A 55,298-nucleotide genomic window follows, 5' to 3' on the forward strand; every position below is an offset into this window, starting at 1 on the left:
CCTTCGCTGCTGTTGTCCACCGCGGCGGCGATCATGGTCACCCGTGCCTCGGGCTCCGAGGACATGGGCAAGCAGATCAACCGGCAGATGTTCGCCTCGCCCAAGGCCCTCGCAGTGGCCGCCGGGCTGATGGCGGTCATGGGCGTGGTGCCGGGCATGCCCCATGTGTCTTTCCTCAGCCTGGCCCTGGTGGCCGGCGGTGCGGCGTACCTGCTCTGGCGCCAGCAGAACCAGGCTAAGGTCCGCGCCGAGGAAGAGCTCCAGCGCCAGCAGGACCTGCTGCCCTCGCCGGCACGGGCCATGGAGACCAAGGAACTGGGCTGGGACGACGTGACCCCGATCGACATGATCGGCCTGGAAGTGGGTTATCGCTTGATTCCCCTGGTGGACCGCAACCAGGGCGGGCAACTGCTCGCGCGGATCAAGGGGGTGCGCAAGAAGTTGTCCCAGGACCTGGGTTTCCTCATGCCCACCGTGCATATCCGTGACAACCTCGACCTGGCCCCCAGCGCCTACCGCCTGACGCTGATGGGCGTGATCCTGGCCGAGGCCGAGATCTATCCGGATCGCGAACTGGCGATCAACCCGGGGCAGGTCTACGGCACCCTCAATGGTATCGCCGCCCGGGATCCGGCCTTCGGCCTGGAGGCGGTGTGGATCGAGATCAGCCAGCGGCCCCAGGCCCAGTCCCTGGGCTACACCGTGGTCGACGCCAGTACCGTGGTCGCCACTCACTTGAACCAGATTCTGTACAAGCACTCCAGCGAACTGATCGGCCACGAAGAGGTCCAGCAACTGATGCAGGTGCTGGCCAAGAGTTCGCCGAAGCTGGCTGAAGAGCTGGTGCCGGGCGTGCTCTCGCTCTCGCAGTTGCTCAAGGTGCTGCAAGCCTTGTTGGCCGAACAGGTGCCGGTGCGTGATATCCGCAGCATTGCCGAGGCTATCGCCAACAATGCCGCTAAGAGTCAAGATACTGCCGCTTTGGTTGCTGCGGTGCGCGTCGGATTGTCTCGCGCCATCGTCCAAAGCATTGTAGGTACTGAGTCCGAGCTGCCTGTGATCACCTTGGAGCCAAGGTTGGAACAGATTTTGCTCAGCAGTTTGCAGAAGGCAGGACAAGGCCAGGAAGAAGGCGTTCTGCTCGAGCCAAGCATGGCAGAGAAGCTGCAGCGTTCGCTGATCGAAGCGGCGCAGCGTCAAGAGATGCAAGGTCAACCGGTGATTCTGTTGGTGGCGGGTCCGGTCCGCGCCATGCTCTCGCGGTTCGGTCGTCTGGCCGTCCCGGGTTTGCATGTGCTGGCGTACCAGGAAATTCCCGACAACAAGCAAGTGACCATCGTTGCGACAGTAGGGCCCAACGGCTGAGGTAGTGGGTTATGCAAGTTAAGCGTTTTTTCGCCGCCGATATGCGTCAGGCCATGAAACTGGTTCGTGATGAGTTGGGGGCCGAGGCTGCCATCATCGGCAACCGCCGGATCGCCGGTGGCGTCGAGCTGACGGCGGCCCTGGATTACAAGTTGTCGGCCTTGTCGCCACGGATTCCGAACGTGGAGCTCGAAGACGAGCTGCGCAAGACCCAGTCGCGGATCGTTACCGCCCAGGCCGAGCTGAGCCTGCGGGGCGAAGGTGACACTGCCTCGATCAGCAATCGCCAGTTGTTCGCCGGCCTGCCGCTGACGGCAGCCGAGCCCTTGATCGAGCCAACCCTGACCGAGCGCCCGCGCCCGGCTCCGGCCCCGGTCGCGCCGGCGGTGGACAATCGTGCCCTGGACTCCATGCGCTCCGAGCTCAACGGCTTGCGCGAGCTGCTGGAAGTACAGCTCGGTTCCCTGGCCTGGAGCCAGTTGCAGGGCAGTCGTCCCGAACAGGCCAACCTCTGGCGCCGCCTGCAGCGCATCGGCTTGTCCGGCCCGCTGGCTCGCGACCTGCTGGCCCTGATCACCGATATCGACGAGCCACGCCAGGCCTGGCGCATGCTCCTGGCCCATCTGGCGCGAATGATCCTGACGCCGGAAGTCGAGCCTCTGGAAGAGGGCGGGGTGATTGCCATGGTCGGTCCTGCCGGCATGGGCAAGACCACCACCCTGGCCAAGCTCGCGGCCCGCTACGTGCTCAAGTACGGCGCGCAGAACATTGCGCTGGTGAGCATGGACAGCTACCGCATCGGCGCCCAGGAGCAGCTCAAGACCCTGGGGCGGATCCTCAATGTCTCGGTGACCCATGTCGATCCTGGCCAGTCCCTGGCCCAGGCCCTGGACCCGCTGCTGCGCAAGCGCGTGGTGCTGATCGATACCGCAGGCCTGCAGGCCAGCGATCCGGCGCTGCGCATGCAGCTTGAAAGTCTGGCCGGCCGCGGGATCCGCGCGAAGAATTACCTGGTGCTGGCCACCACCAGCCAGAAGCAGGTGCTGACCGCCGCCTACCACAGCTACAAGCGCTGTGGTCTGGCCGGGTGCATCCTGACTAAACTGGATGAAACAGCCAGCCTTGGCGAGGTGTTGAGCCTGGCCATCAGTCATGAATTACCGGTTGCCTATCTGACCGATGGCCCGCGGATTCCTGACGACCTGCACCTGCCGCGTCGGCACCAGCTGGTGAGCCGCGCCGTGAGCGTGCAGATGCAGGAAGAACCCAGCGAAGAAGCCATGGCCGATATGTTCGCTGACCTGTACCACAACCCGGCCAAGCGGGTCGGCTGAGGTACTCATGAATAGATTGCAGTGTATCTACATCGATGGTCTGCCAGGCATTGTTCTCACGGTGAACACGCAGCCAGTTATGTGGCCCCGTCTAAGTAAGACAAGGTAAAGAAAGAACATGGGCAGCATGCATCCCGTACAGGTGATCGCGGTGACCGGCGGCAAAGGTGGCGTCGGCAAGACTAATGTGTCAGTGAACTTGTCCCTGGCTCTGGCTGAGCTCGGTCGACGGGTCTTGCTGCTGGATGCCGACCTGGGATTGGCCAATGTCGATGTCCTCTTGGGCCTGACCCCCAAACGCACCCTGGCCGATGTCATCGAAGGGCGCTGCGAGCTGCGCGACGTGCTGCTCCAGGGGCCGGGTGGCATCCGCATCGTTCCGGCCGCCTCGGGCACCCAGAGCATGGTGCACCTGAGCCCTGCCCAGCATGCCGGCCTGATCCAGGCCTTCAGCGACATCGGCGACAACCTCGATGTCCTGGTGATCGACACCGCTGCGGGTATTGGTGACTCGGTAGTCAGTTTTGTCCGCGCGGCCCAGGAAGTGCTGCTGGTGGTCTGCGACGAACCCACTTCGATCACCGACGCCTACGCGCTGATCAAGCTGCTCAACCGCGACTACGGCATGAACCGCTTCCGGGTCCTGGCCAACATGGCCCAGAGCCCCCAGGAAGGGCGCAACCTGTTTGCAAAGTTGACCAAGGTCACTGATCGCTTCCTGGACGTGGCCTTACAATATGTCGGCGCAGTTCCCTACGACGAAAGCGTGCGCAAGGCCGTGCAAAAGCAGCGTGCGGTCTATGAAGCCTTTCCCCGTTCGAAGTGTGCATTGGCGTTCAAGGCCATCGCACAGAAAGTCGATACCTGGCCGTTGCCGGCGAACCCACGCGGGCATCTGGAATTCTTTGTCGAGCGGCTAGTGCATCAAACAGCGGGACCGGTGCTATGACTGCCAGTGGCTACAACCTCTACAAGAAGTCGGCGCGTGACAGCCAATACGAACTGATCGAGCGCTATGCGCCTCTGGTCAAGCGTATCGCCTATCACCTGCTGGCGCGGTTGCCGGCCAGTGTCCAGGTAGAGGACCTGATCCAGGCTGGGATGATCGGTTTGCTCGAAGTGTCGACCAAGTACGACGCGAGCAAGGGCGCGAGTTTCGAGACCTACGCGGGTATCCGTATCCGTGGCGCGATGCTCGACGAGGTTCGTAAAGGCGACTGGGCACCGCGTTCGGTGCACCGTAATACGCGCATGGTCAGTGATGCCATTCGCGCAATTGAAGCTAAAACCGGTCGTGACGCTAAAGATCACGAGGTTGCGGCCGAACTTCAATTGAGTCTCGACGATTATTACGGGATTTTGAACGACACCCTGGGCAGCCGGCTGTTCAGTTTCGACGACCTGTTGCAGGACGGCGAACATGAAGGGCTGCACGAGGATGGCGCCAGTGCTCATCTCGAGCCGTCACGGGACCTGGAGGATGAACGCTTCCAGGCCGCGTTGGCGGATGCGATTGCCAATTTGCCGGAGCGCGAGCGACTGGTGTTGGCGCTGTACTACGACGAAGAGCTGAACCTCAAGGAAATCGGTGAGGTCCTGGGGGTCAGCGAATCGCGGGTCAGCCAGTTACACAGCCAGTGCGCGGCCCGTTTGCGGGGGCGTTTGGGGGAGTGGCGAGCGCGCTGACAGGCAGTGTGGGGACACTGCGCCCAAGACCGGTCAGGCCTTGCGCCTTGCCGGTTTTGCAGTATGTGCTCCATGCAGTCGTTGCGTGTTATGCCGGATTGATTGAATGGCGCGTCCAGGAACTGGATGCGTTTAAGACTGCTTGGAGGTCGAATTGGACAAGAACATGAAAATCCTCATCGTTGATGACTTCTCAACGATGCGGCGGATCATAAAAAACCTGTTGCGTGATCTGGGTTTCACCAACACGGTCGAGGCCGACGATGGCACTACCGCCATTCCGGTACTCAACAGCGGGAGCATCGACTTTCTGGTAACGGACTGGAACATGCCGGGCATGACCGGTATCGATCTGCTGCGCCATGTGCGCGCCGATGAAAAGCTCAAGCACCTGCCGGTACTGATGGTGACTGCCGAAGCCAAGCGCGAGCAGATCATCGAAGCCGCCCAGGCCGGCGTTAACGGCTATGTCGTCAAACCATTCACGGCCCAGGCGCTGAAAGAGAAGATCGAGAAGATCTTCGAACGCATCGGTTGAGATGCGTAGCCATTCCGCCACGGGGGAGCTATGGAGCATAACGAATCTTCACTGGGCGACTTTGAGTCGACCCTGAAAAAACATGCGCTGGAACTGGTCGAGAGTCTGGAGAAGGGCAAGTTCGGCGAAGCCGTGCAACTGATCCATGAGCTCAATCAGACCCGTGACCGCGGCCTGTACCAGGAAGTGGGCAAGCTCACCCGCGAGCTGCATAGCGCGATCGTCAATTTCCAGATTGACCCGCACATGCCGCAAGCCGAGGAAGTTTCACAGATCACGGATGCCACCGAGCGCCTGTCCTATGTGGTCCGGCTGACGGAAGCCGCAGCCAACCGCACCATGGACCTGGTGGAGAGCAGCACCCCGCTGGTCAACGGCCTGAGCACTGAAGCCCAGGCCTTGAGCGTGGACTGGGGCCGCTTCATGCGGCGCGAGGTCGGTGCCGAGGAGTTTCGCGAACTGGCGCGGCGGGTCGACGGTTTTCTGACTCGTAGCGAGCAGGAGACCCGTACCATCTCCGGCCACCTCAACGACATTCTGCTGGCGCAGGATTACCAGGACCTCACCGGCCAGGTGATCAAGCGCGTGACTCAGTTGGTCACGGAAGTCGAAAGCAATCTGCTCAAACTCGTCTTGATGGCCAGCCAGGTCGATCGTTTCGCTGGTATCGAACATGACCGCGCATCGATCCTGGCGGAAAAAGATCCGCAAAAACATCTCGCCAAGGGTGAAGGTCCGCAGATTCATGCCGATAAACGGGAAGACGTTATGTCCGGTCAGGACGATGTTGACGATTTGCTTTCCAGCCTTGGATTCTAGGAGCACCCATTAATGAGCTTCGGCGCCGATGAAGAGATCCTTCAGGATTTCCTGGTTGAGGCCGGCGAGATTCTAGAGCAACTGTCCGAACAATTGGTCGAGCTGGAAAGCCGGCCAGATGATGCGGATCTGCTCAACGCAATTTTTCGCGGTTTTCACACTGTTAAAGGGGGCGCCGGCTTCCTCCAGCTCAATGAGCTGGTGGAGTGCTGCCACATCGCCGAGAACGTTTTCGACATCCTGCGCAAGGGTGAGAGACGAGTCGACTCGGAACTGATGGACGTGGTGCTCGAGGCTCTGGACACGGTGAACAGCATGTTCGGCCAGGTCCGCGAGCGTACCGAGATCACTCCTGCGACACCTGAATTGCTATCCGCCCTGGCGCGCCTGGCCGAGCCGGCCAGCGCGCAGCCCGCTCCTGCCCCCGTGGAAGAAGTGGTCGAGGCCGTGGCGGAACCCGAGCCCGAGCCGCAAGCGCCGGCGGGCGATATCACCGACAACGAATTCGAACTGTTGCTCGACTCGCTGAGCGCCGCCAAGGCCGATGCCGAGGCCGCGCCCGCCGCCGTATCTGCCACCGAGGGTGAGCCGGCCGGCGACGAGATCACCGATGCCGAGTTCGAGTCCCTGCTGGACCAGTTGCACGGCAAGGGCCAGTTCGCCCCCGATGCGCTCGCTCCCACTGCGGCCGATGCCGAGGGTGGCGCCGCTGCCGGCGGCGATGAGATCACCGACGACGAGTTCGAAGCCCTGCTGGACCAGTTGCATGGCAAGGGCAATTTCGCCGTTGACGCACTGGAATCGGCGGTAGCTGCCGCACCTGCCGCCGCTGCGCCAGGTGCAGCTGCGGCTGGCAGTGACCTGATCACCGATCACGAATTCGAATCCCTGCTCGATGAGCTGCACGGCAAGGGCAAGTTCTCCGACACGCCAGGCACTGCCCAGCCGGCGGCCACGGTCGCTGCGGCTCCTGCAGTGGCGGCACCGGCGGCTGCCAGTGCCGCGGTGGCCAAGCCTGCGGCAGCCAAGCCGGCCGCCGCTGCCAAGCCCGAGGCCAAGCCCGAGGCGCCAAAACCCGCCGCGGCTCCTGCTCCGGCCCGCGCGCCGGCCGCGCCAGCCGCCGAGAAACCGGCCAGCGAAGCGGAAACCACAGTGCGCGTGGACACTGCGCGCCTGGATGAAATCATGAACATGGTGGGCGAACTGGTGCTGGTGCGTAACCGCCTGGTGCGCCTGGGTCTCAACAGCGGCGACGAAGCCATGTCCAAGGCGGTGTCGAACCTCGACGTGGTCACCGCCGACTTGCAGACCGCGGTGATGAAGACCCGCATGCAGCCGATCAAGAAGGTCTTCGGGCGCTTCCCGCGCCTGGTTCGCGACCTGGCCCGGCAGCTCAAGAAAGAGATCAACCTGGAGCTGGTGGGGGAAGAAACCGACCTCGACAAGAACCTGGTGGAGGCCCTGGCCGACCCGTTGGTGCACTTGGTGCGCAACGCGGTGGACCACGGTATCGAATCTCCGGAAGAACGCGAGGAATCGGGCAAGTCGCGCCAGGGCAAGGTGGTGTTGGCCGCCGAGCAGGAAGGCGACCACATCCTGTTGTCGATCTCCGATGACGGCAAGGGCATGGATCCCAATGTCCTGCGCGCCATCGCGGTCAAGCGCGGGGTCATGGACAAGGACGCCGCCGACCGGCTGAGCGATACCGAGTGCTACAACCTGATCTTCGCCCCCGGGTTCTCCACCAAGACCGAGATCTCCGATGTCTCTGGTCGCGGTGTGGGCATGGACGTGGTCAAGACCAAGATTTCCCAGCTCAATGGTTCGATCAACATCTATTCGACCAAGGGCCAGGGTTCGAAGATCGTGATCAAGGTGCCGCTGACCCTGGCGATCATGCCGACGCTGATGGTCATGCTCGGCAACCAGGCGTTCGCCTTCCCGTTGGTCAACGTCAACGAAATCTTCCACCTCGACCTGTCGCGCACCAACGTGGTGGACGGCCAGGAAGTGGTGATCGTGCGGGACAAGGCCTTGCCCTTGTTCTACCTCAAACGCTGGCTGGTCAGTTCCGCCGCTTATGAAGAGCAGCGTGAGGGCCACGTAGTGATCCTTTCGGTGGGCACCCAGCGGATCGGCTTTGTCGTCGACCAACTGGTGGGCCAGGAAGAAGTGGTCATCAAGCCCTTGGGCAAAATGCTCCAGGGGACCCCGGGCATGTCCGGCGCCACCATTACCGGTGACGGTCGCATCGCGCTGATCCTCGATGTCCCGAGCATGCTCAAGCGTTACGCCGCACGGCGTATTTGATTCGGCGGGGAGGGGCGCTTGGCCTCGCCCCACCTAACGGAGTGTTTATGGCAGTCAAAGTCCTGGTGGTGGACGATTCGGGTTTTTTCCGCCGCCGCGTCTCGGAAATTCTTTCAGCGGATTCGAGCATCCAGGTCGTCGGTACCGCGACCAATGGTAAAGAGGCGATCGATCAGGCCCTGGCCCTCAAGCCGGACGTGATCACCATGGACTACGAGATGCCGATGATGGATGGCATCACTGCAGTGCGGCACATCATGCAGCGCTGCCCGACCCCGGTCCTGATGTTCTCTTCCCTGACCCATGAAGGCGCGCGGGTGACCCTCGATGCGCTGGACGCCGGGGCGGTGGATTTCCTGCCGAAGAATTTCGAGGACATCTCGCGCAACCCCGAGAAGGTCAAGCAACTGTTGTGCGAGAAGGTCCACAGCATCTCGCGCAGCAACCGGCGCTTCAGCAGCTACAGTGCCCCGGCACCGCAGAGCAGCGCGCCGACTCCGGCCACCTCGAGCTTCGCCAGCAGCCGTCCGGCCGCACCGGCCCCGGTTCCGAGCCGTGCCCCAGCGCCCGCCGCGAGCCCCGCAGCGCCTGCGCCCAAGCGCAAGGCCTACAAGCTGGTGGCCATCGGTACTTCCACCGGCGGCCCGGTGGCGCTGCAGCGGGTACTGACCCAACTGCCGGCCAACTTCCCGGCGCCGATCGTGCTGATCCAGCACATGCCAGCGGCCTTCACCAAGGCTTTCGCCGAGCGCCTGGACAAGCTTTGCAAGATCAGCGTCAAGGAGGCCGAGGACGGTGACATCCTGCGCCCAGGCCTGGCGCTGCTGGCCCCCGGCGGCAAGCAGATGATGGTCGACGGCCGAGGTGCGGTGAAGATCCTGCCTGGCGACGAGCGCTTGAACTACAAGCCGTGCGTGGACATCACCTTCGGCTCTGCAGCCAAGTCCTACAACGATAAAGTCCTGGCGGTGGTACTCACCGGCATGGGCGCCGACGGTCGTGAGGGAGCGCGCCTGCTCAAGCAGGGGGGCAGCGCGGTGTGGGCCCAGGATGAAGCCAGTTGCGTGATCTATGGCATGCCCATGGCTATCGTCAAGGCCAACCTGGCGGACGCGGTGTATAGCCTGGACGATATCGGCCGGCACCTGGTCGAGGCTTGCATGTAATGGATGTACTGAGCCTTATCGGGATCATCATGGCGTTCGTCGCCATCATCGGCGGCAACTACCTCGAAGGTGGTCATCTTTCGGCCCTGGCCAACGGCCCGGCTGCGCTGATCGTGCTCGGCGGCACCATCGGCGCGGCCTTGCTGCAGTCGCCGTTGAGCGCCTTCAAGCGCGCCATGCAGATCCTCGCCTGGATCCTGTTCCCGCCGCGGGTCGACCTGCCGGCGGGCATCGACCGGGTGGTCAACTGGAGCCTGACCGCGCGCAAGGAGGGCCTGCTGGGCCTGGAAGGCGTGGCGGATGCCGAGCCCGATACCTATTCACGCAAGGGCCTGCAGTTGCTGGTGGATGGCGCCGAGCCGGAAGCCATCCGCAGCATCCTCGAAGTGGACTTCTATACCCAGGAAAGCCGGGATATCGAGGCCGCCAAGGTTTTCGAGAGCATGGGCGGCTACGCGCCGACCATCGGGATCATCGGTGCGGTGATGGGCCTGATCCATGTCATGGGCAACCTGGCCGATCCATCGCAGCTGGGTAGCGGTATCGCCGTGGCCTTCGTCGCCACCATCTATGGCGTGGCCAGCGCCAACCTGGTGCTGCTGCCGATCGCGGCCAAGCTCAAGTCCATCGCCCTGCGCCAGTCGCGGTACCGGGAAATGCTCCTCGAGGGCCTCCTGTCGATCGCCGAAGGCGAGAACCCGCGTTCCATCGAGTTGAAGCTGCAAGGCTTCATGGACTGATCATGGCTCGTCGTCGTCAACATGAAGAACACGTCAACCACGAACGTTGGTTGGTTTCCTACGCCGACTTCATCACCCTGTTGTTCGCGTTTTTCGTGGTCATGTACTCGATTTCCTCGATCAACGAGGGCAAGTACAAGATCATCTCCGAAGCGCTGGTCGGGGTCTTCACCGATTCCGATCGCGCCCTCAAGCCGATCCCTATCGGTGAAGAGCGGCCCAAGACCGTGACCCCGGCCAAGCCGCTGGTCAAGGACAGCGAGCAGATCGATGCCGGCATCTCGGGCGGCAGCGACCCGCTCAAGAGCATTGCCGATGACATCAGCGCGGCCTTTGGCGATCTGATCAGCTCCGACCAGATGACCGTGCGTGGCAACGAGCTGTGGGTGGAGATCGAGCTTAACTCCAGCCTGCTGTTCGGTAGTGGCGATGCCATGCCCAGCGATATGGCGTTCACCATCATCGACAAGGTGGCGAAGATCCTCAAACCCTTCGACAATCCGATCCACGTAGAGGGTTTCACTGACAACCTGCCGATCCAGACTGCGCAATATCCCACCAACTGGGAGCTGTCTTCGGCGCGCTCGGCGAGTATCGTGCGGATGCTGGCGATGCAGGGGGTTAACCCGGCGCGCATGGCTTCGGTGGGGTATGGCGAATTCCAGCCGGTGGCCAACAATGCCACCGCCGAGGGCCGGGCGCGTAACCGCCGGGTGGTGCTGGTGGTCTCGCGCAATCTGGATGTGCGCCGTAGCCTGACCGGTACCGGCACCGCCAATGCGACCCCGGATGCGGCTCTGAAGCGGGCTGGCACACAAACTGCACCAACCGCGGTGAAATCGCCGGTACAGGGGAGTGCCGTCAATTCTCCGTCACCTGCTTTATAACTTAGCGCTATGTCTCGCCCTGCTGTGGCTGGGCGGGAGGAACAAACTGAATGAGAGTCTGGGCTGTTGCCAATCAAAAGGGTGGTGTCGGTAAAACCACCAGTTCCATCGCTTTAGCCGGCTTGCTGGCGGAGGCGGGCAAGCGCGTGGTCGTGGTCGACCTCGACCCACACGGGTCCATGACCAGCTATTTCGGTTATGACCCCGACAGCCTGGAGCACAGCAGCTACGACCTGTTCCTGCACAAGGGCAGCGTGCCCGAGGATCTTCCTGGGCAACTGTTGCTGGGCACCAGTCACGAACGGATTTCCCTGTTGCCGTCGAGTACGGCCCTGGCCACCCTGGAGCGCCAGTCCCCCGGGCAGAGCGGCCTGGGCCTGGTGATCGCCAAGAGCCTGGCGCAGCTGTGGCAGGACTTCGACTATGCAGTCATCGACAGCCCGCCGCTGCTTGGGGTGTTGATGGTCAACGCCCTGGCGGCCAGCCAGCAACTGGTGATCCCGGTGCAGACCGAGCACCTGGCGGTCAAGGGGCTGGAGCGCATGGTCAATACCCTGGCGATGGTCAACCGCTCCCGCAAGCAGCCGTTGCCGTTCACCATCGTGCCGACCCTGTTCGACCGGCGGACCCAGGCCTCGCTGGGCACCCTGCGAATTCTGCGGGACAAGTTCCCGGAGCAGATCTGGCAAGGCTACATTCCCGTGGATACGCGCCTGCGCGATGCCAGTCGGGCCGGGGTCACGCCTTCGCAGTTCGACGGCAAGAGCCGTGGCGTGCTGGCCTACAAAGCCTTGCTCAAGCATTTGCTGGCGCAACAAGCCGTGGCGCAGGTGGCCTGACGTGAAGCACCATTCAAGTCGCCCGGCAGCCCGGCCGATAACCCCTACAGTTCACTGTGTGGGGTTTTGTGCGTGGGTGTCTTCATGAACCGTCCCCTGGATGTCAAGAACCGGCCGCAGCTGGCGCTGCAGTCGTACCTGGATGCTTTGCTGCAGGATGCCACCGAGGAAGAGCCGCTTCCCGAGGTCGTTGCTGAGCCGATTCCGCCTGTCGTTGAGGCCGGTACTGAAGCTTCCAGCGAGGTACTGGACGAATTCCAGGCTGCGGTACTCGAGGAGCAGGCCCGGGATGCACGGATCCAGCACCAGGCACCGCCTGCTGCTCGGGCCGAGGCGCCTGCTGTCGTGCCCGCGGCTCCCGTGCAGGATGCACCGGCACCCCTGCCGGCCTCGATCTCGCCCGTGGTGCCGATGCTCCAGGCCCTGGTGCCGCCCGTTGTGGAAGTCCATCTGCCACCTGGCAACACACCGCCGCCGGTCGCCGGTAGCGATCGCCCGACATGGGCGGCCGAGCCTTTCGAATGTCTGTTGTTCGATGTCGCCGGCTTGACCCTGGCGGTACCCCTGGTGTGCCTGGGGTCGATCTATTCCCTGGCGGGTCAGGAGCTGACGCCGTTGTTCGGCCAGCCGGAATGGTTCCTCGGTATCTTGCCGAGCCAGGCCGGCAACCTGAAGGTGCTGGACACGGCGCGCTGGGTCATGCCGGATCGCTATCGCGACGATTTCCGCCAGGGCCTGCAATACGTTATTTCGGTCCAGGGCTATGAGTGGGGGCTGGCCGTACACCAGGTCAGCCGTTCGCTGCGCCTGGACCCCAATGAAATCAAGTGGCGTAGCCACCGGGGCCAGCGTCCGTGGCTGGCCGGTACGGTTATCGAACACATGTGCGCGTTGCTCGACGTCGCCGAGTTGGCGGAACTGATCGCCACCGGGGGCGCCAAGCAGCTGGCAATCAGTCAAGCGGCCCACAAGCCGAAGTGAACCAACAACAGGCCGTGCCAATGGGGCGCGGCCATACAGAACACACGCCGTTGCCAACGGTATTTTGAGGGGTCAGGGTATGAATAAGTCGTCGTCTGCACAGGGTTCCGAAGATCCGATCCTGCAATGGGTCACCTTCAAGCTCGATAACGAGTCCTACGGCATCAACGTGATGCGCGTCCAGGAAGTCCTGCGCTACACCGAGATCGCCCCGGTGCCGGGTGCCCCGAGCTATGTGCTGGGCATCATCAACCTGCGCGGCAACGTGGTGACCGTGATCGACACCCGCCAGCGCTTTGGCCTGGTGCCCACCGAAGTCAACGACAACACCCGGATCGTCATCATCGAGGCTGACAAGCAGGTGGTCGGGATCATGGTCGACAGCGTGGCCGAGGTGGTCTACCTGCGCCAATCCGAAGTCGAGACCGCGCCGAATGTCGGCAACGAAGAGTCGGCCAAGTTCATCCAGGGTGTCTGCAACAAGAACGGCGAGCTGCTGATCCTGGTGGAGCTGGACAAGATGATGAGCGAAGAGGAATGGTCGGAACTGGAGAGTATCTGATTGATCCTCGAGGTAGCGGTAATTGTCCTGGCGATCCTCTGGGTCGCCACTCTCGCGCTATTCCTGTCCTTCGCCCGCAACCAGCGGCAGATCGCTGCGCAGCAGGCCGAGGGCGATGCCCTGCGCGACCTGCGAATCAAGGAGTTGGCCAAGCGGGTCGATCATTACCAGAACGGCACGGTGCGCATGGGCGAGGACTTGCACGAGCTGCGGGCTGTGGTGGCGCCGTTGCCGGACAAACTGGCCCAACTGGAACAGCGTGACCCTTCCACCTTGTCCTTTGCCCAGGCCGCACGGCTGGTGGGCATGGGCGCCAGCATCGACGAGCTGACCCAATCCTGCGGCCTGACCCAGGCCGAGGCCGAACTGGTGAGCAAGCTGCACAAAGGCTGAGCTTCAAGCATGCAGCTTGCGGTTCATGGCTTGCAGTTGCTCTTCTAGTAATCGTCGCCGCGCTCGGTGATGTCCTTTTCCGACTCTATCTGCCGTGGATCGTGGCCTGCCGGGAACTTGCCCTTGAGGTTCCAGGCGAAGGCAATGATCTCGGCGATGGTCCGGTACAACTCCGGCGGGATGCTGTCGCCCAGCTCCAGGCGCGCCAGCAGCCTCACCAGTTCGGCGTTCTCATAGATCGGCACTTCATAGTCGCGGGCGATCTTCAGGATGGCTTCGGCCAGTTCGTCATCGCCCTTGGCGGTGAGTGTCGGAGCCTGCTGACCATCGTATTTGAGGGCGATGGCCTGGCGAGGTGGGGCAGAGTGCTTCATGCGGTTTCGTCGACCCAGCGTTGTTCCAATCGGGTATGCGGGCCTTGGGGCGGGATGCCGAGATGGCAATCCAGGTCGCCGACATCCAGGCCCGAGGCCAGCAGGCGCTCGCGCAGGCTGCCCAAGTGGCTTTCGATCAGGCTCGCGGTATAGGGGCGTTCGGCCCAGAGTTGGCTGGACAAGCGGCCCTGGAGCAGTTGCGCCTGGACCTGCAGCGGGCCCAGCGGCTCCAGGTCGAAGGCCAGGTCGACCCGCCACAAGGCCTGCCGGGGCTCGCGTTCTTCACGTTTGTCCGGGGTTTGCTGTTCTGCTTGTGCCGGCTCCTCGCGCTGCAACTTGACCTGCAGGGGCACGATGTCCTGCAGGTTGCGCATGGGGATTTCCAGCTGCCAGGTGGTCAGCTGGCGGCCATCGTCGGTACGCCCGCTTTGTTCCAGGCCCGCCAGTTGGTGGCTCTGCAGGCGCGATACCGCCGCAGCGGCCAGGCGCAGCAGTTGCTCCAGGCTGCCTGAGCCTTCCAGGCTTTGCAGCAGGCGCTCCGGCAGCGGGAAGCCGCCGGCAGTGATTTTGGCGCTGACCTGGCCCAGGGTGCCCAGGGCACTGCGTACAAAACTGGGTAGCGACTGGGCCAGGGTATTGGCGGCGAGGATCGCGTTGAAGCTGGTGGAGGAGGGCAGCGCCGGAGTCAATTGGGCGATCAGGCGTAGCAGGTCGGCCTTCAGGTCTGCGGCCTGGCCCGGGTTGCCTGCGGCCAGTTGGGCCTCGAGGAACACGCCGCTACCCAGCAGCGCCTGGGCCACGCCGCGGGCGGTGCTCATTTGCTGTGCATTGGGCAGGCTGCCCAGTAGGCGTTCGACTGCGGCGCGCAGGTCGCTGGCCGGGCCGGGCTGGTCGTCGACGGGCAAGTTCTGCAGGGCATTGAGCAGGCCGCCCAGGGAGCCCTGGCGACTTTGCTGGCTGGCCAACTGGGCGGCGATCGCCAGTTGGTCCTGGCGGTTGCTCAAGGGGACGAAGCTCAGGGTCCGGGCATCTGTCACCAGGGCGCTCAGCAAGCTGCCGATACGCAACGGCTGCGGGCTCTCGATGTCCAGGGTGCTGCCGCTCTGGGCGGTATTGAGCAGGCTCACCAGGGAACGGTACAGCGCTGGCTGGTTACTGCCCTGGGGCAGCAGTTGCGAGGTCAGGACCTTGCCCTGCAGCAGGGTGCCCGGAGGCAGCTGGGCGATATCCAGGCTGGTCAGGGCGGCGACACTGGACGCGATGGCCTGTTGCACGGTGATGGCCAGGTTGGCTGCCGATGGCTGGGTCACTGCCAGGCTGGTGCCCTGGGGCAGGGGTTGGTTGCTGGTGGCTTGCAGGGTGGTTTGCCGGCCATTGTCCAGGGTCAGCTTGAGCAGCAGCTCGAAGGTCTGGTTCGTCTGCTTGAGCGACAGCACCTCGGCCCGGGCGCTCTGGCCGGGCGCGATCAGCCCCTCCAGCGGCGGCGTCAGCTTGAGCAGTTCACCGCTGGGTAACTGCGCACGCGAGGCTCCGGGAGCGGGCGTCGGTGGCAGCGGGGGGATGTTCATTTCGCCTGTCATTCGGACACAACCTGTGGAAATTAACCCCCTGTAAGGTAGGGACTCACATGTATAATGCCGCCCGTCTTTTAAGGAGTGTTAAAAACAATACAATTGTTTGACGCAGCTCTCTAGAACAGGCCGCCAATGCATTTATCCTGCATTCCTTTAACGGCCGCTCCACTGCCGACTTGAACCCGTAAAGGCCCGCTATCCCTTGACCAGCCCTCTTCTCGAAGCCGTTGCACTCGCTTGTGAGCGCGATTGGCGGATGCTCTTTGAACACCTCGAGTTGCGTTTGACGGCTGGAGACATGGTGCAGATCAGCGGTCCCAATGGCAGCGGCAAGACCAGCCTGTTGCGCCTGCTCGCCGGGCTGATGCAGCCCACCAGTGGGCAGGTGCTGCTCAACGGCCAGCCATTGCAGGCCCAGCGCGCCGAACTGGCCCGCAACCTGTTGTGGATCGGCCATGCCGCCGGCATCAAGGACTTGCTCACCGCCGAAGAGAACCTCAGCTGGCTCTGTGCCCTGCACCAGCCGGCCCGGAGCGAGGCGATCTGGCAGGCCCTGGCCGCCGTCGGCCTCAAGGGGTTCGAAGACGTTCCCTGCCATACCCTGTCCGCCGGCCAGCAGCGCCGCGTGGCCCTGGCCCGCCTGTACCTGGACAGCCCGCCGCTGTGGATCCTCGATGAACCCTTCACTGCCCTGGACAAGCAGGGCGTGGCGCAACTCGAGGAACACCTGGCCGCCCATTGCGAAGGCGGCGGCACGGTGGTGCTGACCACCCACCACACTCTTGGCCGCATGCCCTCGGGATACCGCGATATCGATCTGGGACGGTGGGCCGCATGAGTGTCTTCGTCTTGTTGGTGGCCCGTGAGGCACGGCTGTTGTGCCGGCGCCCGGCAGAGTTGGCCAACCCCCTGGTATTTTTCGCGATAGTCGTTGCCTTGTTTCCGCTGGCGGTGGGACCTGAGACACAATTGTTGCAAACCTTGTCTCCTGGCCTGGTCTGGGTGGCGGCGCTATTGTCTGTCCTGCTCTCGCTGGACGGGCTTTTTCGCAGTGATTTCGAGGATGGATCCCTGGAGCAGTGGGTCCTTTCGTCGCACCCCCTGGCCCTTCTGGTGCTGGCCAAGGTGCTGGCACACTGGATCTTCTCCGGGTTGGCACTGGTATTGCTCGCGCCCTTGCTGGCGGTGATGCTCGGGCTGCCTGCCGCCTGCCTGCCAGTACTGCTGCTCTCGTTGCTGCTGGGTACGCCGGTCCTCAGTTTGCTCGGGGCGGTGGGCGCGGCGCTGACGGTAGGGCTCAAGCGCGGCGGCTTGTTGTTGGCGCTGTTGATCCTGCCGTTGTACATCCCGGTGTTGATTCTCGGCAGTGGCGCCTTGCAGGCGGCATTGCAGGGCCTGCCGACTACAGGGTTCCTGCTGTGGCTTGGTAGCCTGGCTGCGCTGGCGGTGACCCTGACACCCTTTGCAATAGCTGCTGGCCTGAAGATCAGCGTCGGCGAATAATGAGGTCTGGTTGTTTTTTGACCAGTAAAGACCCTGGCTGTTCGTATAGACGAAGAGCAACCGTGATGGAAACAACGAATGAACTGGACCTGGTTTCACAAGCTCGGCTCGCCTAAATGGTTTTACGGCATCAGCGGCAAGCTGCTGCCCTGGCTGGGCGTCGCCGCCGTGTTGCTGATTGGTATCGGCGTGGTCTGGGGCCTGGCCTTCGCGCCACCGGACTACCAGCAAGGCAACAGCTTTCGCATCATCTATATTCATGTGCCGATGGCGATGCTGGCCCAGTCTTGCTATGTGATGCTGGCGGTGTGCGGGGTGGTCGGGCTGGTATGGAAAATGAAGCTGGCCGACGTTGCCCTGCAATGCGCCGCGCCCATTGGCCATTCCATCACGTTCCTGGCGCTGGTGACCGGGGCCATCTGGGGCAAGCCGACCTGGGGTTCCTGGTGGGTCTGGGATGCCCGGCTGACCTCGATGCTGATCCTGTTGTTCCTGTACGCCGGCCTCATGGCCCTGAACGCCGCCATCAGCAACCGTGACAGCGCCGCCAAGGCCTGTGCGGTGCTGGCGATCGTCGGGGTGGTGAACATCCCGATCATCAAGTACTCGGTGGAGTGGTGGAACACCCTGCACCAGGGGGCGACCTTCACCCTGACCGAAAGGCCCGCCATGCCGGTGGAAATGTGGCTGCCGCTGTTGCTGACGGTACTGGGTTTCTATTGTTTCTTCGCCGTGGTCCTGCTGCTGCGCATGCGCCTTGAAGTACTCAAGCGCGAAGCCCGGACCAGCTGGGTCAAGGCCGAAGTCCAACGCAGCCTGGAGGCCGCACAATGAGTTTTGCATCCTTCAGCGACTTTCTCGCCATGGGCCATCACGGTCTGTACGTCTGGTCGGCCTACGGTATCTGCCTGGTGGTCCTGGTGCGTGAGCTGGTGGCGCCGATCCTGGACCGCAGGAGCTATCTGCAACAAGAGGCGCGTCGTCTGCGCCGGGAGAACGGTAAGTGAATCCGCTGCGTAAAAAGCGTCTTTTGATCATCCTGGCGATCCTGGTGGGTGTCGGCATCGCCGTCGGCCTGGCCCTCAGCGCGCTGAAGGAAAACATCAACCTGTTCTACACCCCGACCCAGATCGCCAATGGCGAAGCCCCCCATGACACCCGCATCCGCGCCGGTGGCATGGTCCAGGCCGGCTCGCTGGAGCGCTCCGCCGATTCGCTGGACGTCAAGTTCGTGGTCACCGACTTCAACAAGTCGGTAACCATCACCTACCGCGGCATCCTTCCTGACCTGTTCCGCGAAGGGCAGGGCATCGTCGCCCTGGGCAAGATCAACGCCGATGGCGTGGTGGTCGCCGATGAAGTACTGGCCAAGCACGACGAGAAGTACATGCCGCCGGAAGTCACCAAGGCCCTGAAAGACAGCGGCCAGTCGGCACCGACGCCGGCCAAGGAGGGTTGAGTCATGAGTTCCGCTTTGTTCGTTCCCGAGCTCGGCCACCTGGCGATGATCCTGGCGCTGTGCCTGGCCCTGGTCCAGGCGGTGGTGCCGTTGCTGGGCGCCTGGCGTGGCGACCGGTTGTGGATGAGCCTGGCGCAGCCGGCGGCCTGGGGGCAGTTCGCCTTCTTGGTATTCGCCTTCGGCTGCCTGACCTACGCCTTCATGAATGACGATTTCTCGGTGGCCTACGTCGCCCACAACTCCAACAGCGCCTTGCCCTGGTACTACAAGTTCAGCGCCGTATGGGGTGCCCACGAAGGCTCGCTGCTGCTCTGGGCGCTGATCCTGGGTGGCTGGACCTTCGCCGTGTCGGTGTTCTCGCGGCAGTTGCCGCAAGTGATGCTGGCCCGGGTGTTGGCGATCATGGGCATGATCAGCACCGGCTTCCTGTCGTTCCTGATCGTCACCTCCAACCCCTTCGCGCGGATCCTGCCCCAGGTCCCGGCCGATGGCCGCGATCTCAACCCGCTGTTGCAGGACATCGGCCTGATCGTCCACCCACCGATGCTCTACATGGGTTATGTCGGTTTCTCGGTGGCCTTCGCCTTCGCCATCGCCGCGTTGCTCGGCGGTCGCCTCGATGCCGCCTGGGCCCGCTGGTCGCGGCCCTGGACCATAGTCGCCTGGGCCTTCCTCGGCATCGGCATCACCCTGGGCTCCTGGTGGGCCTACTACGAGCTGGGCTGGGGTGGCTGGTGGTTCTGGGACCCGGTGGAAAACGCCTCCTTCATGCCTTGGCTGGTAGGCACCGCGCTGATCCACTCCCTGGCCGTCACCGAGAAGCGTGGGGTGTTCAAGAGCTGGACCGTGCTGCTGGCCATCGCTGCCTTCTCTCTGAGCCTGCTGGGCACTTTCCTGGTCCGCTCCGGGGTCCTGACCTCGGTCCATGCCTTTGCCGCCGACCCTGAGCGTGGCGTGTTCATCCTGTTCTTCCTGTTGTTCGTGGTGGGGGGCTCGCTGACCCTGTTCGCCCTGCGCGCACCGGTGGTCAAGAGCCAGGTGGGCTTCAACCTGTGGTCCCGGGAAACCCTGTTGCTGGGCAACAACCTGGTGCTGGTGGTGGCGGCCTCGATGATCCTCCTGGGGACCTTGTACCCGCTGGTGCTGGACGCCCTGAGCGGCGCCAAGCTGTCGGTGGGGCCGCCGTACTTCAATGCGCTGTTCATCCCGCTGATGGCCCTGTTGATGGTGGTGCTGGCGGTGGGCGTGCTGGTGCGCTGGAAAGACACCCCGGTCAAATGGCTGCTGGGCATGCTGGCTCCGGTGCTGCTGGGCAGCGTGGCCCTGGCCGTGGTGGCGGGCATCGCCTATGGCGACTTCAACTGGGCGGTGCTGGCGACTTTCCTGCTGGCGGCCTGGGTGGTGTTGTCCGGAGTACGGGATATCTTCGACAAGACTCGCCACAAGGGCCTGGTCAAGGGCCTGCCGAGCCTGACCCGCAGCTACTGGGGCATGCACCTGGCGCACCTGGGGATCGCGGTCTGTGCCCTGGGCGTGGTGCTGTCGAGCCAGAACAGCGCCGAGCGCGACCTGCGCCTGGAGCCGGGCGAGTCCATGGAGCTGGCGGGCTACCACTTCATCTTCGAGGGTGCCAAGCATTTCGAAGGCCCCAACTTCACCTCCGACAAGGGCACTGTCCGCGTCGTGCGCAACGGCAAGGAAGTGGCCGTGCTGCATCCGGAAAAGCGCCTGTACACCGTGCAGAGCTCGATGATGACCGAAGCCGGGATCGACGCCGGTTTCACCCGCGACCTGTATGTCGCCCTCGGCGAGCCCCTGGGCAATGGCGCCTGGGCGGTGCGGGTGCACGTCAAGCCGTTCGTGCGCTGGATCTGGCTCGGCGGCCTGCTGACTGGCCTTGGCGGCGTGCTGGCGGCGATGGACCGGCGCTATCGAGTCAAGGTGAAGAGCCGGGTGCGTGAAGCGCTGGGCATGACAGGAGCCACTGCATGAAACGCTGGATGATGATGTTGCCCCTGGCGCTGTTCCTGGTGGTGGCGGTGTTTCTCTATCGCGGGTTGTACCTGGACCCGGCCGAGCTGCCGTCGGCGATGATCGGCAAGCCGTTCCCGGAGTTTTCCCTGCCTTCGGTGCAGGGCGACAAGACCCTGACCCGCGCCGACCTGCTGGGCAAGCCGGCGCTGGTCAACGTCTGGGGCACCTGGTGCATTTCCTGCCGGGTCGAGCACCCGGTGCTGAACAAGCTGGCCGAGCGTGGCGTGGTGATCTACGGGATCAACTACAAGGACGTCAACGCCGATGCCGTGAAGTGGCTGGCCGAGTTCCACAATCCCTACCTGCTGGACGTGCGCGACGAGGAGGGCTCCCTGGGCCTGAATCTCGGTGTGTATGGCGCCCCGGAAACCTTCTTCATCGACGCCAAGGGCATCATCCGCGACAAGTACGTCGGGGTGATCGACGAAGTGGTCTGGCGTGAGCAACTGGCCGCCAAGTACCAGGCCCTGGTCGACGAGGCCAAGCCATGAAGCGCTGGTTGATCGCGGCCCTGCTGGGCCTGGGTATCGTCGGGGTGGCCCAGGCCGCCATCGACACCTACCAGTTCGCCAATGATGGCGAGCGTGAACGGTTCCACGAGCTGACCAAGGAGCTGCGCTGTCCCAAGTGCCAGAACCAGGACATCGCCGACTCCAATGCCCCCATCGCCGCGGACCTGCGCAAGGAAATCTTCCGCATGCTCGGCGAAGGCAAGGACAATCAGCAGATCATCGACTTCATGGTCGATCGCTACGGTGATTTCGTGCGCTACAACCCGGCCTTGACCGGCAAGACCGCCTTGCTCTGGTTCGGCCCTGCCGGGCTGCTGCTGGGCGGCATGGTGATCATCGCCGTGATTGTCCGGCGCCGCCGCGCCCAGCGCAGCGATAGCCCGAACACGCTTTCCGCCGAAGAGCGGCAGCGCCTCGACCAACTGCTGGATAAAAACCACCCATGACTGATTTCTGGCTCGCGGCAGGCTTGTTGCTCCTGATCGCCTTGAGTTTCCTGCTGATCCCGATACTGCGTGAGCGTCGCGCCCAGCGCGAAGAGGACCGGACCGCGCTCAACGTTGCGCTGTATGAAGAACGCCTGGCCGAGCTGCAGGGCCAGCAGCAGGAGGGCGTGCTCAGCGCCGAGCAATTGGACAGCGGCCGGGCCGAGGCCGCCCGCGAGCTGCTGGCGGATACCGAAGGCAACGGCCAGGTGCGCAATTCGCGGCTGGGCAAGCCGCTGCCCTTGCTGGCGGCAGTGCTGGTGCCGCTCCTGGGCCTGGGCCTGTACCTGCACTTCGGAGCCAGCGACAAGGTCGAGCTGACCCGCGAGTTCGCCCAGGCGCCGCAGACCATGGAAGAAATGACCCAGCGCCTGGAGCGTGCGGTGGCGGCCCAGCCGGACTCCGCCGAAGGCCTGTACTTCCTCGGGCGCACCTACATGGCCCAGGATCGGCCGGCGGATGCGGCGAAGATCTTCGAGCGTACCGTAGCCCTGGCCGGGCGCCAGCCCGAGCTGCTGGGGCAGTGGGCCCAGGCCCAGTATTTCGCCGATGACAAGAAGTGGTCGGACAAGGTCCAGGCCCTCACCGACGAAGCGCTCAAGGCCGATCCCAACGAGGTCACCAGCCTGGGTCTGCTGGGTATCGCCGCCTTTGAAAGCGAGCGGTTCCAGGATGCCATCGACTACTGGAAGCGCCTGCAGGCGCAATTGCCGCCGGACGACAATTCCCGTGCAGCCCTGCAAGGCGGGATCGACCGGGCCAGCGAGAAGCTGGTGGCAAGCGGTGGCAAAGTGGCCGCCGAGCCGGCGACCAAGGCCAAGGGCGCGCTGCTCAAGGTCCGGGTCGACCTGGCCGCCGAGCTCAAGGCCAAGGTCCAGCCGGGCGACAGCGTGTTCATCTTCGCCCGCGCCACCCAGGGACCACCGGCGCCCTTGGCGGCCAAGCGCCTGACGGTGGCCGATTTGCCGGCCACCGTCGAGCTGGGGGATGCCGACGCGATGATGCCGCAGCTGAAACTGTCGAACTTCCCTGAAGTCCAACTGGTTGCGCGTGTTTCCCGCGCTGGCCAGCCAACGGCCGGTGAATGGGTCGGACACAGCCAGCCCCTGGCCAGCAGCACCACCACGGCCCAGCAGCTGACCATCGACAGCCCGGATAAATAAAGAGAAACCACCATGACCGCCATCGCTCGCATCACCCTGCTGTCCCTGGTCCTGGGGTTGAGCGCTTGTACGGTCCAGCGGCCAGTACCCACCAGTTCCGAGCCCATCCCGCCAGCGGAGCCGAGCACGCGCCCGGCTCCTTCCACGGTGCCCTCCGGCAAGCCTGCCACGCCCCATGCACCAGCGCCTGCAACCAAGGCCCTGCCACGCACTTCGGCCAGCTTCGCTCCGCCTCCGGGCGGGCACAGCCACTGGGACCCACGACTGGGGGTCTACGTGCTGGATAACCAAAGCAACACCTTCTACCGCCAGCGCACCTACTATCGCTGGAACAACGGCTGGAGCCGCTCCATCAGCCCCGACGGCCCCTGGGAAGATACCGATATCCATGGCGTGCCCGCCGGGCTCGGCCGCCAGTTCCAGTAACGCTGCTGGCGCTTGTACCGCCAGACCCTCGCCAAGGCCCATCCCAGGGCCTTTGTCGCAAATGCTTAAGCCTCGTGGGCCTTGGCCGATACAGCGAGGTGTTCCTGAGCCGCTGCCGTTGAGCGACCGATGAAAAAATCCCTGAACAAACCCTATTTCCTGCCGATGCTGTTCTGGCTGGCGCTAAGCGGCGTGCTGTTGCTGCTCTACGGATCGGGCTCGGCCGAAGTGCCGGAACTGATCTACCTGTCGGTGCAGCCACTGTCCTTGCTGGTGGTCTTCGCGTTTTTCTATTACTTCTGCTGCTGGACCCTCATCTCGGTTTTCCCGCTCACCGAGGTGGGTTGGAAGAAGGTGGACTACGGCTGGCTGACGCTGGCGTCCCTGGCCCTGATCAGTGCCACCCAGGTGGTGCGGGTGGATTGGTTCCAGAGCGACTATCGCCTGGCGCAGAGCACCCAGGCCGGATTGCAGCGGGGTGTCGCGGCGGATATCGACGACCTGCTGGGCAAGCAGCACTGCCAGGCCGCCACCCAGCTGCACGAACCCCAGGACGCCGCCCAGGTGCTCAACCTGTGCGAACGTTTTGCCAGCTTGCCGCGCATGGACGATGGCCGATTGTCGATACTGGCCGTGACCCGGGTACAACAGGCCCTGGGGGATCTGCGCGGCGAGTACTCCTCGGCCGTGGTCGGCCAGTGGCTGGAGCGCCTGGCCGAAGACTTCGCCGAACAGCAGCGCCAGCGCAAGGAAGTCGATCGCCTGCGCGCGCTGACCGAAACCAGCCAGGCCGAGAAAATCTATAGCTACTTCGCCCCCTTGCTGCTGGTGTTCGCCCTGGCCCTGCGCGCCTCGAAGGTCACCGGTGAAGTACGGCTCAAGGTGCCGAAACGGCGCAAGCTGTGGCTGATCGTCAACCGCCGCGTAGTGCTCGACGGCCTGGGATTTGCCCGGGGCGCACGGGCCCGGCTCGACGAGGCGCTGGGCAACTGGCGGGTGGCGGGGTGGGGCGTGGTGCACCTGGCCTGCGACTTCATCACCGCTGCCGGCCCCCAGGACACCCCGGTGGCGGTGAGCGCCGGCTTCTACGAGAACGAATTCCACCTCGCCAGCGCGGCCGACTTCGATGGCAGCGAGTTCGTCGAGTGGGCGGCCACCCAGGTCATCGACACCCTCTACCTGGTGGGCGAAACCGATCCGCAACTGCTCGCGCTGGTTCGCCGCTGGGGTGCGGCGGCGAACATCGAGGTGCTGATCCGCGAGCGGATCTGAGCCTTGGCCATGGACAGACCAGGTGCCGCCAGTCGGCCCAGGCGCCGGCCAGGCATTTACTTGGCTCGCGCCTGGTAGCAGGCTGGTGGTCTTTCCGGGCCGGCTGCTGGCTCGGCCCTGTACCGCTTCGCTCAGCCGAGGACCTTGTTGCCATGAAACGATCTCTGTCTGGTGTGTTGTGCGTTATCCAATGCTTCGCCCTGATGGCCCTGCTCGGCAGTGCCCTGGCCCAGGATGCGCCCGGCATGCGCATCGGCGTGCGGGGGGAAATCACCGGCCTTGGCGGCGATGTGCTGCGGGTGCATGCCAATAGCGGGGAGAACGTCAGCATCGAGTTGACGCCGCAGACCCAGGTCCGCGCCGTGACCCTGGCCAATATCGAGGACATCAAACCGGGCAGCTACATCGGCTCGGCGGCCATGCCCATGGCCGATGGCACCCTCAAGGCCCTGGAAGTGCATGTGTTCCCGCCGCAGATGGCCGGCACCGGCGACGGCCACCGGCCTTTCGACCTGGCCAAGGGCAGCAGCATGACCAACGGTAGCGTCGGCGACCTGGTGGTGAGCAATGGCCGGACCCTGACCGTCAACTACAAGGGCGGCCAGCAGAAGATCCTGGTGCCGGACGATGTGCCCATCGTCAACCTGGTGCCGGGGGATCGCAGCTTGCTCAAGACCGGGGTCAAGGTGGTGATGTTCGTCACCCAGGGCGCCGACGGCAAGCTGATCGCGCAATCGATTTCCGCCGGCAAGGACGGGGTGACGCCTCCGATGTAGGTCCGCCATCCACTGTTGCGTTGCCGGATGTTGCTGCGCCGGGCTGGCGCTGGAAGTCCGCGGGGCCCTGGTTTAGGGTTTGCGGTCGTTCATCGAGGCGGAGGTCCTTATGCAAAAGTCGACGTTCAATCCCGGCAGCGTGTTCGATTCACTGCAGTACGGCTTCAGCCAGGCCGTGGAAGTGCGGGGCGGGCGGCGCCTGCTGCTGTCCGGCCAGGTGGGAGTGGATGAACATGAACGCACCGTGGGCCCGGGCCTGCGGGAGCAGACCGAGCAGGCCTTCGACAATATCCAGCGGGTGCTGGCCGAGGCCGGTGGGACGCTGGCGGATGTGGTGATGTTGCGGATCTATATCGCCGAAGCGGCCCGCGATCAGCAGGAGCACATCAGCGCGATCTTGCTGGAGCGCTTCGCCAGCCAGCCGCCGGCGTCTTCATGGATCATCGTCAGTGGCCTGTCGCTGCCCGAATGGCTGATCGAAGTCGAGGCCGAGGCGGTGCTGGAGGAGCGGCATCAGGCCGCCGAAGCGGCGCTGTTCAATCCGGCGCTGGCCCTCTGACTGCCACCTGAAGCATAAAAAAGCGACCGTGGAAGTTGATTGATGCCGGTCAGGCAAGCAGAGGTGATTCTCTGCCATTGCCTTGACTGATCGGCATTAACCGTACAGGTCGCTTTTTTCATTCACCCGCGAGGGGTCACTTGGCGTTGGTGTAGATCTGGTCGAAGATCCCGCCATCGTTGAAGTGGGTCTTCTGTACGCTGCGCCAGTCGCCGAAGGTCTTCTCCACCGAGAGGAAGTCGACTTTCGGGAAGCGGTCGGTGAACTTGGCCAGCACCTTCGGATCCCGTGGGCGCAGGTAGTTGTTGGCGGCGATCTCCTGGCCTTCCGGCGACCACAGGTACTTCAGGTATTCCTCGGCGGCGGCGCGGGTGCCTTTCTTCTCCACCACCTTGTCCACTACCGACACCGGAGGCTCGGCTTCGGCGGAAACGCTCGGGTAGATCACCTCGAACTGATCGCGGCCGAATTCGCGGGCGATCATTTCCGCCTCGTTCTCGAAGGTCACCAGCACGTCGCCGATCTGGTTGGTCATGAAGGTCGTGGTGGCGGCGCGGCCACCGGTGTCCAGCACCGGCGCCTGCTTGAACAGCTTGCCGACGAAGTCCTTGGCCTTGTTCTCGTCGCCGCCGTTCTTGAGCACGTAGCCCCAGGCCGAGAGGTAGGTGTAGCGACCGTTACCCGAGGTCTTGGGGTTGGGCACGATCACCTGTACGCCGTCCTTGAGCAGGTCCGGCCAGTCCTTCAATGCCTTGGGGTTGCCCTTGCGCACGATGAACACCGTGGCCGAGGTGAAGGGGGCGCTGTTGTCCGGCAGGCGGGTGACCCAGTTGTCCGGGACCAGATTGCCGTTGTCCGCCAGGGCATTGATGTCGGTGGCCATGTTCATGGTGATGACGTCCGCCGGCAGGCCGTCGATCACCGAGCGCGCTTGCTTGCTGGAGCCGCCGAAGGACATCTGCAGGGTGATGTTCTCGTTGTGCTCGGCCTTCCAGTGTTTCTGGAAGGCGCTGTTGTAGTCCTTGTAGAAGTCGCGCATCACGTCGTAGGAAACGTTGAGCAGGGTCGGTGCGGCCTGGGCGGCGCCAGCCAGGGCCAGGCCGGCGGCCAGGAGCGAAGCGCTGAAGAGTTTTTTCACTGCACATTTCCTTTTATTCGAGAGTGAAGGCAATTTGCCGCCGACTATAGCCGGGGCGCTATATCTCTTTAAAGATTGAAAAGTACTTTGCTTATTCCATTTTCTTGAACAGCGCATTGCCGCAGCGTGAGCAGAAGGCGGCGGCCGGCTCGTGGCTGTTCTTGCGGCACACCGGGCAGTCGTGTTTCTGCTGCTCGCCGCGCATGGCGCTGGCCAGCTCGGCGGTGAAGATCCCGGTGGGCACGGCGATGATCGAGTAACCGGTGATCATCACCATGGACGAGATCACCTGGCCGATCACCGTCTTGGGCACGATATCGCCGTAGCCCACGGTGGTCAGGGTGACGATGGCCCAGTAGATGCCCTTGGGAATGCTGGTGAAGCCGTGCTCCGGGCCTTCCACCACGTACATCAGGGTGCCGAACACCGTGACCAGGGTGCAGACGCTGAGCAGGAACACCAGGATCTTCTGCTTGCTGCCGCGCAGGGCGTCGAGCAGGTAGTGGGCCTGCTTGAGATAGGGCGCCAGCTTGAGCACGCGGAAGATCCGCAGCATGCGGATGATACGGATGATCAACAGGTACTGGGCGTCGCTGTAGTACAGGGCGAGGATCCCGGGGACGATCGCCAGCAGGTCCACCAGGCCGTAGAAGCTGAAGGCATAGCGCAGCGGCTTGGGCGAGCAGTACAGGCGCAGCCCGTACTCGATGGCGAAGATCAGGGTGAAGCCCCATTCGATGTACGCCAGGACGTTGGCGTAGTCGCGGTGCACCTGGTCGATGCTGTCGAGGATCACGATCACCAGGCTGGCGAGGATGATCAGCAGCAAGGTGGTATCGAAGCGTCTTCCAGCCACGGTGTCGGTCTGGAAGATCATCACGTAGAGGCGTTGCCGCCAGTTGTCGCTGTTACCCATGGAAATCGCCTGAATCGAAGATCAGCGAAGCCTAGGTGGATTCGTTGCGCTAGCGCAAGGCGCGTCGCGGCGCGGGGTGCGGCCCAACACCCGGTTGCAGGCCAGCACCAACCAGCAAGCGAGGACGAAGGGGCCGGTGAGTGGGGGCAAGCCTATCGCGGCGATGCCGGGGGTGATCAGCAGCGCCAGGACCATGCCCAGCAGCGGCCACCAGGGGCGCAGGCCGATCTGGCCCAGCGCCAGGGCCACCAGCGCGCAGTTGTAGCCGGCCAGTCCCGAGAGCGCCTGGCCGGGCTCCTGCAGCATCGCCGCCACGCCCAGGCCGAACCCCGAGCCGCCCAGGGCCCAGATCGCCGCCCGGCGGTTGGCCAGCAACAGGCCGGCGAAGACCAGCAGCCCCGCCAGCCAGTCGCCGAGGAACATCACCTGGCCCAGGCCCTGGAACAGGCCGCCCAGCAGCCCCGTGGGCGATAGCCCGGTGGGCGCCGGGTTGGCGGCCAGCGGCGTGAACAGGCCGGCCAGGAGCCAGCCGAGGCCGACGAAGGGCGCGGTGTAGGCCGGCAGCCGGGCGGGTTGCCGGGCGCGCTTGAGCCACTGCTGGGTGATGATCGCGCTCAGGCCGCCGGCGGCGATGATCAAGGGCGGCAGCAAGATCGTCCAGGGCAGGTACAGGCTCAGCAGCAGCCCGAGCAGCACGCCGTTGTAGCTGAACAGCCCGGCTTGTCGATCGGCCTTGGCGTAGCCCCGTTGCTGGGCCGTCAGCAGCCCGGCCAGGGCGCCGAGCAGGGCGCCACCGAGCAGCGCCGGGGCGCAGGCCAGGATCGCCAGCAGGCACAGCAGGCCGCACAGCGGGTCGCGCTGGAGAAAGATCTGGCTGAAGCCATTGAGCAGGGCAGTGGCCCAATCGGGGCAGAAAGCGTTGAACGACTGTGACGGCATGATGGATATCGGTCAGTGCGGCCGCTGTTGGCTGCGTCCGGGCCATCAGGCTCCCTCTCTGGAGAGCTCTGAATGGACCGGGGCCGCAGCACCGGCAGTGGGGCAGGTCAGAGAAGGGTTTCGACACGCAAGGAGTTAGTCGTCCCCGGCTGGCCGAACGGCACACCGGCGGTGATCACCACCGTGTCCCCACGCTGCGCCAGGCCTTGGGCCTGGGCGATCTCCAGGGCCGTACTGCAGACTTCGTCGACCTGGCGCAGGCGGTCGTTGACCACCGAGTGCACGCCCCAGGCCAGGGACAGGCGGCGCGCGGCCTGCAGGTTGGGGGTCAGGTTGAGGATCGGCACCGACGGCCGTTCCCGGGCGGCGCGCAGGGTCGAGCTGCCGGACTCGCTGTAGTTCACCAGTACCGCCACCGGCAGGATGCTGCAGATACGCCGGATCGCGCAGCTGATGGCATCGGACACCGTGGCTTCGGCCTGGGGCCGGTTGACGTCCAGTTGGGTTTGGTAGTCCGGTCCGGTTTCCACCTGGCGGATGATCTTGCTCATCATCTGCACGGCCTCCAGCGGGTATTCCCCGGAAGCGGTTTCCGCCGAAAGCATCACGGCGTCGGTGCCTTCGGCCACGGCATTGGCCACATCGGTGACTTCGGCCCGGGTGGGTGCCGGGGAGAAGCGCATGGACTCCAGCATCTGCGTGGCCACCACCACCGGCCGGCCCAGCTGGCGGCAGGTGGCGATGATGTCCTTCTGGATCTGCGGCACGGCTTCGGCCGGCACCTCGACCCCCAGGTCGCCCCGGGCCACCATGATCGCGTCGCTGAGTTCGGCGATGTCCCGCAGTTGGGCCACCGCCGAGGGTTTCTCGATCTTGGCCATCAACAAGGCCTGGTTGCCGATCAGTTCCCGGGCTTCGTGAATATCCTGCGCGCGCTGCACGAACGACAGCGCCACCCAGTCCACTCCCAGTTCCAGGCCGAAGCTCAGGTCGCGGCGGTCCTTGGCGGTCAGCGGGCTCAGCTCCAGCACCGCCTGGGGCACGTTGACACCCTTGCGATCCGACAGCTCGCCACCGGCCAGCACCGTGGTATCGATGGCCTCGGCATGCCTGGCGTCGACCCGCAGGCGCAGCTTGCCGTCATCCAGCAGCAGGTCCATGCCGGGCTCCAGCGCGGCGATGATTTCCGGATGGGGCAGGTTGACCCGCCGGGCATCGCCCGGGGTCGGGTCCAGGTCCAGGCGCAGGGCCTGGCCGCGTATCAACTGGACCTTGCCGGCGCTGAAGGTGCCGACCCGCAGCTTCGGCCCCTGCAGGTCCATGAGAATCCCCAGGGGTCGGTTCAGCTCGCTTTCCACCTGGCGGATCCAGGCGTGGCGCTGGGCGTGGTCGGCATGGCTGCCGTGGCTGAAGTTGAGGCGGAAGATATTCACCCCGGCTTGCACCAGCTCACGGATATCCTCGATACCGTCGGTGGCCGGGCCCAGGGTGGCGAGGATCTTGACCTTCTTGTCAGGCGTCATGTTTGGTGGTCTCGAGAATCAGGATGGCGCGGAAGTCGTTGACGTTGGTACGGGTCGGCTCCGTGACGATCAAGCTGTCCAGGGCCGCGAAGTAGCCGTAGCCATTGTTGTTGTCCAGCTCGTCGCTGGCGTTCAGGCCCAGGGCCGTGGCACGGGCGAAGCTGTCCGGGGTCATGATGGCCCCGGCGTTGTCCTCGGAGCCGTCGATGCCGTCGGTGTCGCCAGCCAGGGCGTAGATGCCGGGATGGCCCTTGAGGCTGTCGGTCAGGCTCAGCAGGAACTCGGCATTGCGCCCGCCACGGCCGTTGCCGCGTACCGTGACCGTGGTCTCGCCGCCGGACAGGATCACGCAGGGCGCGGCCAGGGGTTGGCCATGCTGGGCCACCTGGCGGGCAATCCCGGCGTGGACCTTGGCCACCTCGCGGGACTCGCCCTCCAGGTCGCCGAGGATCAACGGGCTGAAACCCGCCTGGCGCGCCTTGACTGCCGCCGCCTCCAGGGATTGCTGGGGCCGGGCGATCAGCTGGAAATGACTGCGGGCCAGGCACGGGTCGCCGGGCTTGACGGTTTCCGACTCTTGGCTCTGCAGCCAGGCGCGCACCGCCGACGGTACCTCGATGGCGTAGCGCTGGAGAATCGCCAGGGCCTGGGCCGAAGTGCTGGGATCGGCCACGGTGGGCCCGGAGGCGATGACCGTCGCCAAATCGCCGGGCACATCGGAAATCGCGTAGGTGTGCACTGTGGCCGGCCAGCAGGCCTTGGCCAGGCGCCCGCCCTTGATCGCCGAGAGGTGCTTGCGTACGCAATTTATCTCGCCGATGGTGGCGCCGGACTTGAGCAGCGCCTTGTTGAGCGCCTGCTTGTCGGCCAGGGTGATGCCGGTGGCGGGCAGGGCCAGCAGCGCCGAGCCACCGCCGGACAGCAGGAAAATCACCCGGTCCTGTTCCGTCAGGTCGCTGACCAACTCCAGCACGCGCCGGGCCACGTCCAGGCCGGCGGCATCGGGCACCGGATGGGCGGCCTCGACCACTTCGATCTTGTGACAAGGGGCGCCGTGGCCGTAGCGGGTCACCACCAGCCCGCGGACTTCGCCCTGCCAACTGCGTTCGACCACCTGGGCCATGGCCGCGGCGGCCTTGCCGGCGCCGATGACGATGACCCGGCCGCTGCGGTCGCTGGGCAGGTGGGCTTCGAGGACATGTTGCGGATGGGCGGCGTCGATGGCTGTGGCGAACAGCTCACGCAGCAATTGTTGCGGATCGGCCGGCATGGCGGGCTCCCGGATTCTTGTTATGGGGGGCGTGGAACAGGTGTAGTCGCCGCCGGGGGCGGCGCCAGGGTCGGCGGGGCCCGTCCATGGCCCGCAGCGATGCGTTTCCCGCGGACCTCGGTACAGCCCGGGGCGGCGACTACGAATACGGCTTACTGCTTGTCGCGGATCGAGAAGTTGGCCATGTGCTCCAGGCCCTTGATCAGGGCCGAGTGGTCCCAGTTGCCACCACCGATGGCGTTGCAGGTGCTGAATACCTGCTGGGCGTTGGCGGTGTTGGGCAGGTTGATGCCCAGCTCGCGGGCGCCGCTGAGGGCCAGGTTGAGGTCCTTCTGGTGCAGGTTGATACGGAAGCCCGGGTCGAAGGTGCCCTTGATCATGCGTTCGCCATGCACTTCCAGGATGCGCGAGGAGGCGAAGCCGCCCATCAGCGCTTCGCGCACCTTGGCCGGGTCGGCGCCGTTCTTCGCGGCGAACAGCAGCGCTTCGGCCACGGCCTGGATGTTCAGGGCGACGATGATCTGGTTGGCCACCTTGGCGGTCTGGCCGTCACCATTGCCGCCGACCAGGGTGATGTTCTTGCCCATGCTCTGGAACAGCGGCAGGGCGCGTTCGAAGGCCTGGCTGTCGCCGCCGACCATGATGCTCAGGGTCGCGGCCTTGGCCCCGACTTCACCGCCGGACACCGGGGCGTCGAGGTACTGCGCGCCTTTCTCGTTGATCTTGGCGGCGAAGGCCTTGGTCGCGGTGGGCGAGATCGAACTCATGTCGATGACGATCTTGCCCTTGCCGATCCCGGCGGCCACGCCGTCGGCGCGCAGCAGCACGTCTTCTACCTGTGGGGTATCGGGCACCATGATGATCACGAATTCGGCTTCCTGGGCCACATCCTTGGGGGATGCCAGGGCCACTGCGCCGGCGGCGATCAGGTCGGCCGGGGCCTTGCCGTGGTGTTCCGAGAGCAGCAGGTTGTGGCCGGCCTTCTGCAGGTTGGCGGCCATGGGGTGGCCCATGATGCCGGTGCCGATGAATCCGATTTTAGCCATGGGGAAAATCCTCTTTTTATTGCTCTATAAGGTTGCGGGTGCCAAGGCATTCGTCTCGCGGGCAGCCTGGCTCCTACCGTAGGAGCGAGCCGGCGGCGATCCGACTGGCCCCAGATGAACGATGACGCGGTGGCCGATCAGATGGCGTTGTGGCTCTTGAGCCAGCCCAGGCCTGCTTCGGTGGTGGTCAGCGGCTTGTACTCGCAGCCGACCCAGCCCTGGTAGCCGATGCGCTCCAGGTGCTCGAACAGGAAGCGGTAGTTGATCTCGCCGGTGCCCGGTTCGTTGCGTCCGGGGTTGTCCGCCAGCTGCACGTGGTTGATCTGCTCCAGGTGGTTGGCCAGGGTCCGGGCCAGGTCTCCTTCCATGACCTGCATGTGATAGATGTCGTACTGCAGGAACAGGTTGGCACTGCCGACCTGTTCGCGGATCGATAGCGCCTGGGCGGTGTTGTTGAGGTAGAAGCCGGGAATGTCGCGAGTGTTGATGGCCTCCATTACCAGCTTGATGCCCACGGCCTGGAGCTTGTCGGCGGCGTACCTGAGGTTGTCGACGAAGGTCTTTTGCACCAGGGCCTCGTCCACGCCCTGGGGGCGGATGCCGGCCAGGCAGTTGACCTGGGTATTGCCCAGGACCTGGGCATAGGCGATGGCCAGGTCGACCCCGGCGCGGAACTCCGCGACCCGGTCGGGCAGGCAAGCGATACCGCGCTCGCCCTTGGCCCAGTCGCCGGCCGGCAGGTTGAACAGCACCTGGGTCAGGCCGTGGGCGTCGAGCTGGGCCTTGATTTCGGCCGAGCTGAATTCATAGGGAAACAGGTACTCGACTCCGCTGAAGCCGGCATCGGCGGCAGCCTTGAAGCGAGCGAGGAAATCCTGCTCGGTGAACAGCATGGACAGGTTGGCGGCAAAACGCGGCATGGTGGTCTCCTGTGGATCTATCAAGTCCTGTAGTCGCCGGGGCAGTAGGCGCCAAGGCCCGGTGGACCCTGGCGGCTCGCGAAGACGGCGTTGGCTTGGCGCTCGAGCGCGGTCCTGGGCGGCTACGGGAGTTGTGCTGGCTGGTTAGTCGAGCAGGGCGATGGCGGTGGGGGCGTCGTTGCCCACCAGCGCCAGGTCCTCGAACTCGTTGACGGCGTTGATCTCGGTACCCATGGAGATATTGGTCACCCGTTCCAGGATGATCTCCACCACCACTGGCACCTTGAAGGTTTCGACCAGTTCCTGGGCCTGGCGCAGGGCCGGTTGGATGTCCTTGGGCTCGAATACTCGCAGGGCCTTGCAGCCCAGGCCTTCGGCCACCGCGACATGGTCCACGCCGTAGCCATTGAGCTCGGGAGCGTTGAGGTTGTCGAAGGACAGCTGTACGCAATAGTCCATGTCGAAGCCGCGCTGGGCCTGGCGGATCAGCCCCAGGTAGGAGTTGTTCACCACCACGTGGATATACGGCAGGTTGAACTGCGCACCCACCGCCAGCTCTTCGATCATGAACTGGAAGTCGTAGTCCCCGGACAGTGCCACCACCTTGCGGCTTGGATCGGCCTTGACCACCCCCAGGGCCGCCGGAATGGTCCAGCCCAGCGGGCCGGCCTGGCCGCAGTTGATCCAATGGCGCGGCTTGTAGACGTGGAGGAACTGCGCGCCGGCGATCTGCGACAGGCCGATGGTGCTGACGTAGCAGGTGTCCTTGCCGAACACCTGGTTCATTTCCTCGTAGACCCGCTGCGGCTTGACCGGCACGTTGTCGAAGTGGGTCTTGCGTTGCAGGCTGGCCTTGCGCTGCTGGCAGTCATGCAACCAGGCGCTGCGGTCCTTGAGCTCTCCGGCCGCCTGCCACTCGCGGGCCACTTCCAGCAGTACGGTGAGGGCGCTGCCAGCGTCGGAAACGATGCCCAGGTCGGGAGTGAAGACCCGGCCGATCTGGGTCGGCTCGATGTCCACGTGGATGAACTTGCGGCCTTCGGTATAGACGTCCACCGAGCCGGTGTGGCGGTTGGCCCAGCGGTTGCCGATGCCCAGCACCACATCGGACTTGAGCAGGGTGGCGTTGCCGTAGCGATGGGAGGTTTGCAGGCCGACCATGCCCACCATCTGCGGGTGATCGTCGGGAATGCTGCCCCAGCCCATCAGGGTCGGGATCACCGGGATGCCGGTGAGTTCGGCGAACTCCACCAGCAGCTCGCTGGCATCGGCGTTGATCACCCCGCCGCCGGCCACCAGCAGCGGTCGTTCGGCCTGGGCCAGCATGGCCAGGGCTTTCTCGGCCTGGACCCGGGTGGCCGAGGGTTTAGCCAGGGGCAGGGGCTGGTAGGCGTCGATATCGAATTCGATTTCCGCCATCTGCACGTCGAACGGCAGGTCGATCAGTACCGGGCCCGGGCGGCCGGAGCGCATTTCATGGAAGGCTTTCTGGAAGGCGTAGGGCACCTGGCCCGGCTCCAGCACGGTGGTGGCCCACTTGGTCACCGGCTTGACGATGCTGGTGATGTCCACGGCCTGGAAGTCTTCCTTGTGCAGGCGGGCACGGGGAGCCTGGCCGGTGATGCAGAGGATCGGGATGGAGTCGGCCGAGGCACTGTACAGGCCGGTGACCATGTCGGTGCCGGCGGGGCCCGAGGTGCCGATGCACACACCGATGTTGCCGGCCTTGGTACGTGTGTAGCCCTCGGCCATATGCGAGGCGCCTTCGACGTGGCGAGCGAGCACATGATCGATGCCGCCGACCTTCTGCAAGGCAGAGTACAGCGGGTTGATGGCGGCGCCCGGGATGCCAAAGGCGGTGTCGACCCCTTCACGGCGCATCACCAGAACGGCGGCTTCGATTGCTCTCATTTTGCTCATGATTTTGTGCCTCTTACGTTTTGTAATTGTATACAAGTGGCTTTGCGCAGAGTGTATTCATGGCGAGCAGCACAGGTCAATGGCTTTTCTTGGAAGCGATCAGCTGCGCTTTGAGCCCTGATAAACCGGTGTCATTTTGTCGCATTGGCTATATTTCAATAAATATTGTATACAAAAACAAAGTTCATTGTGTTCTATTCGTTGTATCGAGCTTCTCCTGAAAGAAGCTTCACCAGGCTTTCCAATAACAAGATGAGGACGGCACCCATGAGCGCTTTAACCTTGAAAGTCGCAGTCAACCTGGCCAACCAGGCCATCCAGGCGGGGCGCAACATCAGTGCCGCGCCACTGGCCATCGCGGTACTCGATGCCGGTGGTCATCTGGTGACCTTGCAAAGGGAGGATGGCGCCAGCCTGCTGCGCCCGCAGATCGCCATCGGCAAGGCCTGGGGGGCGATCGCCCTGGGCAAGGGCTCGCGCCTGCTGGCGCTGGATGCCCAGCAGCGTCCGGCCTTCATCGGCGCGCTCAACAGCCTGGGGCAGGGCAGTGTGGTGCCGGCACCGGGCGGGGTATTGATTCGTGATCAGGCGGGTTTGGTGATTGGCGCCATCGGCATCAGTGGCGATACCTCGGATATTGACGAGCAGTGCGCCATCAGCGCCATCGAAGCCCAGGGCCTGGCCGCGGATGCCGGCGTCAGCGCCTAGGTCACGCAGTACGTGTAGCCGCTGTCGAGCCTGCGAGGCTGCGATCGGGTGCGCAGCGCCCGCCAAACCGGGGGACGCGGTACCTCAGGTTGATTGCCGATAGCCACCAGGCGGCTCGTGCCGGGTCGTGCGCAGCCTGGGGCAGCGGCCACACGAACCCCGTGGCGCCCGTGAACCGGGCGACGTCATGAGGGGGGTTATGCGGATTCGGGTTCGCAGCCCTTGAGCACCAGGCGGATGATGGTCTGGGCGGCGGCTTCGTAGTCTTCTTCGGTCAACTTGGCCTTGCCGGTGACCACCGAGATCTGCCAGTCGAAGTCGGCATAGGTCTGGGTCGCGGCCCAGATGCTGAACATCAGGTGGTGCGGGTCCAGCGGTGCGATCTGGCCACGGTCGATCCAGGTCTGGATGCATTCGATGTTGTGCTTGGCCTGGGCGTTGAGCTGTTCCACCTGGTCCGGGCTCAGGTGCGGGGCACCATGCATGATCTCGCTGGCGAACACCTTGGAGGCGAAGGGCAGGTCGCGGGAGATGCGGATCTTCGAGCGGATATAGCCGCTGAGCACTTCGCTGGGCACGCCATCGGCATTGAATGGAGTGGAGGCCTGGAGAATAGGCTCGATGATGCTTTCAAGCACCTCGCGGTAGAGGTTTTCCTTGGACTTGAAGTAGTAGTAGACGTTGGGCTTGGGCAGCCCGGCCTTGGCGGCGATATCGCTGGTCTTGGTCGCGGCGAAGCCCTTGTCGGCGAATTCTTCACTGGCGGCCCGCAGGATCAGTTCTTTATTGCGCTCGCGGATGGTGCTCATAAACCGGGGGATTCCTTGCCTGTTCGGCGGTTGCGCATGGTAGCACCGGGCTCGCGAAAGGCTCAAGAATGCCCATTGGCCGTGGTCTTGCCAGCATTCGAGAGGGGGTGGCGACCGTTTGCCGGCATCTCGCCTGGTCCTCCTGCGGCGCGGTATGCTGCGCGCCTCATTTCACGCAGGGAAGCCTGGCCCATGGCAGGAAGCAGTTTGCTGGTTTTGCTCGACGATATCGCCGCGGTGCTGGACGACGTGGCCCTGATGACCAAGATGGCGGCGAAGAAGACCGCCGGTGTGCTGGGCGATGACCTGGCCCTCAATGCCCAGCAGGTGTCCGGGGTTCGCGCCGAACGGGAGGTCCCGGTGGTCTGGGCCGTGGCCAAGGGCTCGTTTCGCAACAAGTTGATCCTGGTGCCGGCGGCCCTGGCCATCAGCGCCTTCGCTCCCTGGCTGGTGATTCCACTGCTGATGCTCGGAGGCGCCTACCTGTGCTTCGAGGGTTTCGAGAAGCTGGCCCACAAGTTCCTCCACAGCAAGGCCCAGGACCAGGCGGCCCATGACCAGCTGATCGAGGCCGTGGCGGATCCGGCCACCGACCTGGTGGCCTTCGAAAAGGACAAGATCAAGGGCGCGGTGCGCACTGACTTCATCCTCTCCGCCGAAATCATCGCCATTACCCTGGGTACCGTTGCCGACGCGCCGCTGGCCCAGCAAGTGGTGGTGCTGTCGGGCATCGCCATCGTGATGACCGTCGGCGTCTATGGCTTGGTGGCCGGCATCGTCAAGCTCGATGACCTGGGCTTGTGGCTGGCGCGCAAGCCGGGACAACTGGCCAGGAGCGTGGGTGGGGCGATCCTGCGGGCCGCGCCCTACATGATGAAGAGCCTGTCGGTGATCGGTACCGCGGCCATGTTCATGGTCGGCGGCGGCATCCTCACCCACGGCGTGCCGGCGGCCCACCACCTGATCGAAGAGCTCACCGCGCGCAGCGCCAGCCTGGTGGGTGGTTTTTCGTTGCTCATGCCGACCCTGCTCAATGCCGTGGCCGGGATCGTCGCTGGTGCCGTGGTCTTGCTCGGCGTGACCCTGGCCAGCAAGGCCTGGCGCGCCGTCCGCGGCCAAGCGGCCTAGACCGGCAGCAGCGTGGCCAGGTAGCGGGCCACGGCTTCCTCGCCGCAGTGGCCGATCACTGCGGCCTCCGGCAAGGCCCGCCGGACATCGTGGTGGGCGCTATCCATCACCACCGCTTGCCCGGCCTTGGCCAGCATCGACACATCGTTCATGCCATCGCCAAAGGCCACGCAGCGCTTGAGGGCAACCCCCAGCAGCTGCGCCAGGCGCTGCAGGGCATGGCCTTTACTGACCCCGCCAGCCATCACCTCCAGGCACCAGGGAAAGGAGAAAACGCTGCTGATCCGCGCGCCGAAGCAGGCGTCGAGGCGCGATTGCAGGCGCGCCAACGCCGCGTGGTCCTGGTCGTGATGGAAAAAGAACAGTTTCTGTATCCCTTGCTCGGGAAAATCCGCCGGCGCGCAGAGCGTCGGTTGGAACGCCGGGTTCTGGCTGAAGCTGTCCAGGTTCGGGTAGTGGTCGCTGATCAGCCACTGTGCCTGGCAGTAGGCGTTGATCACCCACTGGCGGTCCGTGGCGCTGGCGATCAGCTTGCGCACCAGCTCGTTGTCCAGTTCCTGGACCAGGCGCAGGTTGCCGCAGGCGCTGGCGATGCTGGCGCCATTGGCGGTGATCAAGTGCACCGGCGGTAGCCGCTTGCCCATCAGCGAGCGGACATCGCGTTGGTGGCGGCCGGTGGCCAGCACTATCTGACGGCCGTCCTGGTGAAGCTGCCAGAGGGTATTGCAGGTGTAGTCGCCGATCCGGTCCCCTGGCAACAGCAGGGTTCCGTCCAGGTCGGACGCTATCAGGTCGTACATCGCAGGCTCCGGTTGGCACGGGCCGGGTCATGCCAATGGGCCGACCCGGCCGTCGGGAGGGGCGGTATGCGCCTCAGGCGGGTTTCGCGGCGCTCTGGGCCAGCAGCTCCAGGGACTTGGCCTTGGTGAAGGTCATGCGCTCTTCAAGGCGCAGATTGTCCCGTTCGTAGTAGATGCTCATCTGCCCATGGTCCTGGGGCACCGGGGTGATGCGGTAGATCAGCGGCAGGCTGTCGCTGAGCAGTTGCCGGGCATACCCCATGGCGCGCTGGTAGGTGTCGCCGACCTCTTCGAACTCGGGAAATATATCGAACGCCACCTGGCTGAGGATCGGGCCGTCGTCGATGCCCTCGTTGATTTCGTGGAGGGTCACGCCGTGGCGCCGCTCGCCGTTCTTCAGTGCCCAGTTCACCGGACGCACGCCCCGGTAGTGGGGCAGGTAGGACAGGTGCAGGTTGAGGATCTTGGCGCAGCAATCGATGAAGGCCCTGGGCAGGATCCGCTTGTGGAAGATCACCAGGCACAGGTCGCAGGAGAACGCCTGCTCGGCGTATCCCGGCAGGTTCTCGAAACGCCCGTCCTCGACCACCGGGATCTGCTGCTGGTGGCAGTAGTCGATCAGCGTCTGTTCGCTGCTCACCGGTTCGAACGGGTCGGCGACCACGTGGCTGAGCAGGTAGTCCGGGTGGTCCTGGAAGTAGCGGCAGGCGAAGATCGCCAGTTCGCCCTTGCCGCAGATCACCACGCGCTTAGGCGAATGCATGGTCGTTCTCCTGTTGATGGGCATGGCCATGATGACGGGCCAGTTGTGCCATGACGTTCTTGAGGGCCAGCAGCAGCTCGATGTTTTCCTCGCGGGTGCGGCAGGAAATCCTCAGGTACTGGTCGGAACCCTCGTTGCGTTTGCCCGAGCATTCCTTGACGTAGATGTGATGCTGCTCCAGGAGCAGGCGGCAGAGGGTCCGGGCGTCGGCGTAGTGGGTCTTGCAATAGACGAAGTTCGATTCGGTTTCGAAGCTGCTGAGGCCGTCGATGTCGTTCAGAGCGATCTGCAGGTCCAGGGTGTCGCCGATCACCGTCTGGCAACTTGCCAGGTACTGGTCCTTGTACTGCGGCAGGTGCAGCAGGAATTCCTCGGCGAAGCCGTTGAGGTTCCAGATCGGCAACTGCGCGTTCAGGGCCTTGAGCAGCGCCTGGTCGGCGCTGGCCAGGTAGCCGATGCGAATGCCGCCGATGCCGAAGGTCTTGCTCATGCTGCGGATCACCACCAGGTTGGGGTGTTCGTCCAGGACGTGGAGCAGGGTCTGGTCGGCATGGCGGGAGAAGTCCAGGAACGATTCGTCGACGATCAACGCGATCTGCAGCGCCTGCAGCTCGCGGGCCAGGGCCTGGAGCGTGGCCGCCGGGGTGAGGGCGCCCGTGGGGTTGTTCGGCGACTCGATCACCACCACCGAGGGGCGCTGTTCATGGCAGAGCGCCAACAGCGCCTGGGTGTCGATGGCGAATGCCTCGGCTTCGCGAGTGTGCAGGCACAGGGTGCGGTCTTCGCCGAAGACGTTGGCGTACTCGTTGAACGAGGGCACGGTGACCAGCACCTTGCCCGGGTACAGGTCCGGCAGGATCTTGATGATCTCCGCCGCGCCGTTGGCCACGCACAGCCGTTGGGCCGGGACATCGATGAACTCGGCCAGCGACTCCTCGATCAGCCGGCGGCCGCCCGGGTAGTTGAGCAGGATGTGCTCGAAGTTGTCCTTGATCTTGTCCTTGAGCTGTTGCGGCGGGAAATGGAAGTTGTAGATCAGCGCGAAGTCGCGCAGCGGGTAGCGCCAGTAGCCGCCGTGGCGGTTCTGCACGAAGCCCAGGCGATCCTGGTGGGAGATGTAGTTGCAGATGGTCAGGTCGTAGTAGTTGTCGACTTCGTACCACTGGGTGTTGTCGACGATCACCGGCTGGATGTTCCACTGGCTGTCCAGCGAGGCCTGCTTGAAGACATCTTCGTAGTAGGTGTTCTTGTCGCCCCGGGCGATGTACAGGTCCAGTTGGCGGACCACATAGCGGGCGAACTCCTGCGTACCGATCTTGTACAGGTTGACGGTTTTGTAGTGGCTGTCCAGGGTCTGGTGCCCAGCCTCCTTGGTGGAGCCGAAACCCAGCAGCCGGTCGTTCTCGATGGTGGTGTAGGTGCCTTCCATGTTCGGCCCGAGGGCGGACACCAGGGTGACCAGGTCAGCCGACTTGGCCATCAGCTGTTCCAGGCAGTGCTGGGAAAAGTAGATGTCGCCTTCGATGATCAGCGTGTCCCGGCCGATATGTTCCCGGGCCAGGTACAGCGAATAGATGTTGTTGGTGGTGGCCCAGTCCGGGTTGTAGACGAACTCGAAGCAAAGGCTGGTGTTCATCTGCTCCAGGTGCGCGGTGATGGTCTCGGCCTGGTAGCCGACCACGACCACCACCTTGCCGGCGCCGAGCCGTTCCAGGTTGGCCAGGGCGTTGTCGATGAAGGCGATGTCGTTGGTCTGGACCAACGGCTTCGGAGTGTTTTCGGTTCGGTTGGCCAGGCGGCTGCCTCGGCCCGCGCAAAGCAGGATGGCTGTATTGTTATTCATTGGAATTTCCTTATTTACCAAATATCAATCCGGGCACTACGTGCTGGTAGACCCACACGCCGTCGATCCGCCCGGAAAAGCTTTCTTCGCCGCCACTGTCGCCACCGGTCTTGATGCCTGAGCCGAGGCCGAAGGTATGGAAGTCCTCCAGCGCCCGGCCATCCACGGCCATGGGGTTGAGGCGGGCATTGGTCAGCAGGCCGTGGGCGTCCTGCTGCAACTGGATCGGGCGGCTGTCGGCGTCCAGCAACTCCACGGCCCTGGCGCTGTAGCCGGTGCTGTTGAGCAAGACGGCGCTGGAGTTGATCAAGGCGTCGACCTGCTCCGGGGACCGGGTGGAGATATCCACCACCTGGAGGTTGTCGATCTGCCCTCGCTGCACCTTGCGGGCGAACTCGAAGGAGTCGTAGCGCAGCCCCGAGTAGCGGTTGATTCGCCCGCTGGCGTTGCACACGTCAGCGTCGGTGAAGTGATAGCCCTGGGCCCGGGCGTTCTCGGCACAGTCGAAGAACAGCTTGAAGTCGCGCTTGGCCAGCAGGGTGATGGGACCCCGGTAATCCAGTTGCTCCACCAGGCGGATCAGGCAGGACACCGCACTGTGGGACGAGCCGAGGATGGCCACCGAGTCCGGGGCCGATGTGCGAAATTGCCGGTCGTGCAGACCCTTGATGAACTCGTCGGAGTTGATGTTGCAAGAGGCGTGGCGCGGGCCGCGTTGCTGGGGCTGCCCGCCGAGGTTGCAAATGACCTTGCGGCACTGGGCCTGCATCAGCACGCCATCCAGGCTGTAGCTGACCAGGTAGCCGCCCTCGGGCAATTGGCGGATCGCCTGGACGCAGCTATCGGTGGAGAACACGAAGCGCTGGCGCAGGGCCTTGTCGGCCATGACGAAGGCGGCGATCTGTTCGAGGAAGGCGCCGACCTGGCTCAGCTCGACGGCCCGGTCCTGGTTTTCGCGCAAGTAGCGCCATTGCGGGGTGTCCTTGAGGAAGCGGCTGAGCCGATCTTCCTGGTCCTGGAATTTTTCCAGGAATACGCCCCCCAGGGAGTTGGCGGTGATCCGGTACTGGCCGATTTCCCCGGCGCCTACGACATGGTTCTTTTCCAGGATCAGGCAGCGGCCAGCTTGTTCGTTCCGAATCAGCTCCGGCAGCAGCGAAATATTGGCTGGGCCGGCACCGCACAAGATCACGTCATAGTTCTGGATGGGCATCTAATGCTCCTGGTTGAAGTTATATAAGCGATAGAAGTTGCAGGCGAGGCTGGGCCGCTGAGATATCAGTTGAAGTTGTAGTAATTGATATAGAAGTCGTTTGTCGCGCCGACTTTATTCAGCCGCTGGATACGGGGGATGCCGTGCCGGAACTGTCATCTGCTGTTTGGCGGGGCTTGCCGGCATGTTTGAAGATGCTGAAGAAGATATAAGTCATGAGGCTGCTGGCAATGCCCAGGAAAATGAATAGCGCAGTACCGTCGAGCCACTGTATGAAGAGCCCGCCAACGATGGGCGACAGGGAAAATCCAACTCCATACAAAGAAGCGGCACCGAAGTAGGCCCCCCGCAAGTTGTTGGGAGCCAGGCTGTCGACGAACATGTTGATGCAGGGGAACAGAATGGTCTGGCTGATGCTCATGAGTAATACGGCGCTGTACCACAGGGCCTTGGTTTCATAGTGGTGGGCGGCCAGGGCGAAGATGAATTCGCTGGCGATCAGCAGGACGCTGCCGACATAGATCTTCGCGTTCAGGCTCCAGGATGCCAGCGCGCCGGACAGCGGCAGTTGCAAAAGGACGATGGTGGTGGCGTGCAGGACGATCAGCGAGGCGATGAAGCCCAGGTAGCCTTCGAAGCCGATGGCGGTGATCAGCTGGGGCAGGCTGGAGTCGAAGTTGCCGAAGATGAACATCATCAGGATGTTGTTGAGCACCAGGGCGAGGAAGATGTGGTCCCGGGACAGGACCTTCATGGTGTTGGCGAAGCTGGTGCTGTTGATGGCCTTGAGCACGATGCCACGGCCGAACACCACCACGCCGAGCAGCAGCAGGACATAGGACAGGGTCACCAGGACGAAGGCCAGGGAGCCGGCGCTGATCCCCAGTTGCAGGCCGAGGTAGGGACCTACCGCGGCGCCGGCGTTAAGGAAGAAGTAGCGCAGGTGCATGGCCCGCTCCACCAGGGGGCGGGACTCGATGATGTCGCCGATCACGGTCTTGATCGGGTTGTTGACCAGGGCCCAGGACAGGTTGGCCAGCAAGGTACCGGCAATGTAGCCCTGGGCGCTGCCGGACAGGCCGAGCAGGCAGTAGGACAGGGTGGCGACCACGCAGCCGAGGATGATGATCTTCAGCCGGCCGATCTTGTCCGAGATGTAGCCGCTGTAGAAGCTGACTGCCGAGGAGATGGCGATCGAAAGGGTCAGCACCAGCCCGATGAAGGTCGGGCTGAAGTCGAAGCGGGTATAGAGCACCACGGAGATGAATGGCCAGACCATCATCGAGGTCGCTCGGGTAATGAAGGTCCCGATGAACAGGATCCAGATGAAAAGAGGCAACTCGCTGAAGTAACGCTGCACGCGGGACTGGGGTCTGGCCGATAGTTTCATGGTAACGGATGTCTGAATTACTTGACGGAATACTGGCCCGGCCGAATACATCGACCAGCCCTCGTTAGTTGCCGGAATCTGCCTATTTGGTTTTCAGCGGGCAATAGTGATGCACTTCCCGGGAACCAGCACGCAATGGCCTGGATCTTGGGGGATCAATGTGTTTCGTATTGGCTGGAAGTTACCGGCAGTTCAGCGGGCAAACATCTGCACAGCAATAATCACGGGCGCAAGTTGACCATGATCGACCTGTGCGGTAGTTGGTGCTGAAGATTGGCGGGTGAACGCCGGGGAGGAATAGCGAGGATGGACGACATCAGTCCCTGATTATCGTAGAACACGTTACTGCTTCCTTAGCTGTGTTGCGCTGGAGCTTACACCGACCGTCACAATAAGTTAATAAAAAATTCACATTTGTTTTTTTAAGTTCGTTTGTGCGCTACGAGGCCTCGGTTTTTCCGGGGTTTCACGGCCATGGCGGCTGGATCGCGGCGGGTTGCAGGCAGTGTGAATCGCGCTGCTGTCGAGGCTGGAAGTACCGGGCTAGAGCATTTTGCGGGGCGTGTGGCGAGCCCGGAGGCCCGGGCTTGCCGTGACGGAAGGTTACTCGGCGATCTGCAGTTTGCGCGCTTCGGTATAGACGTAGCGCACTTGTTCGTACTCGAACGGCGAGTTCAGCTCGCCATAGCGGAAGTTGGTCTGGTAGCGCTTGTCGACGCCACGCAACAGCCAGAGCTCCGGATGGTTCTTGCTGACTTCGGCGACGTTGAGGAAGTTGATCGCCGACTCGGCGCTGTAGTCCACCGCCAGGCCCGCGGTGTCGCGCAGGTTCGAGGGGCCCAGGAGCGGCAGCACCAGGTAGGCTCCGCTCGGCACCCCGTAGAAGCCCAGGGTCTGGCCGAAGTCCTCGCTCTGGCGTGGCAGGCCCATCTTGGTGGCCGGGTCCCACAGGCCGGCGATGCCGATGGTGGTGTTGACCAGCAGGCGGGCGGTGGTCTCCATGGAGCGCTGGCCCTTGAACTGCAGCAGGCTGTTGAGCAGGCTGGGTACATCGCCCAGGTTGTTGAAGAAGTTGCTCACTCCGGTGCGCAGGAAGCTCGGGGTGATGTAGCGGTAGCCGTCCACCACGGGCAGGAACACCCATTGGTCGAAGCGATAGTTGAAGTGATAGACCCGGCGGTTCCAGGACTCCAGAGGATCGTAGACGTTCAGCGCGCTGAGGGTCGAGCGTTCGAACTCGCGCTGGTCCAGCCCCGGGTTGAACTTGAGCTGTTTCAGCGGCTCGGTGAAGCCGTCGGCGTCGGGCGCGGTGGTGGTGCCGGCATGGCCGTCGTCGGCCTGGACATAGCCTGCGCAGAGCAACGCAGCGATAAGCAGGAGATGTTTAGCCACGGAAGAACTCCAGCATGGCGTCGCTGTTGACGCGGTAGTTGAGGTTGCCGCAATGGCCACCATGGGGGTAGACGGTCAGGCGATCGCCAAAGGTCTTGCGCAGGAAGCCCAGGTCGCCCGGGCCCAGGATGACGTCGTCGGCGTTGTGCATCACGGCGATCTTCGGGCTGGCCTTGAGGTAGTCCTGCAGGGCGTAGAGGCTCACCTGGTCGACCAGTTGCAGCAGGCTGCCGCCATCGGTACGGGCGCGCCACATCGGAATCACCTGCTCGGTCAGGTAGCAGTCGAAGTCGCACTGCAGGGCGCGCTTGAAGAATGGCGTGAGACTGGTGCCCTCGCGGATCGGGTATTTGGGCGGGGTGATCAGGCCGCGCCGGTTGATCAGGTCCGAGGTGAAGGCGATGTCCGCCGCCGAGAAGCGGAAGGCGGTGCCGATCAGCATCGCCAGTTGTTCGTTGCTCAGGTGCTGCTTGGATTGCTGCAGGTCATAGAGCAGGGCGTCGTTGAGATCGATATAGCCCTTCTGCTGGAAGTAGCGGGTCAGCTTGGCCAGCATCAGCTCGTAGAACGTGGTGCTGCTGCTGATGCCCTTGACCTCGGTCTGTACCAGCTTGTCCAGGTTGCTGATCGAGGTGTAGAGGTTGACCGGCGGGTTGAGCAGCAGGACCTTCTTGAAGTTGAAGGTGCGCCGGGTCTCGTCGAGCTTGCTGATGAACGCCGCATCCAGGGCGCCCAGGCTGTAGCCGGTGAGGTAGTAGTCGGTGACCGGCAGCTTGGAGTTCTGCGCGCGCACCGCTTGCATCACCCGGTACATGTCCTGGGCGTCCTCGGCGGTCACCCCGGGAGTGGCGAAGCGCGATGCGGCGCTGATGAAGTCGAAGCTGGTGGGCGAGGACAGCTGCACCACGTGGTAGCCGGCCTTGTAGTAGAGCTTCTTCAGGTATTCGTTGAGGGTGCTGTCGTAGCGCGCGCCGGTACCGGCGATCAGGAAGATCAACGGGGCGGCGTGGTCCTGGGTGGCGATGCGGTAGGTGAGTTTCTTCACTGCCCAGAAGTTGTCCGGCAGGGTGAATTCGCGTTCCGGGCGCAGGGTCAGGTTGTAGTCGGACTGGCGGATGTCATCGTCCGAGGGCAGCTCCGGGCGCAAGTCCGGCGGTGTGGTGGCGATGGTGGCTTCGAAGGGATTGGTCAACGGGTAGCCGTAGCTGGCCGGATCGACATCGACCGCCAGTGCGGACGCACTCAGGATAAGGCCACCGAACAGGGCGGTGAGGCGCAAGGAACGAAGCATGACTGTATCCCTAGAAGGAAGGTGCCGAATGAGGTTCGCAGGCTATGACCACCGTGCTGCTGCCGAAGTGCCATGTGCGGGCGCAAATAACGTCCGTGGCAGTCTGGCCTGGGGGTAGTGGTGATAGTAGCCGGACGATACACGTTGCCACCCTCGGCTGAATAGCTATGCGTGCATGGTGCTTGCCAAGTGTTTCCGGGGGATTATGCTGGGCGCCGTTTTGATTGCCTGGAGTGCCCCATGTCTCGCCGCTTTCCCCTGTTCTTGCTGCTGTTGGCCCTGGTGCTGTGGCTGGCCGCCAGCTATGGCCTGCGCTATGGCTTCATGGAGGATGCCCGCTGGGTGGGCGTATGCATCGATGAGGCCGGCCGCTGGGAGTGCTCGTTGCGCTCCAGCCTGGGTTGGATGATTCATTTCAAGGTATTGGGCTGGAGCGCCCTGGGCGCGGCGTTGCTGGCTTTCGTCGTGCCAGGGCGGCTGGGCTGGGGGCTGGCGCTGCTGGCCATGGCGGCCGGGATCCCGGCCCTGGTGCTGTACAACACCAGCCTGGCGGTGTTCGCCCTGGTGATCGCCAGCCTGCGCCTGGTGCGCGCTCCTCGCCCCTAGCCGGGCGGATCAGCCGACCCGCGCCCGCAAGCTGCGCCACAGCGCGGCGACCAGCAGCAGGCCGACCAGGGCCCAGCCCCAGGCCTGCTGGTTGGCCAGGCCTTCCTGGTACAGCTGCGGCGCGATGCCGGCACCGATGATGAAGGTCAGCAGGGCGACCTCGCGCCGTGGTACTCGCACCGGTCGGCAGAGGAAGGCCAGGGCCGGCACCAGCAGGGCGGCGCTGGGGAAGCTGCGATAGCGTGGATCGAACACCAGCTCGAGCATCATCACCGCCGCGGCGAAACCGGCTGCCGCCAGGAGCCAGCCGGCACGCTTTTCCAGGATGCTGAACAGCCGCCGGCGCCAGCCTTCACGCGAGCCAAGGGCCAACGCGGCGTGGGCCAGGACCAACAGGTTCAGGCCCAGCAGCAGGGCGGCCCAGGCCCACTCGCTGGCGAAGCGACTGGTGACCCGAGTCAATTCGGCGAAGGTGCCGATGCTGCAGGCCGCCACGGCACCCAGCAGTGGCAGAAGGACGGCCGCCCGAGTGCTGCCGACCCTGCCTCCCAGCAGCAGGGTACCGCCCAGGAGCGCCGCTCCCAGGCCCAGCCACAGGGGCCAGTAGGGCAGGTTGGATACCGGACCTTCGAGGATCCCCTTGTCTTGGCGATCGGCGTCGAACAGCCCCCAGTAACCACCGACCGCGCCTTCGCTGGCGCGTTTCCAGGGTTGGTCGAAGGCCTCGATCAGGTTGTAGTGCCAGCCATTCTGCTCGGCCAGGGCGACGAAACCGCGGATGAACCGGGCTTCGTTGACCCGGCTGGGGATCGCGGTCTCGCGCTGGCGACCTTCGCTGGGCCAGCCGGTCTCGCCGATCAGCACGTCCTTGGGGGCGAAGCGGTTACCGAACACCTGGCGTACCTGGGCCACATGGTCCAGGGCCACGTCGATGTTCGATGGATCGTCTTCCCAGTAGGGCAGCAGGTGGATGGTCAGGAAGTCCACGGTCGGGGCCACTTCCGGGTGCTTGAGCCAGAACTCCCAGACATCGGCGTAGGTCACTGGCTGCTTGACGTTGTGCTTGACCTTGGTGATCAGCCGGGCCAGTTGGGCGCCGGTGATTTCCTTGCGCAGCAGTGCCTCGTTGCCGACGATCACCGCGCTGATCACATCCGGGTTGGCGTTGGCCGAGGCGATCAGCAGGTCCACCTCTCTTTCGTTATCCGCCGGGTTGCTGTTGATCCAGGCTCCGATCATCAGCTTCAGGCCGTGCTTGCGCGCCAGCTCCGGCAGGGCCTCCAGGCCGCTCATGGAATAGGTGCGGATGCACTCGAAGCGGGTCGCCAGCAGCGCCAGGTCGGCGTCCATGCGCTCGGGGCGCAGCTTGAGCGGCTGGTCGAACGGCGACTGGTCCTTGTCGAACGGAGTGTAGGAGGCGCATTGCAGCTTGTGGCTGGCGCTGGCGACGTCGGGCAACTGCACCGGCCGGCCGAGGCCGTACCAGTAGCTGCACAGGGCCAGCAGGGCGATCAGGCAGGCGCACAGGTAGGCGAGGAGGGGGAAGCGTGGAGTGGCGGGCATGGTCAGGCCGTCAGGGGGACAAAGCCGGGCATCTTACCTGTATTCGGTTGTGCCTTGGGGCTGTCATGCGAAGTTCGCGCAGGCTTGTCGTCGCGGGGAGCAGGGACGGCTACTGGCTTTCTGATGTCGCTGACTGTTGCCTTGAGGTCGTAGTCAGAGCAGGTCGCCGCTGGTGGCGGGTTGATGATCCAGGCATCAGTACTCCGCTGATGATCGAACGTGTTTGCGGTCGGGCGTGATGGAGGCGCCGAGCACCATAACCATACGTTGATGTGCCCGGCAACTGCCCGGCACTGCACTTTTCGGGGAAGTAACGATGAAGATGCGACGACTCTTAGGCGCAGGTGCCGCAATGGTACTTGCCATCAGCTCCACCTTGGCCAGCGCCGACAGCAAGACCCTGAGCATCGGCTATGTCGACGGCTGGTCCGACAGCGTGGCGACGACCCATGTGGCGGCGGAGGTGATCAAGAAGCTCGGTTATGACGTCAAGCTGCAGGCCGTGGCGACCGGGATCATGTGGCAGGGCGTGGCCACCGGCAAGCTCGACGCCATGCTTTCGGCCTGGTTGCCGGTGACCCATGGCGAGTACTGGGCCAAGAACAAGGACAAGGTGGTGGACTATGGCCCCAACTTCAAGGACGCCAAGATCGGCCTGATCGTGCCGGAGTACGTCAAGGCCAAGTCCATCGCTGACCTGAAGGGCGATGCCAGCTTCAAGAACAAGATCGTCGGGATCGATGCCGGCTCAGGGGTGATGCTCAAGACCGACCAGGCGATCAAGGACTATGGGCTGGACTACAAGCTGCAGGCCAGTTCCGGGGCGGCGATGATCGCCGAGCTGACCCGCGCCGAGGAAAAACAGGATTCCATCGCGGTGACCGGCTGGGTGCCGCACTGGATGTTCGCCAAATGGAAACTGCGCTTCCTCGAGGATCCCAAGGGCGTGTATGGCGCCGCCGAGACCGTCAACAGCATCGGCAGCAAGGAACTGGAGAAGAAGGCGCCTGAGGTGGCGGCGTTCCTGAAGAAGTTCCAGTGGGCGTCGAAAGACGAAATCGGCGAAGTGATGCTGGCCATCCAGGAGGGCGCCAAGCCTGATGCGGCGGCCAAGGACTGGGTGGGCAAGCACCCGGAGCGGGTGGCCGAGTGGACCGCTAAATAGTAGCGCAGCGTCTATTTCAAGGGTCTTGGGGGTGTCTGCGACGGCGTCGCGGATGCCCCCGTTTTTTTGCGGGGGAGAATTGGCGCGGGGGTTAATGTCGTTCTAATACTAAGGTCGTCTAGAACGCGTTTGAGAGCTGCATAGAGTGGATTAGGTTCCACCTAAAATCTGTGCTGCGAGGATAAAAACAATGAACGACAGCATTTACCTCTCGATTCAAAACAGCCCACGCTTCAAGGAGCTGGTGAGCAAACGGGAGCGGTTCGCCTGGATTCTTTCGGCGATCATGCTTGGGCTTTACTCGGCTTTCATCTTGTTGATCGCCTATGGACCCCAGATCCTGGGGAGCAAACTCAGTCCTTCATCATCCATCACCTGGGGCATTCCCATCGGTGTCGGCTTGATTGTCTCGGCCTTCATCCTGACGGCCATCTATGTCCGGCGCGCCAACGGTGAGTTCGACGAGCTGAACAACGCGATCCTGAAGGAGGCTCAGCAATGATCCGCCGTCTATTCGCAGCGCTCGGCCTGGCCGCTTTCGCTCCCGCTCTGTGGGCCGCAGACGCCCTGACGGGAGAAGTCCACAAGCAACCTCTCAACGTATCGGCGATCGTGATGTTCGTGGTGTTCGTCGGTGCCACCCTGTGCATCACCTACTGGGCTTCCAAGCGCAACAAGTCGGCTGCCGACTATTACGCGGCGGGCGGCAAGATCACCGGCTTCCAGAACGGCCTGGCAATTGCCGGCGACTACATGTCGGCGGCGTCCTTCCTGGGGATTTCCGCTCTGGTGTTCACCTCCGGCTATGACGGGCTGATCTACTCCATCGGCTTTTTGGTGGGCTGGCCGATCATTTTGTTCCTGATCGCCGAACGCTTGCGCAACCTGGGCAAGTACACCTTCGCCGACGTGGCGTCCTATCGCCTCGGGCAAACCCAGATCCGCACCCTGTCGGCCTGTGGTTCGCTGGTGGTAGTGGCGTTCTACCTGATCGCGCAGATGGTGGGTGCCGGCAAGCTGATCCAGCTGCTGTTCGGTCTCGATTACCACGTGGCGGTGATCCTGGTGGGCATCCTGATGTGCCTGTACGTATTGTTCGGCGGCATGCTGGCCACTACCTGGGTACAGATCATCAAGGCGGTGCTGTTGCTCTCCGGCGCATCGTTCATGGCGTTGATGGTGATGAAGCACGTGGGCTTCGACTTCAACGTGCTGTTCTCCGAAGCGATCAAGGTCCACCCCAAGGGTGAGGCGATCATGAGCCCGGGTGGCCTGGTGAAGGATCCGATCTCGGCGTTCTCCCTGGGCCTGGCGCTGATGTTCGGTACCGCCGGCCTGCCGCATATCCTGATGCGCTTCTTCACCGTGAGCGACGCCAAGGAAGCTCGCAAGAGCGTGCTCTATGCCACTGGTTTCATCGGCTACTTCTACATCCTGACCTTCATCATCGGCTTTGGCGCGATCTTGCTGGTGAGTACCAATCCGGACTTCAAGGACGCCGCAGGCGCCTTGCTGGGCGGTAACAACATGGCGGCGGTGCACCTGGCCAATGCGGTGGGCGGCAGCGTATTCCTGGGCTTCATCTCGGCGGTGGCCTTCGCCACCATCCTGGCTGTGGTGGCGGGCCTGACCCTGGCCGGTGCTTCGGCGGTGTCCCATGACCTGTATGCCAGCGTGATCAAGAAGGGCAAGGCCAACGAGAAGGACGAGATCCGCGTCTCCAAGATCACCACTGTGACCCTGGGCGTGCTGGCCATCGGCCTGGGCATCCTGTTCGAGAGCCAGAACATCGCGTTCATGGTGGGCCTGGCGTTCTCCATCGCTGCCAGCTGCAACTTCCCGGTACTGCTGCTTTCCATGTACTGGAAGAAACTCACTACCCGTGGCGCCATGATCGGTGGCTGGATGGGCCTGGTGAGCGCAGTGGCGCTGATGATCCTCGGTCCGACCATCTGGGTGCAGATTCTGCATCATGAGAAGCCGATCTACCCGTACGAGTACCCGGCGCTGTTCTCGATGATCATCGCCTTCGTCGGTATCTGGTTCTTCTCCATCACCGACAAGTCGGCGGCAGCGGCCAATGAGCGGGCGCTGTTCTTCCCGCAGTTCGTGCGTTCGCAGACCGGCCTCGGTGCCAGTGGGGCGGTGTCGCACTAAGTTCCTGGCACTGGGCTTCTATCTATATAGGGGCTCGATGATGGCGAAATGCCCTGGTCGCAAGGCCAGGGCATTTTTATTGGCCGTGGATCTGCTGGTTGCGTCGGGTGGGGAGGTGCCGGTGTCAGGGGGCGGCAGAGAGCTTGTACAGGCGCTTGCGCTGATGGCTGCAGGCCATGTGCCGTGGTCGGGGGGAAGGGGAGGGGGAAAAGAATACGGCCCCTGTTCAGGGGCCGTATGCGATGTAGCTAAGACGGGAGCGCAAGGCCGGTCTTACTTGCGGTCTTCCAGCTTGGTGATGTCGCGCGACTCGTAGCCGGTGTACAGCTGGCGAGGACGGCCGATCTTGTAAGGGCTGGAGAGCATTTCCTTCCAGTGGGAGATCCAGCCGACGGTACGCGCCAGGGCGAAGATCACGGTGAACATGCTGGTTGGAATGCCGATCGCCTTGAGGATGATCCCCGAGTAGAAGTCGACGTTCGGGTACAGCGAGCGCTCGATGAAGTACGGGTCGGTCAGGGCGATCTCTTCCAGGCGCATGGCCAGTTCGAGTTGTGGATCGTTGTTGATGCCCAGTTCCTTGAGGACCTCGTCGCAGGTCTGCTTCATCACGGTGGCGCGTGGGTCGCGGTTCTTGTAGACGCGGTGGCCGAAGCCCATGAGCTTGAACGGATCGTTCTTGTCCTTGGCCTTGGCGATGAACTTGTCGATGTTCGAGACGTCGCCGATTTCATCGAGCATGGTCAGCACGGCTTCGTTCGCACCGCCGTGGGCAGGACCCCAGAGGGCCGCGATACCGGCAGCGATACAGGCGAACGGGTTGGCGCCCGAGGAGCCCGCCAGGCGCACGGTGGAAGTGGAGGCGTTCTGCTCGTGGTCGGCATGGAGGATGAAGATCCGGTCCATCGCCTTGGCCAGCACCGGGCTGATCGGTTTGATCTCGCACGGGGTGTTGAACATCATGTGCAGGAAGTTCTCCGCGTACGACAGGTCGTTGCGCGGATACATCATCGGTTGGCCCATGGAGTACTTGTAGACCATCGCTGCCAGGGTCGGCATCTTGGCGACCAGGCGCACGGCGGAGATCTCGCGGTGCTGCGGGTTATTGATGTCCAGGGAGTCGTGGTAGAACGCCGAGAGGGCGCCGACTACGCCGCACATGACGGCCATCGGGTGGGCGTCGCGACGGAAGCCGTTGAAGAAGCTCTTCAGCTGCTCGTGAACCATGGTGTGGTTCTTCACGGTGCTGACGAACTGGGCCTTCTGCTCGGCATTGGGTAGTTCGCCGTTGAGCAGCAGGTAGCAGGTTTCCAGGTAGTCCGATTTCTCGGCCAGCTGTTCGATCGGGTAGCCGCGGTGCAGCAGGATACCCTGGTCGCCGTCGATATAGGTGATCTTCGACTCGCAGGAGGCGGTCGACATGAAACCGGGGTCGAAAGTGAAGCGGCCCGTGGCCGTCAGGCCCCTAACATCGATTACATCGGGACCAACGGTGCCGGTTAAAATGGGCAGCTCGACGGGGGCTGCGCCCTCGATGATCAACTGCGCTTTTTTGTCAGCCATGTGGCCTCCTATTTATGCTTGAAATCATCAGACAGACCCCCCACGCAGGGCCCGCACCACTATAGTGGGATAAATCTGAATGTCAATTTGCCTAAAGTCTTGTCCCAGAAGGCTTTGAGAGGGATTTTTTAGCGAAATTCACTGCCATTTACGCCTTTTATAAAGCTAACGCAATCAGCTATTAGGGGAAGGCGTTTGCGTTGTCATTAGTAGCCTAACTGTCTATACTCGGCCACCGACCGCCATGGGCTTCTGGGCCTGTTTTGATGGGGGTCGCACTCCCTGGGTGGTGGTTACCTGACCAGTGCACTCCCCAACAACTTTGCCCTGATTGTTAGGGGCTCTTCAGTGTGAAAAAAAGCCGTGAATAGCCAACGACCTGTAAACCTAGACCTAAGGACCATCAAACTCCCCATTACCGGCGTTACGTCGTTTCTCCACCGTGTTTCCGGCATCATCCTCTTCCTGGGCATCGGCATCATGCTGTACGCATTGAGCAAGTCCCTGGGCTCCGAGGAAGGTTATGCCGAGGTGAAGGCGTGCTTGACCAGTCCGCTGGCCAAATTCGTTGCATGGGGCCTCCTGTCCGCCTTGCTGTATCACTTGGTGGCCGGTGTACGCCATCTGATTATGGACATGGGCATCGGTGAGACGCTGGAAGGCGGCAAGCTGGGCTCGAAAATCGTTATCGCCGTATCCGTGGTGGTAATCGTTCTGGCGGGAGTTTGGATATGGTAACCAGCGTTACGAACCTGTCGCGTTCGGGCCTTTATGACTGGATGGCGCAGCGTGTCTCTGCGGTCGTTCTCGCGGCTTATTTCATTTTTTTGATCGGGTACCTCGTAGCGAATCCGGGCATTGACTACACCCAGTGGCATGGCCTGTTCGCAAACAACTGGATGCGTATCTTCAGTCTGCTGGCCCTGGTGGCCCTTGGCGCTCACGCCTGGGTCGGCATGTGGACCATCTCGACCGACTACCTGACGCATATGGCGCTGGGCAAGTCGGCGACAGCGGTACGTTTCCTTTTCCAGGCAGTATGCGGCGTCGCAATGTTCGCTTACTTCGTCTGGGGTGTGCAGATTCTCTGGGGTATCTGATTCATGGCTAACATTCCAACCATTTCTTTCGACGCCATCATCATTGGCGGCGGTGGCGCCGGCATGCGTGCCGCACTGCAGCTGGCCCAGGGCGGTCACAAGACTGCTGTAGTCACCAAGGTGTTCCCGACCCGCTCGCACACTGTATCCGCCCAGGGTGGCATCACCTGCGCCATCGCTTCGGCCGACCCGAACGATGACTGGCGCTGGCACATGTACGATACCGTCAAGGGTTCCGACTACATCGGTGACCAGGACGCTATCGAATACATGTGTCAGGAAGGCCCGGCCGCGGTCTTCGAGCTGGATCACATGGGCCTGCCGTTCTCCCGTACCGAAACTGGTCGTATCTACCAGCGTCCGTTCGGCGGTCAGTCC

General features: G+C 63.5%; 56 protein-coding genes (2 of these 56 running past the window's edge). 36 read left to right on the forward strand and 20 right to left on the reverse strand.

The window, feature by feature from the left end; all coding sequences use genetic code 11:
- The 14 genes from flhA to C4K40_RS08475 all read left to right on the forward strand — a co-directional run.
- A protein-coding gene (gene flhA, locus C4K40_RS08410) for a flagellar biosynthesis protein FlhA (protein WP_031321186.1) crosses the window boundary here: on the forward strand, window positions 1–1,365 show its 3' portion. It extends 765 nt beyond the left edge of the window; the window shows 1,365 of its 2,130 coding nt (coding positions 766–2,130); its start codon lies off the left edge, out of view; the stop codon is at window positions 1,363–1,365.
- An 11-nt stretch (window positions 1,366–1,376) separates the two neighbouring features.
- On the forward strand, window positions 1,377–2,699 hold the full coding sequence (gene flhF / locus C4K40_RS08415) for a flagellar biosynthesis protein FlhF (RefSeq protein WP_053135077.1): 1,323 nt from the start codon (window positions 1,377–1,379) through the stop codon (window positions 2,697–2,699).
- 118 nt (window positions 2,700–2,817) lie between these two features.
- On the forward strand, window positions 2,818–3,648 hold the full coding sequence (gene fleN / locus C4K40_RS08420) for a flagellar synthesis regulator FleN (protein ID WP_016963180.1): 831 nt from the start codon (window positions 2,818–2,820) through the stop codon (window positions 3,646–3,648).
- Window positions 3,645–4,385: an RNA polymerase sigma factor FliA gene (gene fliA, locus C4K40_RS08425; RefSeq protein ID WP_011060003.1), complete on the forward strand. Its 741-nt coding sequence runs from the start codon at window positions 3,645–3,647 to the stop codon at window positions 4,383–4,385. The genes fleN and fliA overlap by 4 nt, the downstream gene beginning before the upstream one ends.
- Window positions 4,386–4,551: 166 nt before the next feature.
- Entirely contained in the window at window positions 4,552–4,923 is a 372-nt protein-coding gene (locus C4K40_RS08430) for a chemotaxis response regulator CheY (RefSeq protein ID WP_003183998.1), read from the forward strand.
- Window positions 4,924–4,953: 30 nt separating this feature from the next.
- Window positions 4,954–5,742 carry a protein phosphatase CheZ gene (locus tag C4K40_RS08435; RefSeq protein ID WP_053135074.1) on the forward strand — a complete coding sequence of 263 codons (789 nt, stop codon included), beginning with the start codon at window positions 4,954–4,956 and terminating at the stop codon, window positions 5,740–5,742.
- Between the two features lie 12 nt (window positions 5,743–5,754).
- Complete coding sequence (locus C4K40_RS08440; protein ID WP_053135071.1) at window positions 5,755–8,052, forward strand: chemotaxis protein CheA; 2,298 nt, start codon at window positions 5,755–5,757, stop codon at window positions 8,050–8,052.
- 47 nt (window positions 8,053–8,099) lie between these two features.
- Window positions 8,100–9,218 (forward strand): chemotaxis response regulator protein-glutamate methylesterase, encoded by a 1,119-nt coding sequence (locus tag C4K40_RS08445; protein WP_053135069.1) that lies wholly within the window; start codon window positions 8,100–8,102, stop codon window positions 9,216–9,218.
- Window positions 9,218–9,958 (forward strand): flagellar motor protein, encoded by a 741-nt coding sequence (locus tag C4K40_RS08450; RefSeq protein WP_022643060.1) that lies wholly within the window; start codon window positions 9,218–9,220, stop codon window positions 9,956–9,958. The genes C4K40_RS08445 and C4K40_RS08450 overlap by 1 nt, the downstream gene beginning before the upstream one ends.
- A 2-nt stretch (window positions 9,959–9,960) precedes the next feature.
- Complete coding sequence (motD, locus tag C4K40_RS08455; protein ID WP_022643061.1) at window positions 9,961–10,845, forward strand: flagellar motor protein MotD; 885 nt, start codon at window positions 9,961–9,963, stop codon at window positions 10,843–10,845.
- Between the two features lie 50 nt (window positions 10,846–10,895).
- Window positions 10,896–11,684 (forward strand): ParA family protein, encoded by a 789-nt coding sequence (locus C4K40_RS08460; protein WP_022643062.1) that lies wholly within the window; start codon window positions 10,896–10,898, stop codon window positions 11,682–11,684.
- Between the two features lie 84 nt (window positions 11,685–11,768).
- Complete coding sequence (locus C4K40_RS08465) at window positions 11,769–12,665, forward strand: CheW domain-containing protein (RefSeq protein ID WP_022643063.1); 897 nt, start codon at window positions 11,769–11,771, stop codon at window positions 12,663–12,665.
- Between the two features lie 79 nt (window positions 12,666–12,744).
- Window positions 12,745–13,227 carry a chemotaxis protein CheW gene (locus C4K40_RS08470; RefSeq protein WP_011060011.1) on the forward strand — a complete coding sequence of 161 codons (483 nt, stop codon included), beginning with the start codon at window positions 12,745–12,747 and terminating at the stop codon, window positions 13,225–13,227.
- Complete coding sequence (locus tag C4K40_RS08475; protein WP_053135067.1) at window positions 13,228–13,620, forward strand: DUF2802 domain-containing protein; 393 nt, start codon at window positions 13,228–13,230, stop codon at window positions 13,618–13,620. It begins immediately after the preceding gene.
- A gap of 44 nt (window positions 13,621–13,664) precedes the next feature.
- Here C4K40_RS08475 and C4K40_RS08480 read toward each other — a convergent pair whose 3' ends face one another.
- A complete protein-coding gene (locus C4K40_RS08480; RefSeq protein ID WP_022643065.1) occupies window positions 13,665–13,994 on the reverse strand; it encodes an EscU/YscU/HrcU family type III secretion system export apparatus switch protein in 330 nt (109 codons plus the stop codon).
- Window positions 13,991–15,574 carry a flagellar hook-length control protein FliK gene (locus C4K40_RS08485; protein WP_053135064.1) on the reverse strand — a complete coding sequence of 528 codons (1,584 nt, stop codon included), beginning with the start codon at window positions 15,572–15,574 and terminating at the stop codon, window positions 13,991–13,993. The genes C4K40_RS08480 and C4K40_RS08485 overlap by 4 nt, the downstream gene beginning before the upstream one ends.
- 196 nt (window positions 15,575–15,770) lie before the next feature.
- Between C4K40_RS08485 and ccmA the strand changes: the two genes are divergently transcribed.
- From ccmA to C4K40_RS08550, 13 genes are all read left to right on the forward strand, one after another.
- Complete coding sequence (gene ccmA / locus C4K40_RS08490; RefSeq protein ID WP_053135061.1) at window positions 15,771–16,406, forward strand: cytochrome c biogenesis heme-transporting ATPase CcmA; 636 nt, start codon at window positions 15,771–15,773, stop codon at window positions 16,404–16,406.
- Window positions 16,403–17,071: a heme exporter protein CcmB gene (gene ccmB, locus C4K40_RS08495; protein WP_022643068.1), complete on the forward strand. Its 669-nt coding sequence runs from the start codon at window positions 16,403–16,405 to the stop codon at window positions 17,069–17,071. The genes ccmA and ccmB overlap by 4 nt, the downstream gene beginning before the upstream one ends.
- Window positions 17,072–17,149: 78 nt before the next feature.
- Complete coding sequence (locus C4K40_RS08500; RefSeq protein WP_053135058.1) at window positions 17,150–17,905, forward strand: heme ABC transporter permease; 756 nt, start codon at window positions 17,150–17,152, stop codon at window positions 17,903–17,905.
- Complete coding sequence (gene ccmD, locus C4K40_RS08505) at window positions 17,902–18,078, forward strand: heme exporter protein CcmD (protein WP_022643069.1); 177 nt, start codon at window positions 17,902–17,904, stop codon at window positions 18,076–18,078. The genes C4K40_RS08500 and ccmD overlap by 4 nt, the downstream gene beginning before the upstream one ends.
- Window positions 18,075–18,530 (forward strand): cytochrome c maturation protein CcmE, encoded by a 456-nt coding sequence (gene ccmE / locus C4K40_RS08510; RefSeq protein ID WP_022643070.1) that lies wholly within the window; start codon window positions 18,075–18,077, stop codon window positions 18,528–18,530. The genes ccmD and ccmE overlap by 4 nt, the downstream gene beginning before the upstream one ends.
- Before the next feature lie 3 nt (window positions 18,531–18,533).
- Window positions 18,534–20,522, forward strand: a complete 1,989-nt coding sequence (locus tag C4K40_RS08515; protein WP_022643071.1) for a heme lyase CcmF/NrfE family subunit — start codon at window positions 18,534–18,536, stop codon at window positions 20,520–20,522.
- A complete protein-coding gene (locus C4K40_RS08520) occupies window positions 20,519–21,055 on the forward strand; it encodes a DsbE family thiol:disulfide interchange protein (protein ID WP_053135055.1) in 537 nt (178 codons plus the stop codon). Before C4K40_RS08515 ends, C4K40_RS08520 begins: the two co-directional genes overlap by 4 nt.
- Complete coding sequence (locus C4K40_RS08525; RefSeq protein ID WP_053135052.1) at window positions 21,052–21,522, forward strand: cytochrome c-type biogenesis protein; 471 nt, start codon at window positions 21,052–21,054, stop codon at window positions 21,520–21,522. Before C4K40_RS08520 ends, C4K40_RS08525 begins: the two co-directional genes overlap by 4 nt.
- A complete protein-coding gene (gene ccmI / locus C4K40_RS08530; RefSeq protein WP_022643073.1) occupies window positions 21,519–22,724 on the forward strand; it encodes a c-type cytochrome biogenesis protein CcmI in 1,206 nt (401 codons plus the stop codon). The genes C4K40_RS08525 and ccmI overlap by 4 nt, the downstream gene beginning before the upstream one ends.
- A 12-nt stretch (window positions 22,725–22,736) precedes the next feature.
- A complete protein-coding gene (locus tag C4K40_RS08535) occupies window positions 22,737–23,150 on the forward strand; it encodes a hypothetical protein (protein ID WP_053135049.1) in 414 nt (137 codons plus the stop codon).
- Between the two features lie 129 nt (window positions 23,151–23,279).
- Window positions 23,280–24,422 (forward strand): hypothetical protein, encoded by a 1,143-nt coding sequence (locus C4K40_RS08540; protein ID WP_053135046.1) that lies wholly within the window; start codon window positions 23,280–23,282, stop codon window positions 24,420–24,422.
- Between the two features lie 152 nt (window positions 24,423–24,574).
- A complete protein-coding gene (locus tag C4K40_RS08545) occupies window positions 24,575–25,198 on the forward strand; it encodes a hypothetical protein (protein ID WP_031321191.1) in 624 nt (207 codons plus the stop codon).
- 109 nt (window positions 25,199–25,307) lie between these two features.
- A complete protein-coding gene (locus C4K40_RS08550; protein ID WP_031321192.1) occupies window positions 25,308–25,757 on the forward strand; it encodes a RidA family protein in 450 nt (149 codons plus the stop codon).
- A gap of 136 nt (window positions 25,758–25,893) precedes the next feature.
- Here C4K40_RS08550 and C4K40_RS08555 read toward each other — a convergent pair whose 3' ends face one another.
- The 8 genes from C4K40_RS08555 to gcl all read right to left on the reverse strand — a co-directional run bounded on the left by C4K40_RS08555 (window position 25,894) and on the right by gcl (window position 35,429).
- Window positions 25,894–26,895: a sulfate ABC transporter substrate-binding protein gene (locus C4K40_RS08555; protein WP_053135043.1), complete on the reverse strand. Its 1,002-nt coding sequence runs from the start codon at window positions 26,893–26,895 to the stop codon at window positions 25,894–25,896.
- A gap of 91 nt (window positions 26,896–26,986) precedes the next feature.
- A complete protein-coding gene (locus C4K40_RS08560; protein WP_022643080.1) occupies window positions 26,987–27,811 on the reverse strand; it encodes an ion transporter in 825 nt (274 codons plus the stop codon).
- Between the two features lie 21 nt (window positions 27,812–27,832).
- Complete coding sequence (locus C4K40_RS08565; RefSeq protein ID WP_053135040.1) at window positions 27,833–28,750, reverse strand: urea transporter; 918 nt, start codon at window positions 28,748–28,750, stop codon at window positions 27,833–27,835.
- 107 nt (window positions 28,751–28,857) lie between these two features.
- Window positions 28,858–30,273 (reverse strand): pyruvate kinase, encoded by a 1,416-nt coding sequence (gene pyk, locus C4K40_RS08570; RefSeq protein ID WP_053135037.1) that lies wholly within the window; start codon window positions 30,271–30,273, stop codon window positions 28,858–28,860.
- On the reverse strand, window positions 30,263–31,543 hold the full coding sequence (locus C4K40_RS08575) for a glycerate kinase (protein ID WP_053135034.1): 1,281 nt from the start codon (window positions 31,541–31,543) through the stop codon (window positions 30,263–30,265). Before C4K40_RS08575 ends, pyk begins: the two co-directional genes overlap by 11 nt.
- A 152-nt stretch (window positions 31,544–31,695) precedes the next feature.
- Entirely contained in the window at window positions 31,696–32,589 is an 894-nt protein-coding gene (locus C4K40_RS08580) for a 2-hydroxy-3-oxopropionate reductase (protein WP_053135031.1), read from the reverse strand.
- A gap of 137 nt (window positions 32,590–32,726) precedes the next feature.
- Window positions 32,727–33,509, reverse strand: a complete 783-nt coding sequence (gene hyi / locus C4K40_RS08585) for a hydroxypyruvate isomerase (protein WP_053135028.1) — start codon at window positions 33,507–33,509, stop codon at window positions 32,727–32,729.
- Between the two features lie 144 nt (window positions 33,510–33,653).
- The gene (gene gcl / locus C4K40_RS08590; RefSeq protein WP_031321201.1) at window positions 33,654–35,429 is read right to left on the reverse strand and encodes a glyoxylate carboligase; all 1,776 of its coding nucleotides are present in this window, start codon (window positions 35,427–35,429) and stop codon (window positions 33,654–33,656) included.
- A 267-nt stretch (window positions 35,430–35,696) separates the two neighbouring features.
- Between gcl and C4K40_RS08595 the strand changes: the two genes are divergently transcribed.
- Complete coding sequence (locus tag C4K40_RS08595) at window positions 35,697–36,137, forward strand: heme-binding protein (protein ID WP_031321203.1); 441 nt, start codon at window positions 35,697–35,699, stop codon at window positions 36,135–36,137.
- A 197-nt stretch (window positions 36,138–36,334) separates the two neighbouring features.
- Here C4K40_RS08595 and C4K40_RS08600 read toward each other — a convergent pair whose 3' ends face one another.
- Window positions 36,335–36,946, reverse strand: a complete 612-nt coding sequence (locus tag C4K40_RS08600; protein WP_022643088.1) for a TetR/AcrR family transcriptional regulator — start codon at window positions 36,944–36,946, stop codon at window positions 36,335–36,337.
- Window positions 36,947–37,138: 192 nt separating this feature from the next.
- On the opposite strand from C4K40_RS08600, the gene C4K40_RS08605 reads away from it, so the two are divergent.
- Window positions 37,139–38,074 (forward strand): DUF808 domain-containing protein, encoded by a 936-nt coding sequence (locus C4K40_RS08605; RefSeq protein WP_031321205.1) that lies wholly within the window; start codon window positions 37,139–37,141, stop codon window positions 38,072–38,074.
- On the opposite strand, the gene C4K40_RS08610 is transcribed toward C4K40_RS08605, so the two are convergent.
- The 7 genes from C4K40_RS08610 to C4K40_RS08640 all read right to left on the reverse strand — a co-directional run bounded on the left by C4K40_RS08610 (window position 38,071) and on the right by C4K40_RS08640 (window position 46,766).
- A complete protein-coding gene (locus C4K40_RS08610) occupies window positions 38,071–38,874 on the reverse strand; it encodes a Cof-type HAD-IIB family hydrolase (protein WP_053135025.1) in 804 nt (267 codons plus the stop codon). The two genes, C4K40_RS08605 and C4K40_RS08610, sit on opposite strands and share 4 nt — an antisense overlap.
- A 73-nt stretch (window positions 38,875–38,947) precedes the next feature.
- Window positions 38,948–39,637 carry a formyltransferase family protein gene (locus C4K40_RS08615; protein ID WP_022643091.1) on the reverse strand — a complete coding sequence of 230 codons (690 nt, stop codon included), beginning with the start codon at window positions 39,635–39,637 and terminating at the stop codon, window positions 38,948–38,950.
- Window positions 39,624–41,480, reverse strand: a complete 1,857-nt coding sequence (locus C4K40_RS08620; protein WP_083456950.1) for an aminotransferase class I/II-fold pyridoxal phosphate-dependent enzyme — start codon at window positions 41,478–41,480, stop codon at window positions 39,624–39,626. The genes C4K40_RS08615 and C4K40_RS08620 overlap by 14 nt, the downstream gene beginning before the upstream one ends.
- A 10-nt stretch (window positions 41,481–41,490) precedes the next feature.
- Entirely contained in the window at window positions 41,491–42,693 is a 1,203-nt protein-coding gene (locus C4K40_RS08625) for a hypothetical protein (protein WP_053135022.1), read from the reverse strand.
- 118 nt (window positions 42,694–42,811) lie between these two features.
- The gene (locus C4K40_RS08630; protein ID WP_083456949.1) at window positions 42,812–44,083 is read right to left on the reverse strand and encodes an MFS transporter; all 1,272 of its coding nucleotides are present in this window, start codon (window positions 44,081–44,083) and stop codon (window positions 42,812–42,814) included.
- A gap of 603 nt (window positions 44,084–44,686) precedes the next feature.
- The gene (locus C4K40_RS08635; RefSeq protein WP_022643095.1) at window positions 44,687–45,475 is read right to left on the reverse strand and encodes a VacJ family lipoprotein; all 789 of its coding nucleotides are present in this window, start codon (window positions 45,473–45,475) and stop codon (window positions 44,687–44,689) included.
- Entirely contained in the window at window positions 45,468–46,766 is a 1,299-nt protein-coding gene (locus tag C4K40_RS08640) for a serine/threonine protein kinase (RefSeq protein WP_053135019.1), read from the reverse strand. Before C4K40_RS08640 ends, C4K40_RS08635 begins: the two co-directional genes overlap by 8 nt.
- Window positions 46,767–47,006: 240 nt before the next feature.
- Here C4K40_RS08640 and C4K40_RS08645 point away from each other — a divergent pair, with 240 nt between their 5' ends.
- On the forward strand, window positions 47,007–47,372 hold the full coding sequence (locus tag C4K40_RS08645; RefSeq protein ID WP_053135017.1) for a hypothetical protein: 366 nt from the start codon (window positions 47,007–47,009) through the stop codon (window positions 47,370–47,372).
- Between the two features lie 9 nt (window positions 47,373–47,381).
- Here C4K40_RS08645 and C4K40_RS08650 read toward each other — a convergent pair whose 3' ends face one another.
- Window positions 47,382–48,935 (reverse strand): beta (1-6) glucans synthase, encoded by a 1,554-nt coding sequence (locus tag C4K40_RS08650; RefSeq protein WP_053135014.1) that lies wholly within the window; start codon window positions 48,933–48,935, stop codon window positions 47,382–47,384.
- A gap of 316 nt (window positions 48,936–49,251) precedes the next feature.
- Here C4K40_RS08650 and C4K40_RS08655 point away from each other — a divergent pair, with 316 nt between their 5' ends.
- The 3 genes from C4K40_RS08655 to C4K40_RS08665 all read left to right on the forward strand — a co-directional run bounded on the left by C4K40_RS08655 (window position 49,252) and on the right by C4K40_RS08665 (window position 52,257).
- Window positions 49,252–50,100, forward strand: coding sequence for a glycine betaine ABC transporter substrate-binding protein (locus C4K40_RS08655; protein ID WP_053135012.1), 849 nt, complete (start codon window positions 49,252–49,254; stop codon window positions 50,098–50,100).
- A gap of 190 nt (window positions 50,101–50,290) precedes the next feature.
- The gene (locus C4K40_RS08660) at window positions 50,291–50,602 is read left to right on the forward strand and encodes a DUF485 domain-containing protein (RefSeq protein ID WP_022643099.1); all 312 of its coding nucleotides are present in this window, start codon (window positions 50,291–50,293) and stop codon (window positions 50,600–50,602) included.
- Window positions 50,599–52,257 carry a cation acetate symporter gene (locus C4K40_RS08665; RefSeq protein WP_022643100.1) on the forward strand — a complete coding sequence of 553 codons (1,659 nt, stop codon included), beginning with the start codon at window positions 50,599–50,601 and terminating at the stop codon, window positions 52,255–52,257. The genes C4K40_RS08660 and C4K40_RS08665 overlap by 4 nt, the downstream gene beginning before the upstream one ends.
- A 273-nt stretch (window positions 52,258–52,530) precedes the next feature.
- Here C4K40_RS08665 and gltA read toward each other — a convergent pair whose 3' ends face one another.
- Window positions 52,531–53,820, reverse strand: coding sequence for a citrate synthase (gene gltA / locus C4K40_RS08670; protein WP_022643101.1), 1,290 nt, complete (start codon window positions 53,818–53,820; stop codon window positions 52,531–52,533).
- Window positions 53,821–54,183: 363 nt separating this feature from the next.
- Between gltA and sdhC the strand changes: the two genes are divergently transcribed.
- The 3 genes in view from sdhC to sdhA are tightly spaced (at most 3 nt apart) and all read left to right on the forward strand, a layout consistent with a single transcriptional unit that may run on beyond the window.
- Window positions 54,184–54,558: a succinate dehydrogenase, cytochrome b556 subunit gene (gene sdhC, locus C4K40_RS08675; protein ID WP_011060048.1), complete on the forward strand. Its 375-nt coding sequence runs from the start codon at window positions 54,184–54,186 to the stop codon at window positions 54,556–54,558.
- Entirely contained in the window at window positions 54,552–54,920 is a 369-nt protein-coding gene (gene sdhD, locus C4K40_RS08680; RefSeq protein WP_022643102.1) for a succinate dehydrogenase, hydrophobic membrane anchor protein, read from the forward strand. The genes sdhC and sdhD overlap by 7 nt, the downstream gene beginning before the upstream one ends.
- A gap of 3 nt (window positions 54,921–54,923) precedes the next feature.
- On the forward strand, window positions 54,924–55,298 hold the 5' portion of the coding sequence (gene sdhA, locus C4K40_RS08685) for a succinate dehydrogenase flavoprotein subunit (RefSeq protein ID WP_022643103.1). The gene runs 1,398 nt beyond the window's last position; 375 of the gene's 1,773 nt are visible here — the first part of the coding sequence; it begins with the start codon at window positions 54,924–54,926; its stop codon lies beyond the right edge, outside the window.

The sequence above is a fragment of the Pseudomonas sp. CMR5c genome (assembly GCF_003850545.1).
Classification (GTDB): domain Bacteria; phylum Pseudomonadota; class Gammaproteobacteria; order Pseudomonadales; family Pseudomonadaceae; genus Aquipseudomonas; species Aquipseudomonas piscis.

Bases quoted from the DNA above. Each gene is read 5' to 3' on its own strand.
- flhF (WP_053135077.1), top strand. From the start codon at position 1,377: ATGCAAGTTAAGCGTTTTTTCGCCGCCGATATGCGTCAGGCCATGAAA.
- fleN (WP_016963180.1), top strand. From the start codon at position 2,818: ATGGGCAGCATGCATCCCGTACAGGTGATCGCGGTGACCGGCGGCAAA.
- fliA (WP_011060003.1), top strand. From the start codon at position 3,645: ATGACTGCCAGTGGCTACAACCTCTACAAGAAGTCGGCGCGTGACAGC.
- C4K40_RS08430 (WP_003183998.1), top strand. From the start codon at position 4,552: ATGAAAATCCTCATCGTTGATGACTTCTCAACGATGCGGCGGATCATA.
- C4K40_RS08435 (WP_053135074.1), top strand. From the start codon at position 4,954: ATGGAGCATAACGAATCTTCACTGGGCGACTTTGAGTCGACCCTGAAA.
- C4K40_RS08440 (WP_053135071.1), top strand. From the start codon at position 5,755: ATGAGCTTCGGCGCCGATGAAGAGATCCTTCAGGATTTCCTGGTTGAG.
- C4K40_RS08445 (WP_053135069.1), top strand. From the start codon at position 8,100: ATGGCAGTCAAAGTCCTGGTGGTGGACGATTCGGGTTTTTTCCGCCGC.
- C4K40_RS08450 (WP_022643060.1), top strand. From the start codon at position 9,218: ATGGATGTACTGAGCCTTATCGGGATCATCATGGCGTTCGTCGCCATC.
- motD (WP_022643061.1), top strand. From the start codon at position 9,961: ATGGCTCGTCGTCGTCAACATGAAGAACACGTCAACCACGAACGTTGG.
- C4K40_RS08460 (WP_022643062.1), top strand. From the start codon at position 10,896: ATGAGAGTCTGGGCTGTTGCCAATCAAAAGGGTGGTGTCGGTAAAACC.
- C4K40_RS08465 (WP_022643063.1), top strand. From the start codon at position 11,769: ATGAACCGTCCCCTGGATGTCAAGAACCGGCCGCAGCTGGCGCTGCAG.
- C4K40_RS08470 (WP_011060011.1), top strand. From the start codon at position 12,745: ATGAATAAGTCGTCGTCTGCACAGGGTTCCGAAGATCCGATCCTGCAA.
- C4K40_RS08480 (WP_022643065.1), bottom strand. From the start codon at position 13,994: ATGAAGCACTCTGCCCCACCTCGCCAGGCCATCGCCCTCAAATACGAT.
- C4K40_RS08485 (WP_053135064.1), bottom strand. From the start codon at position 15,574: ATGACAGGCGAAATGAACATCCCCCCGCTGCCACCGACGCCCGCTCCC.
- ccmB (WP_022643068.1), top strand. From the start codon at position 16,403: ATGAGTGTCTTCGTCTTGTTGGTGGCCCGTGAGGCACGGCTGTTGTGC.
- C4K40_RS08500 (WP_053135058.1), top strand. From the start codon at position 17,150: ATGAACTGGACCTGGTTTCACAAGCTCGGCTCGCCTAAATGGTTTTAC.
- ccmD (WP_022643069.1), top strand. From the start codon at position 17,902: ATGAGTTTTGCATCCTTCAGCGACTTTCTCGCCATGGGCCATCACGGT.
- C4K40_RS08515 (WP_022643071.1), top strand. From the start codon at position 18,534: ATGAGTTCCGCTTTGTTCGTTCCCGAGCTCGGCCACCTGGCGATGATC.
- C4K40_RS08520 (WP_053135055.1), top strand. From the start codon at position 20,519: ATGAAACGCTGGATGATGATGTTGCCCCTGGCGCTGTTCCTGGTGGTG.
- C4K40_RS08525 (WP_053135052.1), top strand. From the start codon at position 21,052: ATGAAGCGCTGGTTGATCGCGGCCCTGCTGGGCCTGGGTATCGTCGGG.
- ccmI (WP_022643073.1), top strand. From the start codon at position 21,519: ATGACTGATTTCTGGCTCGCGGCAGGCTTGTTGCTCCTGATCGCCTTG.
- C4K40_RS08535 (WP_053135049.1), top strand. From the start codon at position 22,737: ATGACCGCCATCGCTCGCATCACCCTGCTGTCCCTGGTCCTGGGGTTG.
- C4K40_RS08540 (WP_053135046.1), top strand. From the start codon at position 23,280: ATGAAAAAATCCCTGAACAAACCCTATTTCCTGCCGATGCTGTTCTGG.
- C4K40_RS08545 (WP_031321191.1), top strand. From the start codon at position 24,575: ATGAAACGATCTCTGTCTGGTGTGTTGTGCGTTATCCAATGCTTCGCC.
- C4K40_RS08550 (WP_031321192.1), top strand. From the start codon at position 25,308: ATGCAAAAGTCGACGTTCAATCCCGGCAGCGTGTTCGATTCACTGCAG.
- C4K40_RS08560 (WP_022643080.1), bottom strand. From the start codon at position 27,811: ATGGGTAACAGCGACAACTGGCGGCAACGCCTCTACGTGATGATCTTC.
- C4K40_RS08565 (WP_053135040.1), bottom strand. From the start codon at position 28,750: ATGCCGTCACAGTCGTTCAACGCTTTCTGCCCCGATTGGGCCACTGCC.
- pyk (WP_053135037.1), bottom strand. From the start codon at position 30,273: ATGACGCCTGACAAGAAGGTCAAGATCCTCGCCACCCTGGGCCCGGCC.
- C4K40_RS08575 (WP_053135034.1), bottom strand. From the start codon at position 31,543: ATGCCGGCCGATCCGCAACAATTGCTGCGTGAGCTGTTCGCCACAGCC.
- C4K40_RS08580 (WP_053135031.1), bottom strand. From the start codon at position 32,589: ATGGCTAAAATCGGATTCATCGGCACCGGCATCATGGGCCACCCCATG.
- hyi (WP_053135028.1), bottom strand. From the start codon at position 33,509: ATGCCGCGTTTTGCCGCCAACCTGTCCATGCTGTTCACCGAGCAGGAT.
- gcl (WP_031321201.1), bottom strand. From the start codon at position 35,429: ATGAGCAAAATGAGAGCAATCGAAGCCGCCGTTCTGGTGATGCGCCGT.
- C4K40_RS08595 (WP_031321203.1), top strand. From the start codon at position 35,697: ATGAGCGCTTTAACCTTGAAAGTCGCAGTCAACCTGGCCAACCAGGCC.
- C4K40_RS08600 (WP_022643088.1), bottom strand. From the start codon at position 36,946: ATGAGCACCATCCGCGAGCGCAATAAAGAACTGATCCTGCGGGCCGCC.
- C4K40_RS08605 (WP_031321205.1), top strand. From the start codon at position 37,139: ATGGCAGGAAGCAGTTTGCTGGTTTTGCTCGACGATATCGCCGCGGTG.
- C4K40_RS08610 (WP_053135025.1), bottom strand. From the start codon at position 38,874: ATGTACGACCTGATAGCGTCCGACCTGGACGGAACCCTGCTGTTGCCA.
- C4K40_RS08615 (WP_022643091.1), bottom strand. From the start codon at position 39,637: ATGCATTCGCCTAAGCGCGTGGTGATCTGCGGCAAGGGCGAACTGGCG.
- C4K40_RS08620 (WP_083456950.1), bottom strand. From the start codon at position 41,480: ATGAATAACAATACAGCCATCCTGCTTTGCGCGGGCCGAGGCAGCCGC.
- C4K40_RS08625 (WP_053135022.1), bottom strand. From the start codon at position 42,693: ATGCCCATCCAGAACTATGACGTGATCTTGTGCGGTGCCGGCCCAGCC.
- C4K40_RS08630 (WP_083456949.1), bottom strand. From the start codon at position 44,083: ATGAAACTATCGGCCAGACCCCAGTCCCGCGTGCAGCGTTACTTCAGC.
- C4K40_RS08640 (WP_053135019.1), bottom strand. From the start codon at position 46,766: ATGCTTCGTTCCTTGCGCCTCACCGCCCTGTTCGGTGGCCTTATCCTG.
- C4K40_RS08645 (WP_053135017.1), top strand. From the start codon at position 47,007: ATGTCTCGCCGCTTTCCCCTGTTCTTGCTGCTGTTGGCCCTGGTGCTG.
- C4K40_RS08650 (WP_053135014.1), bottom strand. From the start codon at position 48,935: ATGCCCGCCACTCCACGCTTCCCCCTCCTCGCCTACCTGTGCGCCTGC.
- C4K40_RS08655 (WP_053135012.1), top strand. From the start codon at position 49,252: ATGAAGATGCGACGACTCTTAGGCGCAGGTGCCGCAATGGTACTTGCC.
- C4K40_RS08660 (WP_022643099.1), top strand. From the start codon at position 50,291: ATGAACGACAGCATTTACCTCTCGATTCAAAACAGCCCACGCTTCAAG.
- C4K40_RS08665 (WP_022643100.1), top strand. From the start codon at position 50,599: ATGATCCGCCGTCTATTCGCAGCGCTCGGCCTGGCCGCTTTCGCTCCC.
- gltA (WP_022643101.1), bottom strand. From the start codon at position 53,820: ATGGCTGACAAAAAAGCGCAGTTGATCATCGAGGGCGCAGCCCCCGTC.
- sdhD (WP_022643102.1), top strand. From the start codon at position 54,552: ATGGTAACCAGCGTTACGAACCTGTCGCGTTCGGGCCTTTATGACTGG.